The 55,385-nt window shown below is 60.8% G+C and carries 57 protein-coding genes and 1 pseudogene (1 of these 58 running past the window's edge); 48 read left to right on the top strand and 10 right to left on the bottom strand.

Going from position 1 to position 55,385, the window contains the following annotated elements:
* From ptsP to gap, 3 genes are all read left to right on the top strand, one after another.
* A protein-coding gene (ptsP, locus tag EAY64_RS10765) for a phosphoenolpyruvate--protein phosphotransferase (protein ID WP_103524767.1) crosses the window boundary here: on the top strand, positions 1-2,095 show its 3' portion. The gene continues 404 nt to the left of window position 1, outside the view; only the last 2,095 of its 2,499 coding nucleotides appear in the window; the start codon falls outside the window, past its left edge; it ends in the stop codon at positions 2,093-2,095.
* 63 nt (positions 2,096-2,158) lie between these two features.
* Entirely contained in the window at positions 2,159-3,901 is a 1,743-nt protein-coding gene (gene nagE / locus EAY64_RS10760; protein WP_103524766.1) for an N-acetylglucosamine-specific PTS transporter subunit IIBC, read from the top strand.
* A gap of 175 nt (positions 3,902-4,076) precedes the next feature.
* On the top strand, positions 4,077-5,087 hold the full coding sequence (gene gap, locus EAY64_RS10755) for a type I glyceraldehyde-3-phosphate dehydrogenase (protein ID WP_103524840.1): 1,011 nt from the start codon (positions 4,077-4,079) through the stop codon (positions 5,085-5,087).
* A 208-nt stretch (positions 5,088-5,295) separates the two neighbouring features.
* Here gap and EAY64_RS10750 read toward each other — a convergent pair whose 3' ends face one another.
* A complete protein-coding gene (locus EAY64_RS10750) occupies positions 5,296-5,739 on the bottom strand; it encodes an Lrp/AsnC family transcriptional regulator (RefSeq protein ID WP_059284682.1) in 444 nt (147 codons plus the stop codon).
* A 453-nt stretch (positions 5,740-6,192) separates the two neighbouring features.
* Between EAY64_RS10750 and phoB the strand changes: the two genes are divergently transcribed.
* The 4 genes from phoB to tal all read left to right on the top strand — a co-directional run bounded on the left by phoB (position 6,193) and on the right by tal (position 9,796).
* Positions 6,193-6,882, top strand: a complete 690-nt coding sequence (gene phoB / locus EAY64_RS10745; RefSeq protein WP_059284683.1) for a phosphate regulon transcriptional regulator PhoB — start codon at positions 6,193-6,195, stop codon at positions 6,880-6,882.
* A 7-nt stretch (positions 6,883-6,889) separates the two neighbouring features.
* On the top strand, positions 6,890-8,209 hold the full coding sequence (gene phoR, locus EAY64_RS10740; protein WP_103524765.1) for a phosphate regulon sensor histidine kinase PhoR: 1,320 nt from the start codon (positions 6,890-6,892) through the stop codon (positions 8,207-8,209).
* Between the two features lie 132 nt (positions 8,210-8,341).
* Positions 8,342-8,641, top strand: a complete 300-nt coding sequence (locus EAY64_RS10735; RefSeq protein WP_103524764.1) for a Dabb family protein — start codon at positions 8,342-8,344, stop codon at positions 8,639-8,641.
* Between the two features lie 93 nt (positions 8,642-8,734).
* Positions 8,735-9,796, top strand: coding sequence for a transaldolase (gene tal, locus EAY64_RS10730; protein WP_103524839.1), 1,062 nt, complete (start codon positions 8,735-8,737; stop codon positions 9,794-9,796).
* Positions 9,797-10,055: 259 nt separating this feature from the next.
* On the opposite strand, the gene EAY64_RS10725 is transcribed toward tal, so the two are convergent.
* Positions 10,056-10,586: a hemerythrin domain-containing protein gene (locus EAY64_RS10725; protein WP_059284686.1), complete on the bottom strand. Its 531-nt coding sequence runs from the start codon at positions 10,584-10,586 to the stop codon at positions 10,056-10,058.
* 183 nt (positions 10,587-10,769) lie between these two features.
* Between EAY64_RS10725 and EAY64_RS20875 the strand changes: the two are divergent.
* Positions 10,770-11,246, top strand: a pseudogene (locus EAY64_RS20875) (GNAT family N-acetyltransferase); the annotation flags it as partial.
* Positions 11,247-11,249: 3 nt separating this feature from the next.
* On the top strand, positions 11,250-11,825 hold the full coding sequence (gene ampD, locus EAY64_RS20615; RefSeq protein WP_226034337.1) for a 1,6-anhydro-N-acetylmuramyl-L-alanine amidase AmpD: 576 nt from the start codon (positions 11,250-11,252) through the stop codon (positions 11,823-11,825).
* A gap of 246 nt (positions 11,826-12,071) precedes the next feature.
* Here ampD and kup read toward each other — a convergent pair whose 3' ends face one another.
* Positions 12,072-13,937 (bottom strand): low affinity potassium transporter Kup, encoded by a 1,866-nt coding sequence (gene kup / locus EAY64_RS10715; RefSeq protein WP_103524762.1) that lies wholly within the window; start codon positions 13,935-13,937, stop codon positions 12,072-12,074.
* Positions 13,938-14,234: 297 nt separating this feature from the next.
* Between kup and EAY64_RS10710 the strand changes: the two genes are divergently transcribed.
* Genes EAY64_RS10710 through EAY64_RS10700 form a run of 3 tightly spaced genes read left to right on the top strand, consistent with a single transcriptional unit; the run spans position 14,235 to position 17,938 of the window.
* Positions 14,235-15,941, top strand: a complete 1,707-nt coding sequence (locus tag EAY64_RS10710; RefSeq protein ID WP_103524761.1) for a proline--tRNA ligase — start codon at positions 14,235-14,237, stop codon at positions 15,939-15,941.
* Positions 15,941-16,579, top strand: coding sequence for a lytic transglycosylase domain-containing protein (locus tag EAY64_RS10705; RefSeq protein ID WP_103524760.1), 639 nt, complete (start codon positions 15,941-15,943; stop codon positions 16,577-16,579). The genes EAY64_RS10710 and EAY64_RS10705 overlap by 1 nt, the downstream gene beginning before the upstream one ends.
* A 51-nt stretch (positions 16,580-16,630) precedes the next feature.
* Positions 16,631-17,938, top strand: a complete 1,308-nt coding sequence (locus tag EAY64_RS10700) for an Nramp family divalent metal transporter (RefSeq protein WP_103524759.1) — start codon at positions 16,631-16,633, stop codon at positions 17,936-17,938.
* A 66-nt stretch (positions 17,939-18,004) separates the two neighbouring features.
* On the opposite strand, the gene EAY64_RS10695 is transcribed toward EAY64_RS10700, so the two are convergent.
* Positions 18,005-18,502: a MarR family winged helix-turn-helix transcriptional regulator gene (locus EAY64_RS10695; protein WP_059284691.1), complete on the bottom strand. Its 498-nt coding sequence runs from the start codon at positions 18,500-18,502 to the stop codon at positions 18,005-18,007.
* 166 nt (positions 18,503-18,668) lie between these two features.
* Between EAY64_RS10695 and guaD the strand changes: the two genes are divergently transcribed.
* Complete coding sequence (gene guaD, locus EAY64_RS10690) at positions 18,669-19,988, top strand: guanine deaminase (RefSeq protein ID WP_103524758.1); 1,320 nt, start codon at positions 18,669-18,671, stop codon at positions 19,986-19,988.
* Here guaD and EAY64_RS10685 read toward each other — a convergent pair.
* Genes EAY64_RS10685 through EAY64_RS10670 form a run of 4 tightly spaced genes read right to left on the bottom strand, consistent with a single transcriptional unit; the run spans position 19,985 to position 21,890 of the window.
* Positions 19,985-20,530: an RDD family protein gene (locus EAY64_RS10685; protein WP_103524757.1), complete on the bottom strand. Its 546-nt coding sequence runs from the start codon at positions 20,528-20,530 to the stop codon at positions 19,985-19,987. The two genes, guaD and EAY64_RS10685, sit on opposite strands and share 4 nt — an antisense overlap.
* Before the next feature lie 19 nt (positions 20,531-20,549).
* Positions 20,550-20,939 (bottom strand): DUF3106 domain-containing protein, encoded by a 390-nt coding sequence (locus EAY64_RS10680; protein WP_103524756.1) that lies wholly within the window; start codon positions 20,937-20,939, stop codon positions 20,550-20,552.
* Entirely contained in the window at positions 20,932-21,327 is a 396-nt protein-coding gene (locus EAY64_RS10675; protein WP_103524755.1) for a DUF3619 family protein, read from the bottom strand. The genes EAY64_RS10680 and EAY64_RS10675 overlap by 8 nt, the downstream gene beginning before the upstream one ends.
* Positions 21,324-21,890, bottom strand: a complete 567-nt coding sequence (locus EAY64_RS10670; RefSeq protein WP_103524754.1) for an RNA polymerase sigma factor — start codon at positions 21,888-21,890, stop codon at positions 21,324-21,326. Before EAY64_RS10670 ends, EAY64_RS10675 begins: the two co-directional genes overlap by 4 nt.
* Positions 21,891-22,117: 227 nt before the next feature.
* On the opposite strand from EAY64_RS10670, the gene ilvB reads away from it, so the two are divergent.
* From ilvB to bioD, 6 genes are all read left to right on the top strand, one after another.
* Complete coding sequence (gene ilvB / locus EAY64_RS10665) at positions 22,118-23,884, top strand: biosynthetic-type acetolactate synthase large subunit (RefSeq protein ID WP_103524753.1); 1,767 nt, start codon at positions 22,118-22,120, stop codon at positions 23,882-23,884.
* 10 nt (positions 23,885-23,894) lie between these two features.
* Positions 23,895-24,386 (top strand): acetolactate synthase small subunit, encoded by a 492-nt coding sequence (gene ilvN, locus EAY64_RS10660; protein WP_059284698.1) that lies wholly within the window; start codon positions 23,895-23,897, stop codon positions 24,384-24,386.
* A 63-nt stretch (positions 24,387-24,449) separates the two neighbouring features.
* Positions 24,450-25,466 carry a ketol-acid reductoisomerase gene (gene ilvC, locus EAY64_RS10655; protein ID WP_103524752.1) on the top strand — a complete coding sequence of 339 codons (1,017 nt, stop codon included), beginning with the start codon at positions 24,450-24,452 and terminating at the stop codon, positions 25,464-25,466.
* A gap of 229 nt (positions 25,467-25,695) precedes the next feature.
* Positions 25,696-26,448 carry a CDP-diacylglycerol--serine O-phosphatidyltransferase gene (gene pssA / locus EAY64_RS10650; protein ID WP_103524751.1) on the top strand — a complete coding sequence of 251 codons (753 nt, stop codon included), beginning with the start codon at positions 25,696-25,698 and terminating at the stop codon, positions 26,446-26,448.
* 306 nt (positions 26,449-26,754) lie between these two features.
* The gene (locus tag EAY64_RS10645; RefSeq protein WP_103524750.1) at positions 26,755-28,551 is read left to right on the top strand and encodes a 2-isopropylmalate synthase; all 1,797 of its coding nucleotides are present in this window, start codon (positions 26,755-26,757) and stop codon (positions 28,549-28,551) included.
* A 306-nt stretch (positions 28,552-28,857) separates the two neighbouring features.
* The gene (gene bioD / locus EAY64_RS10640; protein WP_103524749.1) at positions 28,858-29,487 is read left to right on the top strand and encodes a dethiobiotin synthase; all 630 of its coding nucleotides are present in this window, start codon (positions 28,858-28,860) and stop codon (positions 29,485-29,487) included.
* On the opposite strand, the gene EAY64_RS10635 is transcribed toward bioD, so the two are convergent.
* Positions 29,472-30,767 carry an HD-GYP domain-containing protein gene (locus EAY64_RS10635; RefSeq protein ID WP_103524748.1) on the bottom strand — a complete coding sequence of 432 codons (1,296 nt, stop codon included), beginning with the start codon at positions 30,765-30,767 and terminating at the stop codon, positions 29,472-29,474. The genes bioD and EAY64_RS10635 overlap by 16 nt on opposite strands.
* A 362-nt stretch (positions 30,768-31,129) precedes the next feature.
* On the opposite strand from EAY64_RS10635, the gene coxB reads away from it, so the two are divergent.
* The 5 genes from coxB to EAY64_RS10610 are packed head-to-tail and all read left to right on the top strand — an operon-like array spanning position 31,130 to position 35,509.
* Positions 31,130-32,266: a cytochrome c oxidase subunit II gene (coxB, locus tag EAY64_RS10630; RefSeq protein ID WP_226034332.1), complete on the top strand. Its 1,137-nt coding sequence runs from the start codon at positions 31,130-31,132 to the stop codon at positions 32,264-32,266.
* A gap of 10 nt (positions 32,267-32,276) precedes the next feature.
* Positions 32,277-33,902, top strand: a complete 1,626-nt coding sequence (gene ctaD / locus EAY64_RS10625; RefSeq protein ID WP_103524746.1) for a cytochrome c oxidase subunit I — start codon at positions 32,277-32,279, stop codon at positions 33,900-33,902.
* 14 nt (positions 33,903-33,916) lie between these two features.
* The gene (locus tag EAY64_RS10620) at positions 33,917-34,462 is read left to right on the top strand and encodes a cytochrome c oxidase assembly protein (protein ID WP_103524745.1); all 546 of its coding nucleotides are present in this window, start codon (positions 33,917-33,919) and stop codon (positions 34,460-34,462) included.
* Complete coding sequence (locus EAY64_RS10615; RefSeq protein WP_103524744.1) at positions 34,459-34,635, top strand: DUF2970 domain-containing protein; 177 nt, start codon at positions 34,459-34,461, stop codon at positions 34,633-34,635. The genes EAY64_RS10620 and EAY64_RS10615 overlap by 4 nt, the downstream gene beginning before the upstream one ends.
* A 10-nt stretch (positions 34,636-34,645) precedes the next feature.
* Positions 34,646-35,509, top strand: a complete 864-nt coding sequence (locus EAY64_RS10610; protein ID WP_103524743.1) for a cytochrome c oxidase subunit 3 — start codon at positions 34,646-34,648, stop codon at positions 35,507-35,509.
* An 11-nt stretch (positions 35,510-35,520) separates the two neighbouring features.
* On the opposite strand, the gene EAY64_RS10605 is transcribed toward EAY64_RS10610, so the two are convergent.
* Entirely contained in the window at positions 35,521-35,721 is a 201-nt protein-coding gene (locus EAY64_RS10605; RefSeq protein WP_059284703.1) for a DUF2909 family protein, read from the bottom strand.
* Here EAY64_RS10605 and EAY64_RS10600 point away from each other — a divergent pair.
* The 24 genes from EAY64_RS10600 to EAY64_RS10485 form a co-directional block, all read left to right on the top strand.
* The gene (locus EAY64_RS10600; RefSeq protein ID WP_103524742.1) at positions 35,687-36,433 is read left to right on the top strand and encodes an SURF1 family cytochrome oxidase biogenesis protein; all 747 of its coding nucleotides are present in this window, start codon (positions 35,687-35,689) and stop codon (positions 36,431-36,433) included. The two genes, EAY64_RS10605 and EAY64_RS10600, sit on opposite strands and share 35 nt — an antisense overlap.
* Positions 36,430-36,936 carry a redox-active disulfide-containing membrane protein gene (locus tag EAY64_RS10595; RefSeq protein WP_103524741.1) on the top strand — a complete coding sequence of 169 codons (507 nt, stop codon included), beginning with the start codon at positions 36,430-36,432 and terminating at the stop codon, positions 36,934-36,936. Before EAY64_RS10600 ends, EAY64_RS10595 begins: the two co-directional genes overlap by 4 nt.
* Positions 36,937-36,979: 43 nt before the next feature.
* Positions 36,980-38,038 (top strand): COX15/CtaA family protein, encoded by a 1,059-nt coding sequence (locus tag EAY64_RS10590; RefSeq protein ID WP_103524740.1) that lies wholly within the window; start codon positions 36,980-36,982, stop codon positions 38,036-38,038.
* Positions 38,023-38,925, top strand: a complete 903-nt coding sequence (cyoE, locus tag EAY64_RS10585) for a heme o synthase (RefSeq protein ID WP_103524739.1) — start codon at positions 38,023-38,025, stop codon at positions 38,923-38,925. Before EAY64_RS10590 ends, cyoE begins: the two co-directional genes overlap by 16 nt.
* Entirely contained in the window at positions 38,925-39,515 is a 591-nt protein-coding gene (locus EAY64_RS10580; RefSeq protein WP_103524738.1) for an SCO family protein, read from the top strand. Before cyoE ends, EAY64_RS10580 begins: the two co-directional genes overlap by 1 nt.
* Positions 39,516-39,561: 46 nt before the next feature.
* A complete protein-coding gene (locus tag EAY64_RS10575; RefSeq protein ID WP_226034334.1) occupies positions 39,562-40,326 on the top strand; it encodes a flagellar brake protein in 765 nt (254 codons plus the stop codon).
* A gap of 40 nt (positions 40,327-40,366) precedes the next feature.
* Positions 40,367-41,008, top strand: coding sequence for an ATP phosphoribosyltransferase (hisG, locus tag EAY64_RS10570; RefSeq protein WP_103524737.1), 642 nt, complete (start codon positions 40,367-40,369; stop codon positions 41,006-41,008).
* Between the two features lie 17 nt (positions 41,009-41,025).
* Entirely contained in the window at positions 41,026-42,318 is a 1,293-nt protein-coding gene (hisD, locus tag EAY64_RS10565; RefSeq protein WP_103524736.1) for a histidinol dehydrogenase, read from the top strand.
* A 205-nt stretch (positions 42,319-42,523) separates the two neighbouring features.
* Positions 42,524-43,594 carry a histidinol-phosphate transaminase gene (gene hisC, locus EAY64_RS10560; protein ID WP_103524735.1) on the top strand — a complete coding sequence of 357 codons (1,071 nt, stop codon included), beginning with the start codon at positions 42,524-42,526 and terminating at the stop codon, positions 43,592-43,594.
* 4 nt (positions 43,595-43,598) lie between these two features.
* Positions 43,599-44,192, top strand: a complete 594-nt coding sequence (gene hisB, locus EAY64_RS10555; RefSeq protein WP_103524837.1) for an imidazoleglycerol-phosphate dehydratase HisB — start codon at positions 43,599-43,601, stop codon at positions 44,190-44,192.
* 37 nt (positions 44,193-44,229) lie between these two features.
* Positions 44,230-44,871, top strand: a complete 642-nt coding sequence (gene hisH / locus EAY64_RS10550) for an imidazole glycerol phosphate synthase subunit HisH (RefSeq protein WP_103524836.1) — start codon at positions 44,230-44,232, stop codon at positions 44,869-44,871.
* Positions 44,872-44,890: 19 nt separating this feature from the next.
* The gene (gene hisA / locus EAY64_RS10545) at positions 44,891-45,634 is read left to right on the top strand and encodes a 1-(5-phosphoribosyl)-5-[(5-phosphoribosylamino)methylideneamino]imidazole-4-carboxamide isomerase (protein WP_103524734.1); all 744 of its coding nucleotides are present in this window, start codon (positions 44,891-44,893) and stop codon (positions 45,632-45,634) included.
* Positions 45,635-45,696: 62 nt separating this feature from the next.
* Positions 45,697-46,464 (top strand): imidazole glycerol phosphate synthase subunit HisF, encoded by a 768-nt coding sequence (hisF, locus tag EAY64_RS10540; RefSeq protein WP_103524733.1) that lies wholly within the window; start codon positions 45,697-45,699, stop codon positions 46,462-46,464.
* Positions 46,461-46,853 (top strand): phosphoribosyl-AMP cyclohydrolase, encoded by a 393-nt coding sequence (hisI, locus tag EAY64_RS10535; protein WP_103524732.1) that lies wholly within the window; start codon positions 46,461-46,463, stop codon positions 46,851-46,853. Before hisF ends, hisI begins: the two co-directional genes overlap by 4 nt.
* 124 nt (positions 46,854-46,977) lie before the next feature.
* Positions 46,978-47,298: a phosphoribosyl-ATP diphosphatase gene (locus EAY64_RS10530; protein ID WP_103524731.1), complete on the top strand. Its 321-nt coding sequence runs from the start codon at positions 46,978-46,980 to the stop codon at positions 47,296-47,298.
* A gap of 22 nt (positions 47,299-47,320) precedes the next feature.
* Positions 47,321-47,644 carry a histidine triad nucleotide-binding protein gene (locus EAY64_RS10525; RefSeq protein WP_059286604.1) on the top strand — a complete coding sequence of 108 codons (324 nt, stop codon included), beginning with the start codon at positions 47,321-47,323 and terminating at the stop codon, positions 47,642-47,644.
* A 58-nt stretch (positions 47,645-47,702) separates the two neighbouring features.
* A complete protein-coding gene (gene tatA / locus EAY64_RS10520; protein ID WP_103524730.1) occupies positions 47,703-47,906 on the top strand; it encodes a Sec-independent protein translocase subunit TatA in 204 nt (67 codons plus the stop codon).
* 15 nt (positions 47,907-47,921) lie between these two features.
* Positions 47,922-48,434 carry a Sec-independent protein translocase protein TatB gene (gene tatB / locus EAY64_RS20905; RefSeq protein ID WP_103524729.1) on the top strand — a complete coding sequence of 171 codons (513 nt, stop codon included), beginning with the start codon at positions 47,922-47,924 and terminating at the stop codon, positions 48,432-48,434.
* A complete protein-coding gene (gene tatC, locus EAY64_RS10510; protein WP_103524728.1) occupies positions 48,431-49,174 on the top strand; it encodes a twin-arginine translocase subunit TatC in 744 nt (247 codons plus the stop codon). The genes tatB and tatC overlap by 4 nt, the downstream gene beginning before the upstream one ends.
* Complete coding sequence (locus tag EAY64_RS10505) at positions 49,171-49,518, top strand: DUF2069 domain-containing protein (RefSeq protein WP_103524727.1); 348 nt, start codon at positions 49,171-49,173, stop codon at positions 49,516-49,518. Before tatC ends, EAY64_RS10505 begins: the two co-directional genes overlap by 4 nt.
* Positions 49,519-49,748: 230 nt before the next feature.
* Positions 49,749-51,917 carry a type I secretion system permease/ATPase gene (locus EAY64_RS10500; RefSeq protein WP_103524726.1) on the top strand — a complete coding sequence of 723 codons (2,169 nt, stop codon included), beginning with the start codon at positions 49,749-49,751 and terminating at the stop codon, positions 51,915-51,917.
* A complete protein-coding gene (locus tag EAY64_RS10495; protein ID WP_103524725.1) occupies positions 51,917-53,326 on the top strand; it encodes an HlyD family type I secretion periplasmic adaptor subunit in 1,410 nt (469 codons plus the stop codon). The genes EAY64_RS10500 and EAY64_RS10495 overlap by 1 nt, the downstream gene beginning before the upstream one ends.
* Positions 53,323-53,931 carry a response regulator transcription factor gene (locus EAY64_RS10490; RefSeq protein ID WP_103524724.1) on the top strand — a complete coding sequence of 203 codons (609 nt, stop codon included), beginning with the start codon at positions 53,323-53,325 and terminating at the stop codon, positions 53,929-53,931. The genes EAY64_RS10495 and EAY64_RS10490 overlap by 4 nt, the downstream gene beginning before the upstream one ends.
* A 177-nt stretch (positions 53,932-54,108) precedes the next feature.
* Positions 54,109-55,385 (top strand): retention module-containing protein (locus tag EAY64_RS10485; protein WP_122081952.1); only part of this gene is annotated, 1,277 nt, incomplete at its 3' end.

The following is a 55,385-nucleotide window of genomic DNA, read 5'->3' as shown; positions in this document are numbered from 1 at the left end:
GCGCGCCAGCGGGCTGGCGCAGGCAGGACAAACGCCGTTGCTGCGTCTGCATGCCTTGCCTGCCGCCACCACTACGTATGCCAACGAGCTGACCAGCGAAAGCCATGGGCGTGCCACGGTACGGCATGCCGGCGGCCTGCATGCCCGCCCGGCAGCACTGGTACAGAATGCGGCGCGGCCGTTTGCCGCCCAGGTGCAGGTTGCGTTCAAGGGACATAGCGTCAACGCCAAAAGCATGGTGGCACTGATGACTTTGGGTGTTGCCGAAGAGGACGATGTCGAGGTGCTGGCACAGGGCAGCGATGCCGCAGCGGCGGCTGCCGCCGTCATTGCCGCGTTGCAGACCCGTAGCCAGGGCGCGCATGCCACGGCACAGCCGGTGGCTCGGCCTACGGTGGCGGCTGGCATGTTGAGCGGCGTGTGCGCTGCGCCCGGTCTGGCCATCGCTCCGGTACTCAGGCTGGATAGCCGCGAGCCGGAACCGGCGCAATGGGCCGATGATCCACTGCCGGAAGCACGCTGGCTGCAGCAAGCCTTGCAGCAGCTGCGTGGCCGGATAGGCCAGTCCGTCAACGATGCCCTGCGCCGTGGAGCGCAGGCACAAAGCGAAATCTTTTCAGCTCATCTGGCCTTGCTGGACGACCCGGAGCTATTGCAGGCCTGCCAGCAGGGCATCGCCAGCGGTCTGACTGCCGGTTTTGCCTTTCGCCAGGCCATCAGTACCCAGTGCCAGTTGCTGGCTGCGCTGGGCAATCCGCTGCTGGCCGAGCGCATTGCCGACTTGCGCGATTTGCAGCGTCAGTTGCTGCAGATCCTGCTGGGCGAGCAGAGCCAGCCACTGCAATTGAGCGCCCCGGTCATTCTGGTAGCCGAGGATCTGGCCCCGTCGCAACTGACCAGTCTGCCGCAAGACAAGGTGGCCGGCATGATTACCGCCGCAGGTGGCGCCACGGCGCATGTGGCCATTCTGGCCCGCGCTTTGGGCATTCCGGCCCTGGTGGCATGCGGGCCGTCCGCACTGCAGCTGCGTACCGGGCAACAGGTCTTGCTGGATGCCAGCCAGGGCTGGTGTCATCCGGCACCGGATGAGCGCAGCTTGAGTGAGGCCGCCGGGCGCATTGCCGCCCTGGCCCAGCGGCGACAACACATGCAGGCCTGCGCCAATGCCGCCGCCGTCACGCTGGATGGTGTCAGCATCGAGGTGGCCGTCAATGTTGCCAATGCCGATGAGGCCCGCGACGGCCTGCGCCATGGCGCGGACAGCGTGGGCCTGACCCGGACCGAATTCCTGTTCATCGACCGGCAGCAGGCACCGGATGCCGCCGAGCAGCAACAGGCTTATCAGGCGGTATTGGATGCCATGCCGGAGCGTCCCGTCATCATCCGCACCCTGGATGTGGGCGGCGACAAGGAACTGCCTTATCTGCAGCTGCCGGCCGAGACGAATCCGGCACTGGGCTTGCGCGGCATCCGTAGCGGCTTTGCCGACCCGGCCCTGCTTGATATGCAGCTGAACGCCCTGTTGGCGGTACAGCCGCTGTCACGGCTGCGCATCCTGCTGCCGATGATCAGCGAAGTCGACGAACTGTTGCGGGTAAGGCAGCGGCTGGAGCTGTTGGCCGGTCAACTGGGCTTGAGCGAGCGTCCACAGCTGGGCGTGATGATCGAAGTACCTGCCGCGGCCCTGCTAGCCGACCAGTTGGCCCGTCATGCCGATTTTCTCTCTATCGGTACCAATGACCTGACCCAGTACACCCTGGCCATGGACCGCTGCAATGCCACGCTGGCATCGCGGATGGATGCCCTGCACCCCGCGCTGTTGCGGCTGATCGCCATGACGGTGGAGGGCGCACGCCAGCATGGCAAGTGGGTGGGTGTGTGCGGTGCCCTGGCTTCCGATCCGCTTGCGGTACCGGTGCTGGTCGGGCTGGGCGTGACCGAACTATCGGTCAGTCCAGGCCTGGTACCGGAAATCAAGAGCCGCATCCGCGTGCTGGATTTTGCCGCATGCCAGCGCGAAGCACGCGCCATGCAGCTGCTGTCTTCTGCCCACGAAGTACGCCAACGCGCACAACACTGTTGGCCGGCTGCCTGAGCCGGCTTGCGGACAAAACGGGATGGCCAGCAGGCCATCCGATAAACCCAAGGAGGAGTTGAGGTGAGTACACAGAACAAGTTTGCGGGCATCCAGCAGCTGGGCCGTGCCCTGATGCTGCCGATTGCCGTATTGCCGGTGGCCGGCTTGCTATTGCGGCTGGGCCAGCCGGATCTGTTGAACATCAAGGTGATGGCCCAGGCCGGTGATGCCATTTTTGGCAATCTGGCGCTGATTTTTGCCATCGGCGTGGCCGTGGGTTTTGCCCGCGACAACAATGGTGCGGCCGGGCTGGCCGGTGCCATCGGCTATATGGTGCTGACCGCGGTGCTGAAAGTGATGCCCGACACCCTGCTGGGCTACGAGGGCTTCAAGTCGCTGGTGCACCTTGATCCGGCGGGCAAGCCTTTCGCCATCAATATGGGCGTACTGGCCGGCATTCTGGCAGGCCTGGTGGCCGGTGTGCTGTACAACCGCTACAAGGACATCAAGCTGCCCACCTATCTGGCCTTCTTCGGCGGCAAACGCTTTGTCCCGATTGCCACCGGCTTTGCCATGCTGCTGCTGGGTGTCTTGCTAGGCCTGGCCTGGCCGCCGGTGCAGAACGGTATCGATGCGCTGGGCAAATGGCTGATCGGCGTTGGCGAAATCGGCCTGTTCCTGTACGGCATCCTCAACCGCCTGCTCATCGTCACCGGTCTGCATCACATCCTCAATACCATGGTGTGGTTCCAGGTGGGTGATTACACCGATGCCGCCGGCAAGCTGGTGCACGGCGACCTGACCCGTTTCTTTGCTGGTGACAAGAGTGCCGGCATGTTCATGAGCGGCTTTTTCCCGGTGATGATGTTCGGCCTGCCCGCCGCCTGCCTGGCGATGTATCGGGCGGCCAAGCCGGAAAACAAGGCTGCGGTGGGCGGCGTGCTGTTCTCGATGGCGCTGACGGCCTTCCTGACCGGCGTGACCGAGCCGGTCGAATTCGCCTTCATGTTCCTGGCTCCCGTGCTGTATGCCATCCATGCCGTGCTGACCGGTGTTTCCATGGCGCTGATGTATGCGCTGGGCGTGCATCTTGGTTTCGGCTTCTCTGCCGGCCTGTTCGATTACCTGCTCAACTTCGGCATTGCCCAGAAACCGTGGCTGCTGCTGCCGGTGGGCCTGCTCTATTTCGTGGTGTATTACAGCCTGTTCAGCTTCTTTATCCGCAAGTTCAATCTGCAGACCATGGGACGGGAGGATGCCCCGCAAGTTGCCGTACAAGTGGTGGAAGGCTCGGCGCGTGCGCATGGCTTCATCCTGGCGCTGGGTGGGGCGGCCAACCTGAAGTCGGTGGATGCCTGCACCACCCGCCTGCGCCTGCAGGTGGCGGATAACGCCAAGGTGGACGAAGCCGCGCTCAAGGCCCTGGGCTCGCGTGGGCTGATCAAGCCGGCAGCCGGCAGTGTGCAAGTGGTGCTGGGGCCGGAGGCCGATCTGATCTCTGATGAAATCCGCACGGCTCTGCAGCAGGGGGGGGCGGTGACGGATAACGCCGCCCCTGCGGTGGTGGTGAGCAGCGTCAGGGCCGTGGCCAGTAGTGGCCAGCGCAATGACTGGCTGCAGGCCCTGGGTGGAGCAGCTAATGTTAAGCATGTGGAAGCCGTGGCCGGCAGCCGCCTGCGGGTGGAAGTAGCCGATGCCAGCCTGGTGGATGAACAGGCCCTGCACGCCCTGGGCGCGCGTGGTGTGACCACATTTTCTGGCAATCTGCTACATGTGGTATTGGCAGAAGACCCTGCTCCTTTTGCCAGTTTGTTGCAGGCATGAGCGCATTCGGCCACTACAGGGCGGCGAGCCTTGTCTGACAAGGATTTCACCGCTTTGTTGGTAGCCTGCACACTACTTTTGTAGTCGCTTGCTTACAGAGCAAAAGGAGCAGAAATTGAATGGCGCAGGGCACGCTTAGATGACCTTGCGCCATTATCATTTTGGAGGATGCATCATGACGTTGAAAGTTGCCATTAATGGTTACGGCCGTATCGGCCGCATGGTGGTCCGCGCCTGGCAGGAGCGTTTTGCTGACCGCGATATCGAAATCGTGGCCATCAATGACCTGGGCAAGCCGGAACTGCACGAACACCTCACCCGCTTTGACAGCGTGCATGGCCCTTTCGGTGGCACCATTGCGCTGGAAGGCGATGCCCTGGTGGTGAACGGCAAGCCGATCAAGCTGCTGTCCATCCGCAACCCGGCCGAGCTGCCGTGGAAAGAACTGGGCGTGGATGTGGTACTGGAATGTACCGGCATCTTCACCAAACGCGACAAGGCCGCCCTGCATCTGGAAGCCGGTGCCAAGCGCGTGCTGATTTCGGCTCCGGCCAACGACGCTGATGCCACCGTAGTGTTCGGTGTCAACGACGATGTACTCACCAGCGCCATGACCGTGGTCTCCAATGCGTCCTGCACCACCAACTGCCTGGCCCCGCTGGTACAGCCGCTGATCGACACCATCGGTATCGAACGCGGCCTGATGACTACCATCCACGCCTACACCAACGACCAGGTGTTGCTGGATACTGATCACTCCGACCTGCGCCGTGCCCGTTCTGCCGCCGTGTCGATGATCCCGACCAAGACCGGTGCCGCTGCCGCTGTGGGCCTGGTGCTGCCCAAGCTGAAAGGCAAGCTGGATGGCTTTGCTGTCCGTGTCCCGGTCAGCAATGTCTCGCTGGTTGACCTGACCTTCACTTCCTCCCGTGACACCACGGTGGAAGAGGTCAACGAGCTGATCAGCACCGCGGCCAAGGGCCGTCTGGCCGGCGTGCTGGCCGTCAACACCCTGCCGCTGGTTTCGCGTGACTTCCTGCACCACCCGGCTTCCAGCGTGTTTGATTCCACGCTGACCCGTGTCATCGCCGGCCGTGAAGTCAAGGTACTGTCCTGGTACGACAACGAGTGGGGCTTTGCCAACCGCATGCTCGACACCTCGCTGGCCTGGGTGGCTGCCAAGTAATCCGTTTCTCCCTGGTGGCGTCAGAACCGCCAGGGGGAAACCGGTGCAGTAAACCCGGCAGGCATTGGTCAGAAGATGCCTGCTTGGGTGCTTCGTTCGTAGATGTGCTTCTATATGGTCTCTCCCAAGAGTTTGGCCGAAGAATCGTCGATTCTTCGGCCATTTTTTTGCCTGGGATGCACCGTGTCGGCCGTGGAGGCCGCGGCTTTCAGTCGTCCTGGAGCAGTTGCGGCATGCGCGGTGCAACCGGCATGTCGATGATGATGGAGGTCTTGGTATCGCCAAACTGCATCAACTGGGCAATCAGTGCCTGCAGGCTGGGCATGGTATCGACTGCCACTTTCATCATCAGGCCGCTGGTGCCGGTGATGGAGGCGCACTCCAGTACCTGCGGCATATTGCGGATTCTTTCCAGCACCACGTAGTACTCCAGATGTTTCACCGTCAGCTCGATCATGCAGAAAATGGGCAGGCCAACCTTGGCCGGATCGATCTGGGCATGGTAGCCGGTGATGACGCCTTGTGCTTCCAGCTTGGCCACCCGGTCGGCAATGGCCGGTGCCGACAGGTTCACCCGGCGGGCCAGTTCGGCAAAGCTGATACGGGCATTTTCGTGCAGGGCAGCCAGAATTTTTTTGTCGAATTTATCCATGCTTCGAATCGAAAGTTTAATGGCTTTAAAAAGCTATTTTACAAGGCATTAATGCGAAAAATCCCATATTTTTACATTAAATTATTGCTGCTTGCTCCGTACAATGCCTGCCGTATCAGAGCTGTTTCGGCACTGTCCCGTCGGGATGGCTCTTGTCCGGATTCGTTGCTGATGGGTTCATTTGCATGTAACCCGTTTGAAACTGTCCTGGTGATCTCTTTGTCCCTGGTCTCAAGTCAGACAAACAAATTTTTGACGAAGGCCATTCCGGGTCTGCCTTGTGGCAGGCCCGTTTTTTTTGCCTGTTTTCCGGATCAGGCATGGCAAGATGACAGCCTTGCCCCCTGTGCTGGCGCGTGCGGTAAAAGTTTCGGCAACTATTTAAGAAATGTCATATTTCTGTAATCGCTGGTTTTTATCCTTGCCATAATCAAACCGGGACTGGACCGATACATGGCTGCCAATATTTTGCTCGTTGAAGACGAACCGGCGATTCAGGAACTGATCGCCTTTAACCTCACCCAGGCGGGGCATCACGTCTTGCGCGCCAGTACGGCCGAAGCTGCCCTGACCCTGGTGCGTAATGCACTGCCCGACCTGGTGTTGCTGGACTGGATGCTGCCGGGTGCTTCCGGGGTGGATATCGCCAAGCGCCTGCGTTCGGACGAACGCACCAAGCACATCCCCATCATCATGCTGACTGCCCGCTCCGACGAGCAGGACAAGATTACCGGGCTGGAGTCCGGTGCTGATGATTACATCACCAAACCGTTTTCGCCGCGCGAGCTGCTGGCCCGCATCAAAGCCGTATTGCGTCGCCGTGCGCCGCAGATGACCGATGATGCGGTCGAGGTACAGGGCTTGCGGCTGGACCCGATCACCCATCGCGTCAGCGGCAATGGCGGCACCATCGATCTGGGGCCGACCGAATTCCGCCTGCTGCATTTCTTCATGACGCACCCGGAGCGTGTACACTCGCGTTCCCAGCTGCTCGATCAGGTGTGGGGTGATCATGTCTTCGTGGAGGAGCGTACGGTCGACGTGCATATCCGCCGCCTGCGCAGTTCGTTGGAAACCACCGGCCACGATGCCCTGATTCAGACCGTTCGCGGCACAGGTTACCGTTTCTCCACTCAGCAGTGAGGCAGTCTTGCGAGAATTCCTGCAGCGTACCCTGGTTTGGCTGATTGTCATCCTCTTCATCGGCCTGGGCTTCTGGGCCTTTTCCGGCCCGATTGAAGGCCTGATCGCTGCCTGTCTCAGCCTGTTGGCCTGGCTGGGATTTCATCTCTATCACATTGCCCTGTTGCTGCGCTGGCTTGACCACCCCACAGCCGAGCGGGTGCCGGATGGCTTTGGTGCCTGGCATACGGTGTTCATGACCCTGTACCGCACCATGCGTACCCAGATGCAGAGCAAGCGCAAGCTGACCAATGTGCTGGAACGCTTCATCAATGCCGGCGAAGCCATGCCGGATGGGGTGGTGGTGCTGGACGAGCATGACCGCATCGAGTGGATCAACCCGATGGCGATGGAGCACCTGAATCTGGACCGCAAGCAGGATGTGGGTAACCAGATACTCAATCTCATCCGCCAGCCCAGTTTTCATGCCTATATGAAAAACGCCAGCTTCAGTCAGCCGCTGGTGTTGCAGTTCACCCAGCCGCGCGAGCTGGTGATCTCGGTGCAGCTGGTGCCCTTCGACTCCACGCGCAAGTTGCTGCTCAGCCGCGACATCACTTCGCTGGAACGGGTGCAGACCGTGCATCGCGATTTTGTCGCCAATGTTTCGCATGAACTGCGCACGCCGCTGACGGTGGTGGGCGGTTTTCTCGAGACACTGTCCGACATGGAAGAAGTGGATCAGGCCACACTCAGCCACTTTCTGCCGATGATGATGGAGCAGTCGCGGCGCATGCAAAGCCTGGTGGAAGATCTGCTGACGCTGTCGCGGCTGGAAAACAGCCCCAAGGCCGCGGTGGCGGAAAAGGTGAACATGCAGCTGATGCTGGATACCCTGATGGTGGAGGCCGAAGGGCTGTCGCAGGGCCGTCACCAGATCAAGCTGGAAAAGGATTGCAGCCAATGGCTGTGGGGCAGTGCGCAGGAGCTGCATTCGGCGTTTGGCAATCTGGTATCCAATGCCGTGCGTTACACCCCGGAAGGCGGCGCCATCACCCTGTCGTGGAAGGCCGAAGGCGAACGCCTGCGTTTTTCCGTCAAGGACAGCGGCATCGGCATTCCGCGCGAGCATATCCCGCGCTTGACCGAGCGCTTTTACCGGGTGGACCGTGGCCGTTCCCGTGGCAATGGCGGCACCGGCCTTGGCCTGGCCATCGTCAAGCATGTGATTGCCCGCCACAACGCCAGGCTGGATATCAAGAGCGAACCGGACAAGGGCAGTACGTTCAGTGTGATTTTCCAGCGCGAACGTTCTGCCGAACCGGAAAACGGTTCCCACCGCGCCTGATTGACGCGCTGAGTGGCCTGCACGCAGCGCAGGCCACTATCGGCAGGTTCTGGGCCGGCAGTCTGGCCAGCTCTCGCCAGCCCGCCTCATGGCAGGTAGCATGGCAAGTCTCCCTTCTGCTAAGGAACGGCCATGCTGCATCATGTGGTGTTGCTGCGTTTTACTGCGGCGAGCACGCCGTCTGACATTGCCGAGATCAGCCGACGCTTTGCCGCCTTGCCTGCACTCATTCCCGGCATTCAGTCCTTTGCTGGCGGGCCGGATTGCAGCCCGGAAGGCTTGCAGCAGGGTTTCAGCCACGGCTGGCTGTTAAGCTTTGCCGATGCTGCCGCCCGTGATGCTTATCTGCACCATCCGGCCCATCTGGATTTCGTTTCTTTCCTCAAACCATTTGTTGATGACGTTTTAGTCAGTGATTTCCATGCAAGTTAGCGGAAAATCGCTGCGTTTGGGGCTTGGCCTGCCTGCGCTGGCGCGCTAGGATATTCCTCCATAATGCAAACTACCCTGTTCCCGGACCACACCATGAATCGTCTGCAATCCATTCGTCCGTTCGGCCAGCGTATCTGGCTGGATAATCTGTCCCGTGAACTGCTGGCTTCCGGCCAGCTGGCCACTTTGCTGCAAGAAGACGGCATTGCCGGCGTGACCTCCAATCCGGCCATTTTCTACAAGGCCATCAGCAGCGATGCCAGCTACCAGGGTGATCTGGCGCAGCTGAAAAGCAATGCCGCACTGACGGCAGAGCAGCGTTACGAGGCGCTGGTGGTGCCGGACATCCAGGCCGCATGCGACCTGTTGCTGGAACAGTACCGCAGCAGCCAGGGTAATGATGGCTATGTCAGCCTGGAAGTCTCCCCGGCCTTGTCGCACGACGAAGCCGGCACGCTGGCTGCGGCACGCCGCTTGTGGGCCGAGATCGGCCGCCCCAACGCCATGATCAAGATCCCGGCCACGCCGGCCGGCATCCGCGCCTTCCAGACACTCACCGCCGAGGGCATCAACGTCAACATCACCCTGCTGTTCAGCCTGCCGCAGGTGGAGGCGGTATGGGATGCCTATATCGACGGCCTGAGCGCGCGCCACGCCGCCGGCAAGCCGGTGTCCGGCATCAAGGCCGTGGCCAGCTTCTTCCTGTCACGGGTCGACAGCCTGCTGGACCCGCAATTGCCGGCTGCGCTGCAAGGCAAGGCCGCCATTGCCCTGTCCAAGGTGGCTTACGCCCGCTATCAGCAGCGTTTCCATGGCAGCGAGTTTGCTGCGCTCAAGGCCGCCGGTGCCTGGCCGCAATTCCTGCTGTGGGCGTCTACCGGCACCAAGAACGCGGCTTACTCCGATGTGCTGTACGTGGAAAGCCTGATTGGCGATGAAACCGTCAATACCGTGCCGGATGGCACGCTGGCGGCCTTCCGCGATCACGGCGTGGCTGCGCTGACCTTGCCGCAGGATGCGCAGCAGGCTCAGATCACCCTGCTGGAGGTGGCGGAGGCGGATATCGATCTGGTGGCGGTGGGTGACAAGCTGCAGCAGGACGGCCTGAAGCTGTTTGAAGATGCATTCGCTGCATTGTTGCAACTAACGGCCTAAGACTAGCGGCAGCCGCTAACGCTAAAAGGATGCCTTGCGGCATCCTTTTAGGCTGCTGACTGAGTGATTTGGCAGGATTCTACTGGACCCGGCAAAGCCGGGCCTTCCAGTTGACTTATGGACTCCGCAGCCTTTCCATCTACTCCCAATCCCCCCGCCCTTGCCCCGCAAGGGAGCCCCGCTTTCCTTCCAGAAAGCGAGAAGGCGTTTTGAAAGGATGCCTTGCGGCATCCTTTTTTGCTTTAGGACCGGCGGGTATTCAGCAGGCTTGCTGACGACGCTGGGCCATGTGCTGGCCGGCCACGCGCAACTCCTCGGCATTCAAGGTGGCTGCTGCAGTGGGAATCAGCCAGGCCTCTTCCGAAGCGGCGTGTTCACGATACTGGCGCACGAATTCGGCCACGGCATTTTCGCTGATGCTGTCGATTTCGCCATTGCGCAGGGCGCGCAGATCATCACGAATGGCATTCCAGCAGGAATGCAGATAGCCGTGCTCGGCTTCCAGCTGTTCGATGCGCGGGGCTGCCGTGGGGACGCGCTCCAGCAGGATGGGGAACAGTTCCTCTTCCTCGTCGATATGGTGGGCAGGGCCGGCGACGTCAAAATAGCGGATGACACCGTCGATGGTGTTCTTTACCGCCTCATTCACGCCATGTTCGGCGATATAGCCGGGCAGCTTGTCCAGCTGGTCGCAGAAGCGGCGGATCTTGTCATGGCAGGCCAGCAGCATGTCCAGCGGTTGTTCGAAGCTGGCGCTGCCGGTATTGCCGATATCATTCAGGGTAAGCATGGTGGGAAGCCTCAAGCTGGGTGAATGGATCGAGTGTGCCGTGCTGCATTGCAAAAAACCATGATTCTGCTCAAATGCGCGGCACTCGGTTCGCAGCGGCCGGCGCTGCTGGCACAATAGGCCATTGTGCGCCCGGCCAGGGTGGCTTGCCCAGTGCAATACGCTGGCGGAGGCCGGGCGGTGATGTGGCGACGGCAAAGACCGGCGAGAAAGGCAGTAATGGACCTTCCCTTTGAAATCAAGCCAATACGGCTGGATGACCCGCAGCTGGTGGCCGAGGCCCTGCGTATCCAGCTGCTGGCGCATCAGGTGGAGCGCGAATGGCTGGATTATCCCCAGCTGCCGCTGATGTGGCCGGATCTGGCCGCCGTGATGGCCTGCCAGGACCGTGTGCTGGGTGCCTTCGAGGGCGATGTGCTGCGTGGCGTGCTGGTGGCAAGCCAGCGCCAGCAGGGCGGCTGGCATATCGAGCGCACGGTGGTGGACCCGGCCTGCTTTGGCGATGGCTGGGGTTACCGCTTGCTCAACCATCTGCTGGCAGATGCCGACGAAGTCAGCGTGGATACCGCCGAGGTCAATGCCGCAGCCGTGGCGCTGTATCACAAGGCGGGTTTTGTGCTGGAGCAGCGCTGGAAGGTGCCGGATGGCCTGGTGCTGTGGCGCATGGTCTATCAGGCCGGCCGTGTGCAGCCGGCTGTGCATCTGGATGCCAATGGCTGGGTGCGCGAAGCGCGACAGATTCCTTCACCCAATTGCGATGCCCGCGAAGGCGGGGTGGCCGAGTTGCTGGTTATCCACAACATCAGCTTGCCGCCGTATCGCTATGGCGGGCAGGCGGTGGAACAGCTGTTTACCAATAGCCTGAATCCGGATGAAGACCCGTTTTTTGCCAGCATCCAGCACTTGCGCGTCTCCGCGCATTTCTTTATCCGGCGCAGCGGACAGCTGTTGCAGTTTGTTTCCGTGCATCAGCGGGCCTGGCATGCTGGCGTGTCCAGCTGGCGTGGGCGCGAGCGTTGCAATGACTTTTCGATAGGGATCGAGCTGGAGGGCTGCGATTTCGAGCCCTTTGCCGACGCGCAGTACCAGATGTTGCTGGCGCTACTGCGCGAATTGCGTGCTCAGCTGCCCTTGTGCGGCATGACCGGCCATGAAGATATCGCGCCAGGTCGTAAAACTGATCCCGGCCCTTACTTCGACTGGGCCAGGGTGCGAAGGGAAATCGACCTGCCGGCGTAGTGTTGCCACTACATAGTAAAATTTCACCCGTTTTGCATCATGTGGCCGACTGTTTTGCGTCGGCCATTTTTGTTGTCAGCAGGGTGCTGGTCGGAGATGGTTGCCGGTTTTTTAGCTGCAAGTGACTGTATTTTATGTAATTTTCTGGTGCTTGGTGATGATTTGTAATCGATTACATTGCATGAATATGGCATGGCAAATAAAAAAGGCAGGCTGAAAAGCCTGCCTTTTGATGTAGTTGCTTGACTACAGTTCGACTTGTGCCCCCAGTTCCACTACCCGGTTGGTAGGAATCTGGAAAAAGTCGGTGGCACGCAAGGCATTCTTGCTCATCCACACAAACAGCCGCTCACGCCAGCGCGACATGCCAGGACGCTCGGTGGAGATGATGGTTTCGCGCGACAGGAAGAAGGACGTATCCATCAGCTCGAAGGCCAGGCCATCGGCTTCGCACAGTTCCAGCACATTGAGCACGCTCGGGTCTTCCTTGAAGCCGTAGCGGGCCACCACGCGCCAGAAAGATGGCGACAGCTGTACCACTTCCAGCCGCGACTCATCGTTGATGTAAGGCACATCCTCGGTGCGGATGGTCATCAGCACGATGCGGTCATGCAGCACCTTGTTGTGCTTCAGATTATGCAAGAGCGCATGCGGCACCCCGTGCAGGGTGCTGGTGAGGAATACCGCGGTGCCCTGTACGCGAGTGGGCGGGAAGGCTTCCAGGTTTTCGATAAAGCTGTCCAGCGGCAAGGCCTGTTCGCGCAGGCGGTCAAACAGCAGTTTGCGGCCCTGTTTCCAGGTGGTCATCAGCAGGAAGATCACCATGCCCAGCACCAGCGGCAGCCAGCCGCCGGAGAACAGTTTGAGCAGGTTGGCGCTGAAGAAGGCGGCGTCGATGATGCCGAAGAAAATGGTAATGCCCAGCGCCAGCGGCAGCGGCCAGCGCCAGTTGACCCGTGCCACCACGAAGAACAGCAGGGTGGTGATCAGCATGGTGCCGGTCACGGCAATGCCGTAGGCCGAAGCGAGGCTATCCGAAGTCTGGAAGGTCAGCACGACTACCAGCACGGCCACCAGCAAGGCCCAGTTGACGAAGGGCAGATAGATCTGGCCGATTTCCTTTTCCGAAGTATGGGAAATCTCCATGCGCGGGCTATAGCCCAGCTGGATGGCCTGACGGGTGAGCGAGTAGGCACCGGAAATCACCGCCTGTGAGGCAATCACCGTGGCCAGGGTGGCCAGGATGATCAGCGGCAGCAGCGCCCATTGCGGGGCCAGCATGAAAAAGGGATTTTCAATGGCCTTGGGGTTCAGCATCAGCAATGCACCCTGGCCGAAATAATTCAGCACCAGTGCCGGCAGCACCAGGCCATACCAGGCGCGGCGGATCGGTGTTTTGCCGAAGTGGCCCATGTCGGCATACAGCGCTTCGGCCCCGGTCAGTGCCAGTACCACCGAACCCAGGGTCAGATACGCACCAACACCGTGCTGGTAGATGAAGCGAAAGGCATGCAGGGGGTTGATGGCGGCCAATACAGCAGGGGCTTGCAGGATTTGCAGCAGTCCCAGCACGCCTATCGTGCAGAACCAGAAAGTCATGACCGGCCCGAATAGCATGCCGACACTGGCAGTACCGAAGCGCTGCAGGATAAACAGGAAAACCAGCACCACGATGGCCAGGGGCAGGATGTACGGACCCATGCTGGGGCTGAGCACTTTCAGCCCCTCTGCCGCTGACAGGACGGAAATGGCCGGGGTGATGATGGCATCGCCATAAAACAGCGAGGCACCAAACAGGCCCAGCAGCACTACCTTCCAGCGTGCCGAGTGGGTGATGTAATGCCTGGCCAGCGCCATCAGCGCCATGATGCCGCCTTCGCCGTGGTTATCAGCGCGCAGCACGAAAGCCACATACTTGATGGAAACCACAAAAATCAGCGACCAGAAAATCAGGGAAAGAATCCCCAGGATGTTATCCGGTGTGGTGGCCATGTTGTGGCTGGTGAAACATTGCTGCAAGGTATACAGCGGACTGGTGCCGATATCCCCATACACCACGCCCAGCGCAGCCAGCGTCAGACCGGTCATGGCTTGTTTATTGTGAGCCTGCATGATTTGTGTGCGTTCTTTGTGTAGTTAAGCATGCAACGCCATCCGCTTTCCGTTTTGTTGCGGCGCAAGAAAATCGGATGGCCTGTGAGCGCGAAGGTTACTACTGAGTCGGTGCAGCGCCAAGCTAATGCTGTGTTCCTGCCATTTTTACCTTGCACCATGTAGGGGGAAAACGACAAAGCACCACGGAATTTCCGCTGCTACCCTGACAGCATGCAGCGCTGGACAGGATGCTTTCCCGCCAAGGCTGCAAAACGCTACAATCAAGCCCATTTAGCCGAATACCAAGGACGCATCATGCGCGCATCGCAGTTTTTCATTTCCACCCTGAAAGAAGCTCCCGCCGACGCCGACATCACCAGCCAGAAGCTGATGATTCGAGCCGGTTTCATTCGCAAGGTTGCCGCCGGCATTTATTCCTGGATGCCGATGGGCCTGCGCGTGGTGCGCAAGGTGGAAAACATCGTGCGTGAAGAAATGAACCGTGCCGGTGCCATCGAAGTCTCCTTGCCGGTGGTGCAGCCGGCTGGCCTGTGGCAGGAATCCGGCCGCTGGGACACCATGGGCGAGGAAATGCTGCGCTTCAAGGATCGCCACGAGCGCGATTTTGCGCTGCAGCCTACCGCAGAAGAAGTGATTACCGACATCGCCCGCAGCGAGCTGCGCAGCTACCGCGCCCTGCCACGCAATTTCTACCAGATCCAGACCAAGTTCCGCGACGAGCGTCGTCCGCGTTTTGGCGTGATGCGTGGCCGCGAATTCACCATGAAGGATGCCTACTCCTTCGACCGTAGCCCGGAAGCCGCCGGCCTCAGCTACGAAAACATGTACAACACCTATTGCCGCATCTTCGACCGCCTGGGTCTGACCTACCGTGCCGTGGCGGCCGATACCGGCGCCATTGGCGGTGACCGTTCGCACGAATTCCAGGTGATTGCCGATACCGGCGAAGACGCCATCATCTACTGCCCGGACTCCGATTACGCCGCCAATATCGAGCTGGCCGAAGCCGTGGCACCGGCTGGCGAACGCCCTGCCGCCACTGCCGCGCTCACCAAAGTACACACCCCCAAGGTCAAGACCATTGCTGACCTGGTGGCATTCCTGAACATCGACATCAAGAGCACGGTCAAGGCGCTGGTGGTGGAAGGTGCCGAAGGCGAGGCGGTACTGCTGCTGGTGCGTGGCGACCACGAACTGAACGAAGTGAAGGCCGAGAAAATTGCCGGTATCAAAAAGCCGCTGACCATGGCCAGCCCGGCACTGATCCGTGAAGCCTTTGGTGCCAATCCGGGTTCGCTTGGCCCGGTAGGCTTCAAGGGCCGCATGATTGCCGACCGTACCGTGGCCAAGATGGCCGACTTTGTCATCGGTGCCAACGAAGACGACCAGCACTACACCGGCGCCAACTTCGGCCGCGACTGTGCCGAGCCGGAAGTGGCCGACATCCGCAATGTGGTGGCCGGTGACCCCAGCCCGGACGGCAAGGGCGTGCTGGCCATCCAGCGTGGTATCGAAGTGGGCCATGTGTTCTATCTGGGTACCAAGTACTCCGCCGCCATGAACGCCACCTTCCTCGATGAAGACGGCAAGCCGAAACCGTTCGAAATGGGCTGCTACGGCATCGGCGTGACCCGCATCCTGGGCGCGGCCATCGAGCAGAATCACGACGACAAGGGCATCATCTGGCCGGACAGCCTGGCCCCGTTCAATGTGGTGATCTGCCCGGTGGGCTACGACCGGTCGGCCGAAGTCAAAGCTGCGGCAGATGATCTGTATGCCGCACTGCTGGCCAAGGGTGTGGATGTGATCATCGACGACCGTGGCGAGCGTCCGGGTGCGATGTTTGCCGACTGGGAGCTGATCGGTGCACCGCACCGCGTCACCATCGGCGACCGTGGCCTGAAAGAAGGCAAGGTCGAGTACCAGCAGCGTCGCGATGCCGCGGCAACGCCGGTTGCCGCAGATGCTATTCTGGAACATCTGCTCGCCAAGCTCGCCTGATGAAAATCCTCCTGACGCTGTGTGCCCTCACCACCATGCTGGCCTTGCCGCCGGCGTGGGCGGGTGCGCAGCGCGAGGAGGCGCTGGCGGCCAATGTGGCTTCGGCCATGAGCCGCACCATTGCCGATGTCAATGCGCCACGGCTGGTGTTCGATACGCCGCAGGAAGGCCAGGCCTGGCTGGCCGAGATGTCGCGCCGGCTGCAAAAGCGCATTCCGGACGCATGGATGCGCGAGCGGCTGCTTACCGCCATCCAGTACGAAGCTACCCGCGCCGGGCTGGACCCGCAGCTGGTGCTGGGGCTGATCCAGGTGGAAAGCGGCTTCAACAAATACGCCATCTCACCGGTTGGTGCCCGTGGCCTGATGCAGGTGATGCCTTTCTGGGTGCGCCAGATCGGCAATCCGCAACACAATCTGTTCGAACTCACGCTCAATCTGCGTTATGGCTGCACCATCCTGCGTCATTATCTGGATATCGAGCGGGGCAGCCTCTATCGTGCCCTTGGCCGCTATAACGGCAGCTTGGGCCGGCCGGAATATCCTAATCTGGTGATCGGTGCCTGGAAGAAAAACTGGGCATGGACCCCAGTCGCATCGGTAAAAATGGCAGGGGTCAACCTGCCTTTAGGTCAGTAGATGCCGCTGCGCCCAGCGCGCATTTTCGGTCTTTCTGTTTGAGGATGTTGCATGTTTTCCCTCCCGCGTACCGCTACCGCGCCGTTTTGCCCTTCCGAAGTTCAAGGCAGTATCCGTATCGATGCCCATGCCGCATGGTGGCAGCGACTGCGCCGCTTTGCCGGCCCTGGCCTGTTGGTGGCGGTCGGCTATATGGACCCGGGCAACTGGGCAACCGATATCGAGGCTGGCTCGCGTTTTGGCTATGGCTTGCTGTGGGTGGTGGCGCTGTCCAGCGTGGTGGCCATTGTGCTGCAGCTGATGGCGGCGCGGCTGGGTCTGGTCACCGGCATGGATCTGGCGCAGGCCAGTCGCGAGCGTTACGGCCCGGCCGGGCGCCTGTTGCAGTGGCTGAGTGCCGAACTATCCATCATCGCCTGCGATGTGGCCGAGGTACTGGGCTGCGCCCTGGCCTTCAAGCTGCTGTTTGGCGTGCCGCTGGCCTGGGGGGTGGGGCTGACGGCCTTCGATACCCTGATCGTGCTGGGGATGAAAGGCAAGGGTTTCCGCCAGATCGAGGCGGTGGTGCTGGGCTTGATTGCCACCATTGCGCTGTGTTTTGCCATCCAGGTATTCATGGTGGGGCCGGACTGGCAGGCGGTGGCGCGTGGCCTGCTGCCATCCAGTCCTGGTGCTGACCTGCATCAGGCGGTGGTGCTGGGCCTGGGCATCGTTGGCGCCACCATCATGCCGCACAATCTGTATCTGCATTCTTCCATCGTGCAGACCCGGCGGGTAGAAGGCGGGCAACATGGCCTGCGCGACACGCTGGCGCTGTGCCGGGTCGATACCGTGCTGTCGCTGCTGCTGGCCATGCTGGTGAACGGGGCGATCCTGGTGCTGGCCGGTTCGGCCTTCCATGTCGCTGGCCAGCCGGTGGTGGATGACATTGAGCAGGCTTATCGGCTGATCACGCCGCTGGCCGGCGGGGCGGCGGCGCTGCTGTTCGGCCTGGCCTTGCTGGCATCGGGGCAAAGCTCCACCCTTACCGGCACCGTGGCCGGGCAGGTGATCATGGATGGCTTCCTGCAAGTCAAGATTCCCTGCTATCAGCGGCGGCTGATTACCCGTGGGCTGGCTTTGCTGCCGGCCCTGTTGGGGGTGCTGCTGCTGGGGGAGGGGGCGGTGGGGCGGATGCTGGTGTGGAGTCAGGTAGTGCTCAGCCTGCAATTGCCGCTGGCGATGTGGCCCTTGCTGCGTATCACCGCCAGCCGGCAGCAGATGGGTGAGTTTGCCCTGTCACCGGCCATGCAGCTGCTGGGCTGGTTGATGTTCTTGCTGATCTGTGGCGCTAACCTGCTGTTGCTGGTGGCGCTATAAATGAAAAAAGCCGCAGTAATGCGGCTTTTTGCGTCTGGCAGCGCCGTGGCCGACAGCTTGGTTCTTTCAGTCTTCCTGGGTCTGCAGCAGTTTTTTCAGCAGGCCGGCCAGTTGCACTTTTTCGGTCTCGTCCAGGTTTTCCATCAGCTCGGCTTCCGCCGCCAGATGATTGACCACGGCCTCTTCGATCACGGCAAAACCCTTGGCGCTCAGTGTCACAATTACGCCACGGCGGTCTTCCGGGTCGGGCGAGCGGGTGACCAGGCCGGCTTCTTCCAGCCGGTTGATGCGGTTGGTCAGTGCGCCGGAGGAAATCAACACCATGCCCTGCAGCTGGTTGGGCGACAACTGGTAAGGCTCGCCACGGCGGCGTAGTGCGGCCAGCACGTCGAATTCGCCGACGTTGAGGTTATAGCGCGCCAGATCCTGCAGTACCCGGCGGGTAATGAAATATTCCATCCGTACAATACGGCCGATAACCTGAGTGGACGAGGGGTCCAGGTCGGGACGTACTTCATTCCAGAGGGCGACGATGCGGTCGATCTGATCGGGCTGTTGATGCATTCTGCGTGCTTCCAGGTAAGGGAGGGGCGAGGCTTTCCGTTCCGGGCGCAAAGAGTATCATGTGTTTGTGTTAAAATATCTTCATGTGAAGATATTTAACCGTAATCTATATCGCTACAACCCTGATTTTACAGGCTGCGCTAGCCACCCAGCGAGGAAGAGCCGGATGAAAACCGCAGTACGCGCCGCCATGATCAGTTTCCGGGCCGACCCCTTCCTGCTTCCTGTCGCAGAGTGTCTGCACTATGACAGCGATGCCCTGATCATCATGGAAGACGGCAAGATCAGCGCCTTGGGGCCGGCCGCCAACCTGCTGCCCGACTTGGCGGCGGATGTCCCGCTGCAGCACTTTCCGCATGGCGTGCTGCTGCCAGGCTTTATCGATTGCCACGTGCATTATGCACAGACCGAGATGATGGCGGCTTTTGGCGCACAACTCATCGACTGGCTGAATGACTACACCTTTGTCACCGAGCAAGGATTTGCCGAGGGCGAACACGCGCGCGAGGTAGCACGGCTGTTCTTGCAAGAGCAGCTGCGCAATGGCGTGACCACGGCCTGCGTGTTTGGCACCGTACACCCGCATTCGGTGGATGTGTTGTTCGAAGAGGCGGCCCGCTACGGGCTGCGACTGATTGCTGGCAAGGTCTGCATGGATCGCCATGCGCCGGCGGCACTGCTGGATTCGGCGCAAGCGGCCTACGATGACTCGCTGGCACTGATACGGCGCTGGCATGGGCGCGGCCGGGCCGAATACGCGCTGACGCCGCGCTTTGCCCCCAGTTGCAGCCCGGCACAGCTGGACGCGCTGGCGGCGCTGGCAAGAGACTATCCCGATGTACTGATCCAGTCACATGTGGCAGAAAACCTCGACGAACTGGCCTGGGTACAGCGGCTGTTTCCGCACTGCCGTGACTACACCGATGTCTATGACCGGCACGGGCTGCTGCGGCCACGGGCGGTTTTCGGCCACGGCATTCATCTGTCGGACGCGGAAATTGCCGCCTTTGCCGACAGCGGTGCGGCGCTGGCACATTGCCCCACTTCCAACCAGTTTCTTGGCTCGGGCAGCCTGGACCTGCGCCGGCTCAAGCAGGGCACACGACAGGTGGCGCTGGGGCTGGGGACGGATGTGGGAGCAGGCACCAGTTTTTCCATGTTGCACACCATGCAAGCGGCTTATATGGCGGCTCAAAGCCACGGCAATGCACTGACGGCGGTGCAAGCCTGGTATCTGGCTACCCGTGGTGCAGCCACGGCACTGGGCATTGCCGACAAGGTGGGCAGTCTGGCTCCCGGCATGGAGGCCGACCTGCTGGTGCTGGACTGGCATTCGACACCGCTCATCACTTTTCGCATGCGCTATGCCCGCGATGTGCAGGATGCCCTGTTCATCCAGATGATGCTGGGTGATGACCGGGCGATTGCCGCGACCTATGTGGCTGGCCGGCTGGTCTACCAGCGTGCGGCAGACAGCGGCAATTAGTCTTGCCCGGCGCGGCGGCCCTTGCCCGGATGGGGCGGCTTGGGCAGGGTGATCTGGCGGGTACGGGCCAGGCGGTCGTGCAGAAACAGCCGCTCCTTGTCGTAGCAGGCCGCCAGGTACGGCAGCATGCACCAGGCCAGCGAAATCAGCAGCGCCTCACGGCCATGCCCCAGATTGCGCGACCAGGCCAGATAGGAAATCGCCGGCATGCCGACAAACAGCAGCAGGCCGACGATATAGCGGAAACCGGCCTGGCGCCAATCCATCAGCTGCCCGTCATCCTGACGCACCACCTTTACCCGCCAGGCTTTCATGGCCACGGTCTGGCCAGATTTGACCCAGCTGCTGCCGAAATAGCCGAACAGCGCGCCAGCCAGCGCCAGCTGGGTGAGCAGGTCCAGCACTAGCGACTGCCCCAGCCAGGCTTGCAGGCCGGTCATGACGGCGGAAACGGTAAGCAGCAGGGCGGCAATCAGCAGCAATTCGTAAAGCTGGCTGCACAGGCGGCGGCCAAGGCTGGCCGTGGTAAAGGTTGGGCTCATGATGATGGCAGGGTGATGCTCAGCCGGAAGCCTGGGGCTTGGGCTGGCTTTGTTTCAGGCGCTGGATGGCTTTTTCCCGCTCGGCAGGAGGAAGGCTTTGCAGCGTTTTCCAGTTATTGCGGATTTGCTGGCGTTGCTCCAGCGTCAGGTCGGACCAGCTCTTCAGCTTGCTTTGCAGACGCAGGCGGCCGGCAGGGTCCAGGCTGCGATATTCCGGCACGATGGCCAGCAGGTTTTTCTTTTTCTCCGGTGCATAGCGGTCCCATTCGGCGGCCAGTGGGGCCATGACCGTCTGTTGCTCGCTATCCAGCTGATCCCAGCGCGGATTGTTCAGCGGGCTGGCCAGCGCCGGCGTGGCCAGCAGAGAGGCTGCCAGCAGCCATGGCAGCAAGCGATACAGCCTAGTCATGCAGGCTCCCCGAGAAGTGCGGCTCCATCAGCATTTCCAGCGGCAACTCATGGGCGAGGATGGCTGCATCGACCGCTTCTTCTTCGACCAGCAAGCCCTCCATCAGCCACAGGCCGGTGCCGGCCATCATGGCAAAACTCAGGGCCAGTACACTGCGGCGCAAGCCCTGGGTATGGCGTTGCAGCCAGAGTGCCAGCCGCTCGCGCAAGCGCGGCGCTTCGCTGGCCCGCACATCAAAGCGTGCCAGGGCCAGTTCGCGGGCCTGGTAGAGACGCTGCTGCTGGGCAGCACTGAGCTGATTGCCCGGTTGGTCGAGTATGGTGGTCACACTGTGCTTGAGCTTGTCGTCGGCGCCGGCATGGCTAGCAGAATCTTGCGAGGGCTTCATAGCACCACTCCTTTTTGCTGCAGGATGGCCGCCAGCGTGTGGGTGGCGCGCGAGCAATGTGTCTTGACGCTGCCTTCCGAGCAGCCCATCACCCGTGCGGTTTCGGCGACATCCAGTCCTTCCCAGTAACGCAGCAGGAAGGCTTCCCGTTGACGATTGGGCAGCAGCTGCACTGCGCCGTCGATCAGTTGGGCGACTTCCTTGCGGGCATACCATTTTTCCGGATTACTGCTGGCCTCGTCCGCCGCGATGTTCAGCGTTTCCAGCGGATCAGCGCTTTCGTCTTCCTCGCGGGTGGGCAGCAGCGAAGACAGCAGGGTGCCAAAGAACTGACGCACCTTGGCGCGGCGGAAGTGATCGCGAATGGTGTTTTGCAGGATGCGCTGGAAAATCAGCGGCAATTCCGCCGCCGGTGCATGGGCGTAGCGGTCTGCCAGCTTCATCATGGAGTCTTGCACGATATCCAGCGCATTTTCGTCATTGCGCACGGCGTACAGGGCTTGCTTGAAGGCGCGTCGTTCCACCGACTGCAGAAAGTCGGCCATTTCCTTGCGGCTTGCCATGTGTAGGGGAAGATTCTGGTTGATGCCAACGAAAGATAGTAGCAGAGCCGGACAGGCAAGGCCACCCCGCGGATTTCCCTGTTTTTACCGTGGCTTAGCGTGTTTTTGCACCTGCACAAAAGCACTTGACCGCCATTTGAGGGATAGGCTAAGGTCTTTCATCACAACGGGATGAAACACAAGTCAATTGCCAAGATTGACTGCAAGACAAGACAAAGAGGCACAAGATGCAGATATCGGGCGCGGAAATCCTAGTCCGTTGCCTGCAGGAAGAAGGAGTCGAATTTCTGTTCGGCTACCCCGGCGGCGCGGTTCTGGAAATATATGATGCCATCTTCCGGCAGGAAAAGTTCAAGCACGTTCTGGTGCGTCACGAGCAGGCTGCAGTGCATGCGGCTGATGCGTACTCGCGTTCCAGCGACAAGGTAGGCGTAGCGCTGGTGACCTCCGGTCCTGGTGCCACCAATGCCGTTACCGGCATTGCCACCGCTTATATGGATTCGATTCCCATGGTGGTGATCTCCGGTCAGGTGGCCACTCCGGCCATCGGTCTGGACGCCTTTCAGGAAGTGGACATGGTGGGCATTACCCGCCCGTGCGTGAAGCACAACTTCCTGGTGAAGGATGTCAACGATATCGCTGAAACCATCAAGAAAGCATTCTACATCGCCAAGAGCGGCCGACCCGGCCCGGTGGTGGTGGATATTCCCAAGGACATTACCCAGCAACGTGCCGAATTCCACTACCCGGAAAGCGTGCACATCCGTTCCTATGTGCCTGCCACCCGCGGCCATCCGGGACAGATCAAGAAGGCCATCAACCTTCTGCTGGAAGCCAAGCGTCCTTACATCTACGTGGGCGGCGGTGCCGTGCAGGGCAATGCGGCAGCCGAAGTCACCGAGCTGGTGAAGTCGCTGGGCCTGCCGTGTACCAACACCCTGATGGGCCTGGGTGCCTATCCGGGTTCCGATCCGCAGTTCCTCGGCATGCTGGGCATGCACGGTACTTACGAGGCCAATATGGCCATGCAGTACTGTGATGTGCTGATTGCCGTGGGTGCGCGTTTTGACGACCGTGTCATCAGCGTGCCATCGCATTTCCTGTCGCAGCCGAAGAAGATCATCCACATCGACGTGGACCCGTCTTCCATTTCCAAGCGCGTGAAAGTGGACGTGCCCATCGTCGGCGACGTCAAGCATGTGTTGCGTGAAATGCTGGACATCCTGCGCCAGTCCGGCCAGAAACCGGATGCACAGCATCTGGCGCACTGGTGGAAGCAGATTGAAGAATGGCGCGGCCACAACAGCCTGCTGTACACCCCGTCCACCGAGCTGATCAAGCCGCAGTACGTGGTGGAAAAGCTGTATGAAATCACCGGTGGCAAGGCCATCGTCGCCTCCGATGTGGGACAGCATCAGATGTGGGCGGCCCAGTATTACAAGTTCGACAGTCCGAAGCAGTGGCTGAATTCCGGCGGCTTGGGTACCATGGGCTTCGGTTTGCCTGCAGCCATGGGTGCGCAACTGGCCAATCCGGATGCAACCGTCGCCTGTATTACCGGCGAAGGCTCCATCCAGATGAATATCCAGGAGCTGTCCACCTGCAAGCAGTACCACACACCGGTCAAGATCGTGGCGCTCAACAACCGCTATCTGGGCATGGTGCGTCAGTGGCAGGAATTCTTCTACGGCACCCGGTATTCCGAGTCCTACATGGATGCGTTGCCGGATTTCGTGAAGGTGGCCGAGGCCTATGGCCACGTTGGCTTCAAGATCGAAAACCCGTCCGATGTCGAGCCGGTACTGCGCGAGGCCTTTGGCCCCGCCCTGAAGGAACGTCTGGTATTCCTGGACTTCCGTACCGATCAATCCGAGAACGTGTTCCCGATGATCCAGAATGGCAAGGGTCTGGACCAGATGGATTTGCCGCCGCACATGCGCGACGTCCAGCAGGTCCCCTTCGAGAACAACCGTGACTACGGCAATATGTGCTGAGGCGGACGGTATGAGACATATTCTTTCGATTTTGCTGGAAAACGAAGCGGGCGCACTGTCCCGCGTGGTGGGGCTGTTTTCGGCCCGGGCTTACAATATTGACTCACTGACGGTGTCGACTACCGAGGATCCGACACTGTCACGGATGACGATCGTCACGCATGGTTCCGACGAAGTCATCGAGCAGATCACCAAGCAGCTCAACAAGCTGATCGAGGTGGTCAAGGTGATAGACCTCAATGAATCCGAGCACATCGAACGCGAGATGATGCTGATCAAAGTGCGCGCTACCGGTAAAGACCGGGAGGAAATGAAGCGCATGGCGGATATTTTCCGCGGTCGCATCATTGATGTTACGGAAAAGACTTACACCATCGAGCTGACTGGTACGAGCGACAAGCTGGGGGCCTTTATCGAGGCCATCGACCGCGCAGTGATCCTGGAAACGGTCCGTACTGGCGCATCCGGCATTGGCCGTGGTGAACGGGTTCTGAAAATCTGATATATCTATACATCTGACGGCGGGCCACAGCGGTGGCCGCCCGGATAACAAGGGACAAAGCAAATGAAAGTGTATTACGACAAGGACGCGGATCTTTCCATCATCAAGGGTAAGAAAGTCGCCATCATCGGCTACGGCTCACAAGGCCATGCTCACGCCCAGAACCTGAAAGAGTCTGGCGTTGATGTGATTGTTGGTCTGCGCAAGGACGGCGCGTCCTGGAGCAAGGCTGAAGCTGCTGGTCACAAGGTGAAGGAAGTGGCCGAGGCGGTGAAGAAGGCCGATGTCGTGATGATTCTGCTGCCGGACGAATCGCAGCCGGACGTGTACCACAAGGAAATCGCCCCGAACATCAAGAAGGGCGCTGCCCTGGCGTTCGCTCACGGCTTCAACGTGCATTACAACCAGATCGTTCCGCGTGAAGACCTGGACGTGATCATGGTGGCTCCGAAAGGCCCGGGCCACACCGTGCGTTCCGAGTATGTGAAGGGTGGCGGCGTGCCGACCCTGATCGCCGTATACCAGGACAAGTCCGGCAAGGCCCGTGACGTGGCCCTGTCCTATGCTGCTGCCAACGGCGGCACCAAGGGTGGCGTGATCGAAACCAACTTCCGCGAAGAAACCGAAACCGACCTGTTCGGCGAACAGGCTGTACTGTGTGGTGGCGCGGTTGAACTGGTAAAAGCCGGCTTCGAAACCCTGACCGAAGCAGGCTATGCTCCGGAAATGGCTTACTTCGAGTGCCTGCACGAACTGAAGCTGATCGTCGACCTGATGTACGAAGGCGGCATCGCCAACATGAACTACTCCATCTCCAATAACGCGGAATATGGCGAGTACGTGACTGGCCCGGAAGTGGTGACCTCCGCCACCAAGGAAGCCATGAAAAAGGCGCTGTACCGCATCCAGTCTGGCGAATACGCCAAGATGTTCATCCTGGAAGGCAAGACCAACTATCCGAGCATGACTGCCCGTCGTCGCCTGACTGCCGATCATCCGATCGAAAAGGTGGGTGCCGAACTGCGCGCCATGATGCCCTGGATCTCCAAGAACAAACTGGTAGACCAGTCCAAGAACTGATTTCGAAGTCGGTCAGTGTGCCAAAGCCGGGGAAACCCGGCTTTTTTCATGACTGAATTGCGGTCACGAGTGTGGCCGGACCGGTGCTTTTGCTGCCGGGGCCAGCTTGGATTAAAATCAGCGGCTCTGCGCGCATGCGCCCTTTGTCTAGATCGTCGACGTACTGACAGCCGGTCCGTGCCGGTGTCTGCTCAGCGCCGTACCGATAGCTTCGTTTACGGATAACACCATGATCCATGACCCCATTCCGGGTAAGCCGTCCCTGCGGCGGCAAGGTATCTACCTGCTGCCCAACTCCTTTACCCTGGCGGCCTTGTTTGCCGGTTTCTACGCCATCGTGCAGGCGATGAACCAGAACTTCCAGATTGCCGCTGTCGCCATTTTTGTCGCCATGATCCTGGACGGGATGGACGGCCGCGTTGCCCGTCTGACGCACAGTCAGAGTGCCTTTGGTGCCGAGTTCGACAGCCTGTCGGACATGGTGAGCTTTGGCGTCGCCCCCGCACTGGTGGCCTATGAATGGCTGCTCAAGGACATGGGCAAGCTGGGCTGGATGGTGGCTTTCATCCATTGTGCCGGCGCAGCACTGCGGCTGGCCCGTTTCAACACCATGATAGGCAGTACTGACAAACGCTGGTTTACCGGCCTGCCCAGCCCGGCTGCAGCGGCGCTGGTGGCTGGCCTGGTGTGGATCTGCCATGCCTATGACTACACCGGCCTGCCGGGTTTGAAGTGGGTTCTGCTGGGCTTTACCGCCTTTTCCGGCATTACCATGGTGACCAATGTGAAGTTCTGGAGCTTCAAGGAAATCCACCTGCGCCGTCGCGTGCCGTTTGTGATGCTGCTGGCGCTGGTGGTGGCTTTGCTGCTGCTGATGTCCGAGCCACCACTGGTGCTGTTTGGTTTCTTTGTCTGCTATGCGCTGTCCGGCTATGTGATGGCAGCCTGGCGCTGGTGCAAGCCGAAGCCAGAAATACTTTGAACCTGCTGTCTGCTGTACAGATCACCCCGTTGGCGCCTGGCGCAACGGGGTTTTTTATTGTCCGGTGTGATGTATGCATTGGACAGAATTGTCCAATTTTTGTCTGAATTATTCTGATGGTTAGATCTGGTTACTGGCGCCGCGTGATGTCTTCACTGCCCTTATTCCATGAAATATTAGACTTAATGTCCAATATTTGCATATTTGACACAGGAATTTTGATTTTCTGGCCCATGCTGCACTGCGTGTTTGACGAAATATTGTCCAATCGATACATTGGTTAAAACTTTGCTGCAGGAGCACAACATGCAATTGGACATTGAACGACTGATCGAAGACCTGGGCGGCCCCGGTGCGGTGGCTGAAGGCCTGAGTCAGCTGTTTCCCGATGAGCCGGTCAGCCGTGCAGCAATCTACAAATGGAGAGAACGTGGCAGCCTGCCGCTGTCACAGTTGAACAAACTGGCTCAATTAGCCGCCAGCCAGGGCAAGAGATTCGATTTCAACGATTACCTGAACGCCGCCGGGACAGCAGCACAGGGACAAGGGAGAGCATTCGACATGGGCGACCGTCTTTACATTTTTGATACCACCTTGCGTGATGGCGAGCAGTCGCCTGGCGCTTCCATGACCAAGGAAGAAAAGATCCGCATCGCCCGCCAGCTGGAACGTCTGGGTGTCGATGTGATCGAGGCCGGCTTTGCTGCCGCCAGCCCGGGTGATGCCGATGCCATCCACGCCATTGCCGAGGTGATCAAGGATTCCACCGTCTGTAGCCTGGCCCGTGCCAATGAGCGCGATGTGCGTGCTGCTGGCGAAGCCATCAAGCCGGCCGCCCGTGGCCGTATCCATACCTTCATCGCCACCAGCCCCATCCATATGGAAAAGAAGCTGCGCATGACGCCGGACGAGGTGGTGGATGCTGCGGTAAAGGCCGTCAAGCTGGCGCGTGAATATACCGATGATGTCGAGTTTTCTGCCGAAGACGCCCTGCGTTCGGATATCGATTTCCTCGCTCGCATTTTTGGCGAAGTGATCAAGGCCGGTGCCACCACCCTCAATGTGCCGGATACCGTGGGCTACGCCGTGCCGCGTGCTACCGAGGCCTTCTTCCGCGAATTGATCAGCAAGACCGAAGGCGGCGACAAGGTGATCTGGTCGGCCCATTGCCACAACGATCTGGGCATGGCCGTGGCCAATAGCCTGGCTGCGGTATTGGGCGGTGCCCGTCAGGTGGAGTGCACCATCAATGGCCTGGGTGAACGAGCCGGTAATGCCGCGCTGGAAGAAATCGTCATGGCGGTGCGTACCCGCAAGGACATTTTCGCGGTGGATACCCGCGTCGATGCCACCCAGATCGTGCCGGCTTCCAAGCTGGTGTCCACGGTGACCGGCTATCCGGTGCAGCCGAACAAGGCCATCGTCGGTGCCAATGCTTTTGCTCACGAATCCGGCATCCATCAGGATGGCGTGCTCAAGCATCGCGAAACCTATGAAATCATGTCGGCAGAGAGCGTGGGCTGGAGTGCCAACCGCCTGACGCTGGGTAAATTGTCCGGCCGCAATGCCTTCAAGACCAAGCTGACCGATCTGGGCATCGTGCTGGACAGCGAAGAAGCGCTCAACGCCGCCTTTGCCCGCTTCAAGGATCTGGCCGACCGCAAGCGTGAAATCTTCGATGAAGACCTGCACGCACTGGTGTCGGACGAGCTGGTGGCTACCTTGCAGGAAGACTACAAATTCGTGTCGCTGAAGGTGAATACCGAAACCGGCGAAGCACCGCAGGCCGCCATCGTGTTTGTCGAACATGGTGTGGAAAAGCGCTGCGAATCCAGTGGCTCCGGCCCGGTGGATGCTGCCTTCAAGGCCATCGAAAGCACGGTCAACAGCCAGGCCGAACTGGAGCTGTACTCGGTGAATGCCATTACCAAGGGTACCGAATCGCAGGGCGAAGTCACCGTACGGCTGGCCAAGGATGGCCGTGTGGTGAATGGCCAGGGCGCGGATACCGATGTGATTGTCGCCAGTGCCAAGGCTTACCTGTCGGCGCTCAACAAGCTGAGCAACCGTCAGGAACGCGTCAAGGCGCAAGGCAATGTCTGATTAGCAATACCTGCCGGGCCCGCCCCGTGCTGCTTTACTGTCTGCCGGATTTTCCCATCCCGTTCCCGGCCGGCGGCAAGGCAGTCAGGGGCAAGCCCTGGCAAACCGGTTTCAGTCCACTCCGATATTGAAACCCTAAGGCTCACAAGGCCGCATCCATACAGCCCAGGCTCACAAGGCCAGCGTGGCAGATCGCCGACCCAGGAGGTCGGCGTCGCTGCGCTGGCGGGCTGGCCCCCGGTTTCCCGCATTGTCCTTTCCCGCGCTATCATCCAGCCTGCTTCATTGATGCAAGGCACACTCACCATGGCTCAAGGCTTTTTCATTACCGGCACCGATACCGAAATCGGCAAAACCCATTCCGCTGTCGCGCTGATCCGTCACTGGCAGGCACAGGGGCAGCGGGTATTGGCGATGAAACCGGTGGCCTCCGGCTGCGAGATTCTGCCGGATGGCAGCTGGCTGAACGACGATGTGGCACGGCTGGTGGCGGTGACCGGCCAGCAGGATCTGGACCTGATGAACCCCTACCGCTTTTTGCCGCCGGTTTCACCGCATATCGCCGCGCGCCAGGCCGGAGTGGAGATTGCGCTGGATACCATTGTCAGCCATTACCAGCAACTGGCGACGCAGGCGGACACCGTGCTGGTGGAAGCGGCTGGTGGCTGGCTCGCCCCGCTGGCCGAGGGTCTGTATATGGAGGACATGGCGCGGGCGCTGCAATTGCCGGTGATTCTGGTGGTGGGCATGCGGCTGGGTTGCATCAACCATGCCTTGCTGACGGTGCGGGCCATCCAGGCCTCAGGACTGACGCTGGCCGGCTGGGTGGCCAACCGGGTGGTGCCGCAGCAACTGGCCTATGCCGACAATCTGGCTACCCTGCAAGCGGCCATCGACGCGCCCTTGTTGCTGGAGCTGCCCTACGCGCCAGCCTGAACGGAGGGTTCCGGCTGGAGGCTGGCCAGCAACACGCTGCTTAGCGGCTGGAACAGCATGGCATCATCCGGGCCCAGCTTGTCCTGGGCCAGGCTCAGATCGCGGCCCAGATTGCGTAGCCGCCAGTTGATTTCCTCGGTCACCAGCAGAATCTCCAGCTGCAGATCCTCCTCCTGTCCCAGTGGCTGGTTGGCTTGCATGCCGGTGCTGAACAGCGAGCGCTGGATGGTATCAAACTGGCCCATGCAGCGGCCGAGCGCCGCCTGGCCGGCCGCTGTCAGTGTTTCTTCCTGCAGATTGAGCAGCAGGTGGGTGATTTCGCCGATGCGCTTGAGCAGGGCGTGCAATGCCGCCATCGCCGGTGCTGGTGTCGGCGTGTTCGGCGCGTCCTTGCCCAGCTGTTTGAGCACGCGGTTCATCACCGCCACCGCCGGGCGGTGAAATTCGCCGGGGATGATGCGCAGGGCAATATCCAGCCGTTGGCAGGAATGGCTTTTCTGCAGCAGCCGGCAGCTAAGGTCGGCCACGGCGATCAGCTGGCCGGCAATACCCAGTTGTTTTTCCTTTTCCCGCCGCGGATAGCCGCTGCCGTCCAGCCGCTCGTGATGCTGCAGCATGGCCAGCGCAATCGCTTCCAGCTGCGGGTGCTGCCCCAGTTGCAGCATCTGCCGGTAAGCAATCAGCGGATGCACCATCCTTTGCCGCCAGGGGAGCGCCCCCGCCCGATTGCTGGCGGTGGCCGCTTGTCCGGCAGCCAGATACAGCTCTCCGATGTCGTGAAACAGCGCTGCCAGGGCGATTTGTTCCAGCAGTGCGCTGGATTGCCCGGTGCGTAAGGCCAGCCCCAGGCTGATCAGGCAGCACAGCAGGCCATGTTCCAGCAGTTGTTGTTCTTCCAGCATCGCCAGCAAAACGGTGAGTGCATGATTGAGGGGCAGGTTTTCCAACACGGCCAGGCAGGCATGCCGGTGTGCTGTTTTTTCCAGTAGCTGCAGCAGCAGTGGCTGACTGGCAAGCAGCTGGCTGCTTTTTTCTCGTAGCAGGCGGTGTGCGGCAAAGTCGGGAAGAACCAGGCTGGATTCCAGTGGCGAGCGCAGCAGCTGTTGTGGCAGCAACTGGAAGTGTCGTGCTTGCAGGCGGCTGCCGCTGGTTAGCAGGATGCTGCCGTCGGGCGCGCTGATGGCATGCTCCACCACGATGGCCTGTCTGGCCAGCAGGCCGGACAGGGTGCGCAGAAAATGCGGATTGGCGCTGTACTGCGCACGGCTGGGATTGGACATGATGTTGGTTGTCGGCTGGAGTGCTTGCGTTTTAGACCCACTGACAAAACCACCGCTGCTGCCTTGTGCCTCCAGGCCGTACTGCTTGTACTGTCTGCGGCGGCAGGCTTTGGCTTGGGTTCTCTGCGAGGTTTTGTTAGAGGCTTTTAACCAGAATGGCTATCGCTTCATTCTCATTATTTGTCATCTCATTCCAATTACAAGTTTATGCATTAGAGATAATGATTCCCTTTTGCATTGCATCATGAAAGATTCTTGTTTTTATCTGGGGGTGGCCTAGCATTTCAAGCAGTTGCTGATGATTGTTATTGTCAGCACTTGAAAGGCCAGTGTCGCAGCCGGCTGGCCAGAGAGGGGGGACCATGTCCTGCCGGTACATGCCGGGCAGTACCGCCGCCAGCAGTCTGTTCGTCAGCACTGCCATAGAGGCCCAGGTCGCGGCCATCAATCTGCAAGCCCCCGCCACCTCGCTTGCCCGGCTGGAATACGATCTGCACAGCATGTTGCTGCTGGTGACCGGTGGCATCTTCCTGCTGGTGCTGGCCGTCATGCTGTATGCCATCGTGCGTCATCGCAAGTCAGCCGGCCACGCGGCCAAACTGTTCCACGAGAACACCACGGTGGAAATCATCTGGACGATCATCCCGCTGTTGATCCTGTTACTGATTGCCTGGCCGGCAACCCAGGCAGTGCTGAACCAGAAAAGCACGCGTGGCGAGGAGCTGACCATCAAGATCACCGGCTATCAGTGGAAGTGGCGCTACGACTATCTCGACGACAATTTCGGCTTCATGAGCCACCTGGCTACGCCGGCTGCTGCCATCGCCGGTACGGTGGCCAAGCCGCTGAATTATCTGCTGGAGGTGGATGAGCCGCTGGTGGTGCCTACCGGGCGCAAGGTGCGGCTGCTGCTGACTGCCAACGATGTCATCCACTCCTGGTGGGTGCCGCAGCTGGGCATCAAGCAGGATGCCATCCCCGGTTTTCTGCGTGATGCCTGGTTCATGGTGGACAGGCCCGGCATTTATCGCGGCCAGTGTTCCGAGCTGTGCGGCAAGGACCATGGCTTCATGCCCATCGTGGTGGATGCGCGTAGCCCGGAGGACTATGAACACTGGCGCGCTGCGCGGCTGAAGCAGGCGGCAGCCAGTGCTGACGACCCGACCCGGGTATGGACGCTGGCGGCACTGCGCGAGCGTGGCGAGAAGGTGTATGGCCAGAACTGCATTCCCTGCCATCAGGCAAACGGCAGGGGCATCCCCGGCAGTTTTCCGGCGCTGGATGGTTCGCCCGTGGTCAATGGCGACAAGGCCGGCCATATCAACATCGTGCTCAATGGCAGCCAGAAAAACCCCGCGATGCAGGCCTGGGGCAAGCAATTGTCCGATACCGACATCGCGGCGGTCATCAGCTACGAGCGCAATGCCTGGGGCAATCACACCGGGCAACTGGTGCAGCCGGCCGAGATCAGGGCCGCCCGTACCGGTGCCGCATCCTGAGGAGGGCAGCATGGCTATTGCCGGTCTTGCAGCAGTACCGCAGCAGTCGCACCGGCCACATGGCTGGCGGCGCTGGCTGTTTGCCACCAATCACAAGGACATCGGTTCGCTGTATCTGTGGTTTGCCTTCTGCATGTTTCTGGTGGGCGGGGTGCTGGCCCTGTGCATACGGGCCGAGCTGTTTCGCCCCGGCCTGCAGTTTTTCCAGCCGGAGCTGTTCAACCAGCTCACCACCCTGCATGGGCTGATCATGGTGTTCGGCGCCATCATGCCGGCCTTTACCGGCCTGGCCAACTGGATGCTGCCGCTGATGATAGGCGCGCCGGACATGGCGTTTGCCCGCATGAATAACTGGAGCTTCTGGCTGTTGCCACCGGCCATGGCCCTGCTGCTGCTGTCCTTTGTAGTGCCTGGCGGTGCGGCGGCAGCCGGCTGGACGCTGTATGCGCCCTTGTCGGTGCAACTGGGCATGGGCATGGATCTGACCATTTTTGCCATCCATATCCTGGGGGTCAGCTCCATCATGGGGGCCATCAATATCGTGGTCACCATCATCAATCTGCGGGCGCCCGGCATGGGCATGATGAAGATGCCGATGTTTGCCTGGGCCAGCCTGATTACTGCCTACCTCATCATCGCCGTCATGCCGGTGCTGGCCGGTGCGGTCACCATGGTGCTGACCGACCGCCACTTCGGCACGCATTTCTTCAATGCCGCCGGCGGGGGCGACCCTATCCTGTACCAGCATGTGTTCTGGTTTTTCGGCCATCCCGAGGTCTACATCATGGCTTTGCCGGCCTTCGGCATTGTCAGCCAGGTGATTCCCACCTTTGCCCGCAAGCCGCTGTTTGGTTACACCTCCATGGTGTATGCCACCAGCTCGATTGGTGTGCTGTCCTTCATGGTGTGGGCGCACCACATGTTTGTCACCGGCATGCCGGCTACCGCCCAGCTGTTTTTCATGTACGCCACCATGCTGATCGCCGTGCCCACCGGGGTGAAGGTATTCAACTGGATAGCCACCATGTGGGAGGGCAGCATGAGCTTTGAAACCCCCATGCTGTTTGCCATCGGTTTCATCCTGCTGTTCACCATTGGCGGGCTGTCCGGGGTGACGCTGAGTGTGGCTGCGGTAGATGTGCAACTGCATGGCAGCTACTACGTAGTGGCCCATTTTCATTACGTGCTGGTGGCCGGTGCCTTGTTCAGCCTGTTTTCCGCCGTGTATTACTGGTTTCCCAAGATGACCGGACGCATGTATGTGGAACGGCTGGGCCAGCTGCATTTCTGGTGGTCGCTGCTGTGGTTCAACGTCACCTTCTTTCCCATGCATTTTCTTGGCCTGGCCGGCATGCCGCGGCGCATTCCCGACTACGCATTGCAATTTACCCAGTTCAACCAGATCGCCAGCGTCGGGGCCTTCATGTTTGGCCTGGGCCAGCTGATTTTCCTGGTGAACATCCTGTACTCGCTGCGCCATGGCAAAACGGCTGCCCAGCAGCCGTGGGAGGGGGGCAATACCCTGGAGTGGCGGCTGCCGACGCCCGCGCCCTATCACAGCTTCAGCGAGGCTCCACAGCTGGACGTGGCAGAAAACGGCGTGGTGGTTGCCATGCAGGGCGGCAAGCACGGCTAGCACGGGAGACCACCATGGCCAGTGGTATGCAGGCAGCCAATCTCACCCTGTTGCGCAGGTTGCTGCTGCTGGTGTTGCTGATGTTCGGTTTTGCCTGGGGGCTGGTGCCGCTGTACCGGGTGATTTGCGAGGTGACCGGTCTGAACCGGGTGGTGGTGGCCGATGCCATGCCGGGCAGGGATGCGGCGCAGATCGCGGCACGGCCGGTGCTGCTGCAACTGGATGCCATGGTGCAGCCGGGCCTGCCCTGGCAGGTAAGGCCGCTGCAGTCGCGGCTGCAGGTGAAAACCGGGCAGTTCATCCAGCTGCAGTACGAGCTGCGCAATAACAGTCGGCAGCAGGTGGTGGGGCAGGCGATTCCACGCTATCTGCCGGCCGAAGCGGCGGCTTATGTCAAGAAGCTGGAGTGCTTCTGTTTTCGCCAGCAGCTGTTTCAGCCGGGAGAGACACGGCGTTTCCCGGTGGTGCTGGTGATAGACCGGACGCTGCCGGCAGCAATAGACAGCATCACCCTGTCGTACAGCGTGTTCGATGTACCGCAGGGGGAGGGCGGGCCATGAGCTGGTGGCGTGGTGTGCTGGCGGTACTGGCGGCGTTTGCCGGCATCCGCCGGCAGCAGGCGGCACAGCAAGACGGGCGTTTGCGGCCGCTGCAGCTGATTGCCACTGCCTTGTTGCTGGTGCTGGCGCTGATCTGCGCGCTGCTGTTGCTGGTGAACTGGATCAGCCATTGAGGAGAACATCATGGCGCTACTGGATGAGCATGGGCAGGCACATTATTTTGTCCCCGCACCATCGCACTGGCCGGTGCTGGGGGCGGTGGCATTGTTCTGCCTGGGACTGGGGGCGGCTTTCGCCGTCAACGGCATGCTGCTGGGCTGGTGGGTATTGGCGCTGGGTGGGCTGATCCTGCTGCGCATGTTGTTCGGCTGGTTTGGCGATGTCATCGGCGAGAGCGTGGGCGGCCGCTATCACGGGCAGGAGGCGCTGTCCTTCCGCTGGGGCATGGGCTGGTTCATTTTCTCGGAAGTCATGCTGTTTGGCGCATTCTTTGCCGCGCTGTTCTGGGTGCGCCAGGTGGCGCTGCCAACGCTGGGCAGCCTGGATTACAAATTGCTCTATCCGGATTTTTCCGCCAGCTGGCCGCTACAGACCGCCCCGGCAGCGGGGCCGGCTTATCAGGCGATGGAAGCCTGGGGGCTGCCGGCGCTCAATACGCTGATCCTGCTATCTTCCGCAGTCAGCCTGACCTGGGCGCACTGGGGCCTGCTACTGGGGCGACGGGCGCAACTGAAGCTGGGCCTGCTCATCACCATCGTGCTGGGGCTGGGGTTTCTCTGTCTGCAGGCCATCGAATACCACCATGCCTGGACGGCACAGCAGCTGACATTATCGGCGGGAGGCTACGGCATGACCTTCTACATGCTGACCGGCCTGCATGGTCTGCATGTCTTGCTGGGCAGTGCCATCCTGCTGGTGGTGTGGTTGCGGGTGCTGCGCGGGCACTTCGACCAGCAACACCATTTCGCTTTCGAGGCGGCCGCCTGGTATTGGCATTTTGTCGATGTGGTGTGGTTGCTGCTGTTTGTCTTCGTCTACTGCCTGTAGCCGCAGCCAGCCTAGCTGGGCTGATGCGGCCGCCACCAGCCAAACAGCACCCCCAGCAACAGCAGGATGAACAGACCAATGGACAAGCCAAGCCGCAGGGTCAGCGAACGGATCAGCCGCTGTGAGCCGGACTCGGCCTTGAGCAGGCCGGATAGCCCCCAGAACAGGGCCAGCACGATGCAGGCAAGCAAAAAGACGATGACGATTTTCATGGCTGAGCCCTCCGGTGCTGCTGCGCCTGCAAAAACATGCTTTCAGTCTAGTGGCAAAAAGCGCAATCGTGGGCTTCTGTTGCTATGTGTGTTGTTACCTTTTGTATTGGCCTGCTGGCAGGTGTTGCGCGGCATGGACGCGTGGCAGCGTGAACAGGCGCTGGCACGGGCGGGCAGCCAGCCGGCGCAGGCGTGGTCTGCGGTGCCGCTTACCCAGGCTCCGGACTATTCCCGCCGCAGCGTGGCAGGGGCCCGTCCGCTGGGGGCGGTGATCCAGCTGGGTAACAGCCTGCTGGACGAGCAGCCGGGGGCCAGGCTGCTGCTGCCGGTGCGGCTGGCGGATGACAGCATGCTGCTGCTCGACCTGGGCTGGCTGGCTGATTCCCGCCCGCAGCCCTCCTTGGCGCTGCCACTGCTATTCAGTGGGCAATGGCTGCCGTGGCATGGGCGCTGGACCTTGCCCGGTGCGCGGTCGGGCATTGCCGGCCGGGTGGATGAGGTCGCCGTGGCCAGCTTGCCGCAGGTGTATCCGGGCCGCTGGCGCCAGGGCGTGCTGGTGTTGCAGCCCGCGCTGCCCGGTTTGCAGGTGTGGCCGTTGCAGCCGCCCCTGTCGGCGCAGCGACATTTTGCCTATGCCCTGCAATGGGCGGTGCTGGCGCTATGCCTGCTGCTATTGCTGCGGCCATGGCAATGGAGAGGGAGACCGCGATGAGCCCGGGACGCTACAGCCGGCTGGTGTTGCTGCTGATCTTGCTGCTCTGTCTGCTGCCGCTGCTGGCGGCCTGGTTCAGTTATCGCTACTGGCCGCCGGCAGGGGGCTACAGCGCTGGAGAATTGCTGCCGACCCAGCCTTTTGCCGCCGCCAGCCGGGCGGACTGGCCTGGTAAGCGCTGGGTGCTGGCCGGGCAGTTTCAGGGGCGTTGCGAGCAGGCCTGCCAGCAGCGTCTGTTCACCATGCGACAGATTCATCTGGCCCAGGGCGAAGCTGCCGGCCGCTTGCGTCGGGTGCTGTTGTACAGCGCCGCCGCACCGGCTGCGGCAGAGGGCTTTGTGCAGCTGGCGGTGGCGAGCGACCGGTTACCGGCCCGAGCCGACGGTTTTTACCTGATCGACCCGCTGGGCAACCAGGTGCTGTTTTACCCGGACGTGCTGCAGCCGGACATGATCATCAAGGAAGTACAGCTGCTGATGAAGGTTAACAACGGCTTGGGATGATGCCGTGCAGCTGCCGGCGCCGGCCGGCAGCAAGGAGGCCGCAATGAAAAAACTGGCCTGGCTGGCCCTGTTGCTGGCCTGTGTGGTCCTGCCGCTGGGGGCATATGTGCGTTTGTCCGATGCCGGCCTCGGCTGTCCGGATTGGCCGGGTTGCTATGGCCGGCTCAGTCCGGCGCATGCCGCTGCGGCCATCGAGCAGGCCATGCAGCTGCAGCCGGATGGCCCGGTCAGCCCGGACAAGGCCTGGAAGGAAATGCTGCATCGCTACCTGGCGGGCAGTCTGGGCTTGTTGATCCTGTGGCAGGCGCTGCAAGCCTGGCGCAGCGGCCGGCAGCGGCGTATTGCCGGCCTGCTGCTGCTGTCCCTGGCCTTGCAGGCAGTATTGGGCATGTTGACGGTCACCATGCGCCTGCAGCCGCTGGTGGTCACCGGCCATCTGCTATTGGGCATGAGCCTGCTGGCCTTGTTGCTGTGGCAGGCAGCTGGCAGCCGCTGGCCGGGCGTACGGGTGAGGGCTGGCCAGCGCAGGCTGGCCTGGCTGTTGCTGTTAGCGGTGGCCGGGCAGATTGCTTTGGGCGGCTGGGTGTCGTCCCATCAGGCGGCGCTGGCCTGCCAGGGTTTTCCCCGCTGCAACGGCAGTTGGTGGCCATCAGCTCTGGCTGACGCTTTTGTATTGCAAAGCGGAGCCTTACCCATGGCCAGCCTGGTAGCCATGCACTGGCTGCACCGGCTGGGTGCGCTGGTGGTGATGCTGGTGCTCGGCCTGCTGTGCTGGCGTTTGTGGCCGATACCCGGTCTGCGCCGTCAATTGCTGTTGCTGCTGGTGCTAGGCTTGCTGCAGCCTATGCTGGGCGTGGCCAATGTGCTGTGGCTGCACCCTTTGCCGCTAGCATTGGCCCACCATGCCGGGGCCATGCTGCTGCTGGCGAGCAGCTGCATGCTGCTGTGCCGGCTGCAGGTGCCGGCCGCTTATCGGCCCTTGCGTCAGCACTGGCTGGGCTGGCAGAGCCGCAGCAGTCCAGTCCAGCCCTGGCGCGGTGGCATGTTGTCGCGCCGGCAGGGAAACGGGCGAGAGGGAAGCAGGCCATGTCTGCCAGTGTGAGAGTGCAAGCCGGCTATGCGCATGCGCTGGCCATGTTGCAACTGGCCAAGCCGCGCGTGGTGGCGCTGATCGTGTTCTGCGCCGTGATCGGCATGTTGCTGTCGCAGCCAGCGTTGCCGGCGCTGCGGCTGTTATTGCCGGCCACCCTGGGTATTGCGCTGATGGCCGGCGCGGCGGCGATGCTCAACTGCCTGCTGGAGCGTGCGCTGGATGCCCGCATGCTGCGTACTGCCTGGCGTGCCACGGCGCGGGGCAGCGCCGGGCGCGGTGAAACCCTGCTGCTGGCGGTGCTGCTGGGCGCTGTTGGCATGTTGCTGCTGTGGGGCTGGGTCAATGCGCTGACCGCCTGGCTGACGCTAGCCACCCTGCTGGGCTATGCGCTGGTGTATACCCTGCTGCTGAAACCGTACACCCCGCAAAACATCGTCATCGGCGGCATCAGCGGGGCCATGCCGCCACTGCTGGGCTGGACGGCGATGACCGGGCAGGTCAGCCCGCATGCGCTGTTGCTGCTGCTGATCATCTACACCTGGACGCCGCCGCATTTCTGGGCGCTGGCGCTATACCGGCGTGCCGACTATGCCCGCGCCGGCCTGCCCATGCTGCCGCTGACGCATGGCCAGGATTTCACCACCTTGTCCATTCTGCTGTACACCCTGCTACTGACCGCCGTCACCCTGTTGCCGGTGGCACTGGGGGTGGCCGGCTGGCTGTATCTGCTGGCCGCCCTGGCACTGGACGGACGCTTCTTGTTTCTTGCTGTGCAACTGCATCGTCAGTATGCTGACGCCTTGGCTCGCCGCACCTTTTCCTGGTCGATCTGGTATCTGACCTGGCTGTTTGCCGCGATGCTGTCCGATCATTACTGTCTGCTACCGGTTTCCTGATGCGCCATCTGCTACGTTTGCTCTCCCTGTTCATTCTGTTTGCCGCACTGACTGCCTGCGCGCCGCCGGCGGCCCCCAAGCTGGATCTCAAAGGCACGGATATGAGCGATACCCAGCTGGGCGGCGATTTCAGCCTGACCGACCACCTGGGCCAGCCGCGCAAGCTGTCCGATTTCTCCGGCAAGGTGGTCGCGCTGTTCTTCGGCTATACCCATTGTCCGGATGTCTGCCCCACCACCATGCTGGAATACGCCACAGTCATGAAAAAGCTGGGGCCGGACGCTGACAAGGTGCAGGTCCTGTTTGTCACGGTCGACCCGGAACGCGATACCACGGCGGTACTGGCCGGCTATGTGCCGCACTTCGACCCCCGTTTTGTCGGCCTGACCGGCAGCGCGGCGCAGATCGAGCAGGTCAAGTCGGCCTACAAGGTGGTGGCGCAGAAAGTGGCGGTGCCGGGTGGCGCTTACACGGTAGACCACAGTGCCGGCTCTTATCTGTTCGACAAAAGCGGAAAATTACGGGTTTATGAGGCTTATGCCACGCCGGCAGACAGCCTGACTCATGATATTCGTCAGCTGTTACGCTAGAATTCAGGCAATCACCCAACTTTGACTGCGGAAAGAAGCGCCCATCGTGAGCGAAGACAACAACCCCGGTATGCTGCACAGCGACCATGCCCAGCCCGATCTGACCAGGTATATCCTGGCCACCCCGGTTGAGGTCGTGCATCATCTGGCGTCTATCGCCAGGTCCGGGCATATGGTGACGGTATTTTCCAACAAGGGAAAAACCTTCATTCTCACCCGCTTTCTGGAGGTGGATGCCAAGCGTGGTGTGCTGTTGCTGGACTGGGGGGCGGATCCGGCCACCAATGAACAACTGCTCGCCAGCGAACGCAATGTGTTTGTCTGCTCGCCAGACGGGGTAAAGACCCAGTTTGTCACCAGCGCCGCCCGCAAGGTGATGCTGGACAGCGGCCCGGCCTTCGAGGTGGACCTGCCCGAGCAGGTGATCAAGCTGCAGCGGCGCGAGTTTTTCCGCATCCAGACCCCGGTCAGCAATCCGGTTAGCTGCCATATCGCCGATTACCCTGGCCGGCCGCTGGATCTGGTGCTGTTCGACATCAGCCTGGGGGGCTGCAGCCTGTGGCTGCCGGCACCACATGCGCCCGGTTTCGATCTGGGCCAGAAATACCAGAATTGTTCATTCGAATTGAAACCGCTGGGCAGCTTGCGGGTGGGTATCGAAATCCGCCACCGCCTGACTACCCAGCTGCGCAACGGCAATGAAGCCGTCCGTGCCGGTTGCGCCTTTCTCAATATGACTCCGTCGTCGGAAACGCTGGTGCAGCGTTATGTCGGCCAGCTGGAGCGCGAACGGCGCGCCCTGGTCGGCTGATGATGGTTTCTCTTCTTTTCCCTATTGCCTGCTTAATATCATGACCCTGACTATTGCCCTGTCCAAAGGGCGCATCTTTGAAGAAACCCTGCCCCTGCTGGCCGCCGCCGGCATCGTTCCGGCGGAAGATCCGGAATCCTCGCGCAAGCTCATCATCGAGACCAATCATGCAGATGTGCGGCTGGTGATTGTAAGAGCCTCGGATGTCCCCACCTATGTACAGTACGGCGCTGCCGATCTGGGCATCGCCGGCCGCGATGTGCTGATCGAACACGGTGGCGATGGCCTGTACCAGCCGCTGGACCTGAATATCGCCAAGTGCAAGATGATGGTGGCGGTGGAAAACGGCTTCGACTACCAAAATGCCGTGCGCCAGGGCGCCCGGCTGAAAATCGCCACCAAGTATCCCAAGATCGCGCGCGAGCATTTTGCTGCCAAGGGCGTGCATGTGGACATCATCAAGCTGTATGGCTCGATGGAGCTGGCACCGCTGGTAGGCCTGGCCGATGCCATCGTCGATCTGGTGTCCACCGGTGGCACGTTGCGCGCCAACAATCTGGTGGCGGTCGAACACATCATCGACATCAGTTCGCGGCTGGTGGTGAACCAGGCTGCGCTCAAACTCAAATACGACCGCATCCAGCCGGTGCTGGATGCCTTTGCCTCTGCCGTGCCGGCATAAGGCAGGAACGGAATCCCATGCTGAAACTGTCTTCTACCCAAGCTGATTTCCAGCAGCAATTGCAAGCCCTGCTGGCTTTTGAAACCGCGCAGGACCCGGCGGTGGATAGCGCCGTGGCCGCCATCTGTGATGATGTCAAAACACGTGGCGATGCCGCCGTGCTGGAATACACCAACCGCTTTGACCGCATGCAGGCAGCCTCCATGGCTGATCTCACCCTGTCGCGCGAACAGCTGGAAGCCGCCTGGCACCGTTTGCCGGCCGAGGTGCAACAGGCGCTGAGCGCCGCTGCCGAACGCGTGCGCCGCTACCACGAAAAGCAGCTGGCCCACTCCTGGAGCTACGAAGACGAAGACGGCACGCTGCTGGGGCAGCAGGTGACGCCGCTGGACCGCGTCGGCATCTATGTGCCGGGCGGCAAGGCAGCCTATCCCAGCTCGGTGCTGATGAATGCCATGCCGGCCAAGGTGGCGGGTGTCGCTGAAATCATCATGGTGGTACCCACCCCGCAGGGTGAGCGCAATGATCTGGTGCTGGCTGCCGCCTTCATCGCCGGTGTGGACAAGGTGTTCACCTGTGGTGGCGCGCAGGCCGTGGCCGCGCTGGCTTATGGCACAGCCACCATTCCGCAGGTGGACAAGATCACCGGGCCGGGCAATGCCTATGTGGCTGCCGCCAAGCGCCGCGTGTTCGGCGTGGTGGGCATCGACATGGTGGCCGGCCCGTCCGAAATCCTGGTGATTTGCGATGGCAACACCCCGGCCGACTGGATTGCCATGGACCTGTTCAGCCAGGCCGAGCACGACGAAATCGCCCAGGCCATCCTGCTGTGCCCGTCGGCGGAATACATTGCCGAAGTGGAAGCCAGCATCGAAAAGCTGCTGCCGACCATGCCGCGCCGCGCCATCATTGAAGCCAGCCTGGGCAACCGTGGCGCGCTGATCCAGGTACGCGATCTGGCCGAAGCCTGCGAGATTGCCAACTACATCGCGCCTGAGCATCTGGAATTGTCGGTGAGCGAGCCGGAACAGCAACTGCCGCTGTTGCGTCACGCCGGCGCCATTTTCATGGGCCGTTTCACCTCGGAAAGCCTGGGCGACTACTGTGCCGGCCCCAACCACGTGTTGCCGACCAGTCGCACCGCGCGTTTTGCCAGCCCGCTGGGGGTGTACGACTTCCAGAAGCGTTCCAGTCTGATCCGCGTTTCTGCGGCAGGAGCACAGAAGCTGGGCAAGATTGCCAGCGTGCTGGCACATGGCGAAGGCCTCACCGCCCACGCCCGTGCTGCCGAGCTGCGTCTGGAACCCTGAGGCCGTCGATTATCCCGCTCCGCACATGGCCAGACAGCGTCTGGCCATGTTTTTGCCGGCCCTGCCGCCGGATCCGCCTGGCTGGGCCGGGTAGCCCAAACCGGCCGAACACGGTAGGATAGCCACCTGCTGCGTTGTCCCGACAACGCCCCCTGTTGACCTGCATGGCTGGCCCGGTCGCCATGACCGCTACAGCCCCATCGTGATGACATTGACTGCCAAGCAACTGGTCCGTCCGGAAATAACCGGAATCAAGGCCTACCATGTATCTGACGCCGCCGGCCTGCTCAAGCTGGACGCCATGGAGAACCCGTACGCCTTGCCGGCCGCACTGCGCGCCGAACTGGGGCAATGCCTGGCCGATGTCGCCATCAACCGCTATCCCGATCCGCATGGCGGTGGCCTCAAGGAAGAACTCAAGGCCGCTTTTGCTATTCCGGCCGCGGCCAGTGTGCTCTTGGGCAATGGTTCGGACGAAATCATCACCCTGATTGCCCAGGCGCTGGCCCGGCCCGGTGCGGTGATGCTGGCGCTGGAGCCGTCCTTCGTCATGTACCGCATGAACGCGCTGTTCTCCGGCCTGCAGTATGTGGGTGTGCCGCTCAATGCCGATTTCAGCCTCGATCTGCCGGCCCTGCTGGCAGCGATTGCCAGCCATCAGCCGGCGGTGGTGTTCCTGTCTTACCCGAATAATCCTACCGGCCCGCAGTTCGCTCGCGAGCAAGTGCTGGCCGTGCTGGATGCCGCACCGGGCCTGGTAGTGGTGGATGAGGCCTATCAGGCCTTTGCCAGCGACAGCCTGATGGAGCTGGCGGGTAGCCGTCCCAATCTGTTGGTGATGCGCACCCTGTCCAAACTCGGCCTGGCTGGCCTGCGCCTGGGTTATGCTGCCGGCCCTGCCGAGTGGATGGACGAGCTGGACAAGGTCCGCCCACCCTATAACATCAATGTCCTGACCCAGGCCGCTGCCCGTTTCGCGCTGCGCCACCTGGACGTGTTCATGCAGCAGGCGCAAACCCTGCGCGACGAACGCCAGCGCCTGTTGCAGGCCCTGCGCCAGTTTGCAGCGACTACCGTTTTTGATTCGCAAGCCAATTTCATCACGCTACGGGTGCCGGATGCCGGTCAGCTGTTTGCATGGCTGAAGAAAAATGGCATCCTGATCAAGAACTTGCATGGCAGCCACCCGCTGCTCGACAACTGCCTGCGCCTGACTGTGGGCAGCCCGGAAGAAAACACGGCCGTGCTTGCCGCACTGGACCGCTACTTTGCCTGAAATCATGAGAACCGCATCCGTTACCCGCAATACCCTGGAAACCCAGATCACCGTCACCATCAATCTGGATGGTAATGGCCGCAGCCATTTCGATACCGGCGTGCCTTTTCTCGACCACATGATGGACCAGATCGCCCGCCACGGCCTGATCGACCTGGACATCGTCGCCAAGGGTGATTTGCACATCGATGCCCACCACACGGTGGAAGACATCGGCATCACCTTGGGCCAGGCTTTTGCCAAGGCCATTGGCGACAAAAAAGGCATCCGCCGTTACGGCCATGCCTATGTGCCGCTGGACGAAGCGCTCAGCCGCGTGGTGATCGATCTCTCCGGCCGCCCCGGCCTGGTGTACAACGTCGATTACACCCGCGCCAGCATCGGCCAGTTTGATGTTGATCTGTTCTCCGAGTTTTTCCATGGCTTCGTCAACCACAGCATGGTGACGCTACACATCGACAATCTGCGCGGTGTGAACAGCCATCACCAGGCCGAAACCATCTTCAAGGCCTTTGGCCGCGCACTGCGCATGGCCTGTGAAGTGGACGAACGCATGGGTGGTGCCACACCGTCTACCAAGGGCACGCTGACGGCCTGAGCCGCAAGCCATCTCCACCTGAACAGTTAGGGGCATGATGAAAGTCGCAGTAATCGACTATGGCATGGGCAATCTGCACTCGGTGCTGAAATCCATCCAGGCAGTCAATGAGACGGGGGCGGATATTTTCCTCAGCCGCGACCCGGAAGCCATCGTCAAGGCAGACAAGGTGGTGTTTCCCGGCCAGGGTGCCATGCCGGACTGCATGCGCGAGCTGAACAGCTACGGTCTGGCCGAAGCCGTACGTGAAACCACGCAGACCAAGCCGTTTTTTGGCATCTGCGTGGGTGCCCAGTTGCTTTTCCAGCACAGTGAAGAAGGCGATACGCCCGGACTTGGCTTGTTTCCGGGCAGTGTGGTCCGTTTTTCGGCTAACCTGACTGACGCCGCTGGCGAGCGCCTGAAGGTGCCGCACATGGGCTGGAACCGCGTTTACCAGACTGTATCCCATCCGCTGTTTGCCGGGATCGAGGATGGTGAGCGTTTCTATTTTGTCCACAGTTACCATTTTGCCCCGGCTGATGCAGCGCTGACGCTGGCGGAAAGTGAGTACCCGGACAGGTTTTCCTGTATCGTCGGGCGTGGCAATATCTTTGCGACGCAATTTCATACCGAAAAGAGCCACCGTGCCGGACTTCAGATGATGAAGAACTTCCTGGCATGGGACGGCAGTGTTTAACTTACGTTGATCTAGCACCATGCTGCTTATACCCGCTATCGACCTCAAGGATGGTCAATGCGTACGCCTGAAACAAGGCGTTATGGACGATGCCACCGTGTTTTCTGACGATCCGGTCAAGGTGGCCACTCACTGGCGAGACCAGGGAGCCCGTCGTCTGCATCTGGTTGACCTGAACGGTGCCTTTGCCGGCAAACCCAAGAACCTGAACATCATCCGCTCCATCCTGCAGGAAGTGGGCGATGACATGCCGGTTCAGCTGGGTGGCGGCATTCGCGATCTGGACACCATCGAAAAATACCTCGACATGGGCCTGTCCTACGTCATCATCGGGACGGCGGCGGTGAAAACCCCCGGTTTCCTGCATGATGCCTGCGATGCCTTCCCCGGTCAGGTGATTGTCGGCCTGGATGCCAAGGATGGCATGGTCGCCATCGATGGCTGGGCCAAGATCACCAATCACAATGTGATTGACCTGGCCAAGCGCTTCGAGGACTACGGTGTCAATTCGGTGATCTACACCGACATCGGCCGCGACGGCATGATGAACGGCGTCAATATCGAAGCCACCGTCAAGCTGGCACAGGCACTCACCATCCCGGTCATCGCCTCTGGCGGCCTGACCAATCTGGATGATGTGCGCAATCTGTGCGCGGTGGAAGACGAAGGCATCGAAGGCGCCATCACCGGACGGGCCATCTACGAGGGCAGCATTGATTTCGCTGCCGCGCAGACGCTGGCCGACGAACTGTCCGAGGCCTGATCCTGCCTTAAACCCCAGCTTGGCCGAAGACTCTTCGGCCAAGCTTTTTTTGTGTCGTGAACATGACTCTGGCCAAACGCATTATTCCCTGCCTGGACGTGACTGCCGGTCGCGTCGTCAAGGGCGTCAACTTTGTCGGGCTGCGCGATGCCGGCGACCCGGTGGAAATCGCCCGTCGCTACAACGAGCAGGGCGCTGACGAACTCACCTTTCTGGACATTACCGCCAGCTCTGACGACCGTGATCTGATCCTGCATGTGATCGAATCGGTAGCCGAGCAGGTGTTCATCCCGCTGACGGTGGGTGGTGGCGTGCGCAAGGTGGAAGACATCCGCCGCCTGCTCAATGCCGGTGCCGACAAGGTCAGCATCAATACCGCCGCCGTGACCAATCCGGATCTGGTGCGAGAAGCTGCTGCCAAGTTTGGCAGCCAGTGCATCGTGGTGGCGGTGGATGCCAAGGCGGTGACCCCGGAAAACGACCGCTGGGAAGTGTTTACCCATGGCGGGCGCAACCGTACCGGCATCGATGCAGTCGAGTGGGCGCAAAAAATGCAGGAATACGGTGCCGGGGAAATCCTGCTCACCAGCATGGACCGCGACGGTACCAAGATCGGCTTCAATCTGCCGCTGACCCGTGCCGTGTCCGAAGGGGTGGGCATTCCGGTGATTGCCTCTGGCGGCGTGGGCAATCTGCAGCATCTGGTGGATGGTGTGAAGCTGGGCAAGGCCGATGCCGTGCTGGCCGCCAGCATTTTCCACTTCAGTGAATACACCGTGCGCGAGGCCAAAGAGGCCATGCGTGATGCAGGCATCGAGGTGCGGCTATGAGCAACTGGCTGGATGAAGTCAAATGGGATGCCCAGGGCCTGGTGACCGCCATTGCCCAGGACAGTGCCACTGGCCGTGTGCTGATGGTGGCCTGGATGAACCGGGAAAGCCTGCAACTGACCGCTGACACCGGCATTGCCCACTACTGGAGCCGTTCGCGCCAGAAACTGTGGAAAAAGGGTGAGGAATCCGGCCACCTGCAAACCGTGCAGGAGCTGCGACTGGACTGTGACGGCGATGTGATCGTGATGCAGATCCAGCAAGCCGGTGGCATTGCCTGCCATACCGGACGTGAAAGCTGCTTCTATCGCCGTTTTGAACAGGGCGGCTGGACGGTGGTGGATGCCGTGCTCAAAGACCCGGATGCCATCTACCAGCACAAGCATTGAGTTGCGCCGCATCAAACCGCGCTCAGCCACGGCCGCTACAATGGCAGCCCATGCCAAGCGCTAACGGCCGATGTCCGAATCGGCCTATACTTGCCGAATTCCCAGTATGCAAAGGTGAAGCATCATGACCTTCGATGTGCTCAAGACGGTTGCCGATACGCTGGAAGCCCGCCGCGAAGCGAGCCCCCAGTCCTCTTATGTCGCCTCGCTGTTTCACAAGGGCGAAGACGCCATTCTGAAAAAAGTGGCAGAAGAAGCCGCCGAAACCCTGATGGCCTCCAAGGACAAGGACAAGCTGCATCTGGTGCGCGAAGTGGCTGACCTGTGGTTTCACACCATGGTCTTGCTGGCTTATCATGGCCTGCGCCCGGAAGATGTGCTGATGGAGCTGCATCGCCGCGAGGGCATTTCCGGCATCGACGAAAAAGCCTCCCGTCCTTCCTGAACCCTTCGTACAGGACCAAGCAATGAGTGACTGCATTTTCTGCAAGATCGCCGCAGGGGACATCCCTTGCAACAAGATTTACGAAGACGCCGATGTCGTCGCCTTTCATGACATCCGCCCGATCGCGCCGGTGCATTTCCTGATCATTCCCAAGCTGCATGTGGCCTCGCTGGCCGACTGTGGCCCGGAACACGAAGCCTTGCTGGGCCGCATCATGGGCCTGGTGCCGAAGCTGGCAGCAGAGCAGGGCATGAGCGCCGGCTTCAAGACCGGCATCAATACCGGTCGTGGCGGCGGCCAGGAAGTGTTCCACCTGCATGTGCATGTTTTCGGCCACAAGGGCTGAACGGTTTTGACGGTGCGCCGCTTGCCGGCGCGCCAGACTATTTGGAAAGGAAGTGGCAATGGGTTCTTTCAGTATCTGGCACTGGCTGGTGGTGCTGTTGATCGTGGTGCTGATTTTCGGCACCAAAAAACTGAAAAACGTGGGTGAAGACCTGGGCGGCGCGGTGCGCGGCTTCAAGGAAGGCATGAAGGGCGAGAACGACAAGGCCGACAAGCCTGCCGAATCTGGCCGCATCATCGACAACGAAACCGACAAGAAATAACCCACAGGGCGCGCCGTGTTCGATATCAGTTTTGGTGAGATCCTCCTGATCGGCATCGTGGCCCTGGTGGTGCTGGGGCCGGAGCGGCTGCCCACCGTGGCCCGTACGCTGGGTGCGCTGGTGGCGCGCGCGCAGCGTTTCGTTGCCAGCGTCAAGGCCGACATCCATCAGCAGGCCAATCTGAGCGGGCTGGATGGCCTGCGCAACGATATCCAGGATGCGGCCAACAGCTTCAAGTCGCAGATGGAGGCCGAGGTGCAAGGTGTGCGCCAGGTGATGGCCGAGCAGTCCGCCCAGTTGCAGCAGCTGTCCGGCGAGGCCAGCGCTCCGTTTGTGGAAGCCGAACGCAGCATTCACGGCGCGCTTGATCTAGAGGCAGCTGCCGCGCCAGCGGCCGTGGTGTCGGCCCTGGTGGTGGAAAACAGTGCGGCCGAACCGCCAGCGCGCGACGAAAACCAGCTCGACCTGTTTGATGATCCTCCTCCGGCTGCTGCGCAGCCTGCTACCGAATCCCGCCCTCACGCATGAACGAACAACCTCTGCTTGCCCACCTGCTGGAATTGCGTACACGGCTGGTGCGCGCCATTCTCGGCCTGCTGTTGGTGTTTCTTGGCCTGTTTCACTGGTCTGGAGACATCTACCATCTGCTGGCCAAGCCGCTGCTGGATGCGCTGCCCAATGGCGGCAGCATGATCGCCACCGAAGTTACCGCCACCTTTTTCGTGCCGATGAAGCTCACCATGCTGGTGGCCTTCCTCATCTCGCTGCCCAATACCCTGTACCAGATCTGGGCCTTTGTGGCCCCGGGGCTGTACAGCCATGAAAAGAAGCTGATCCTGCCCTTGGTGGTGGCCAGCGTGCTGCTGTTTTTGCTGGGGATGAGTTTTGCTTATTTCCTGGTGTTTCCGGTGGCATTTCACTTCTTTTCCATGATGACGCCCAGCGGGGTGAGCATGATGACGGACATCGACAAGTATTTGTCCTTCGTCATGGGCATGTTCATGGCCTTTGGCGTCACCTTTGAAGTCCCCATCATCGTCATCGTGCTGGTGCGCATGGGGGTGGTGTCGGTGGCCAAGCTGCGCGAGGGCCGGCCTTATGTCATCGTCGGCGCCTTCGTGGTGGCTGCGGTGGTGACTCCCCCCGATGTCTTGTCGCAAACCATGCTGGCGGTGCCGCTGTGGTTGCTGTACGAAGCAGGCATCATCATGGCGGCATTCATGGCGCGTCCCGCGTCGGCCGTACCCGCCGGAAATCAGGAAAAATGAACCGCAAACTGTTTCACTATGGAGCCACCGCCAGTCTGGTGGCGCTGATTCTGCTGACCCTGGCCTGGGAGCTGTGGCTGGCACCGCTGCGGCCGGGTGGCTCGTTTCTGGCGCTCAAAGCGGTGGTGCTGCTGGCCCCGCTGATGGGCATCCTGAAAGAGCGGCTGTATACCTATCAGTGGTCCAGCATGTTCATCCTGGCTTTCTTCACCGAAGGCATCATGCGCAGCTGGGCTGACCATGGCCTGTCGCAGACGCTGGCCTTGTGCGAGGTGGCCATCAGCGTACTGTTTTTTGCCTGTGTGCTGGGTTTTGCCCGTACTTTCAAACGCCCGGCACATTGAGTGCTTGCTGCGGTAATTGATCGAAAACCTGTCTTTAATGGCAGGTTTTTGTTTTTAGCGGCAGATTTAAATAAAGTGATGAAAGTCTGTAGAGAATTTTCTTGTTTTTTTAATCAATTATTTTAATTATTTGAAAGAATTTGCCGATATAAAAGCTTCCATTAGAATGTCGGCATTAACGGCGACCCGCTAAACAGCCGCCAACAACAAAAGCATATTGAGGGCAGCGCATGCATTCCCCTTCCACGGAACCGCAACATAGCTCCATTCCCCTGCAGGCAACTCATCTGGACCCCTTGCTGGATTGCCTGTTCGCGCTGGCGCGATCCTATGGCATCAATGCCACCCGCGAGTCGTTGGTGGCGGGTATTCCCCTGATCAACAACCGGCTGAATCCCTCGATGTTTTCGCGCTCGGCGCGGCGCATCGGCCTGACTTCACGCGTGGTGCGCCAGCCGCTGGACAAGCTGCGCGAGCAGCTGCTGCCGGCAGTGCTGCTGTTGCACGGCGACGAGGCCTGCATTCTGCGCGGCATCGACCGCGAAAGCGGCATGGCGCGGGTGAGTTTTGCCGAGCTGACCGAAGCGGAAACCAGCATCCCGCTGGCTGATCTGGCGGAGAAATATGCCGGTCTGGCCATTTTTGTGCGACCACGCTTCAATTTCGAACGCCGCGCGCCCGAGCTGGGTGAAATCCGTTCGCGCCACTGGTTCTGGCAGACGGTTTACGGCGGCCTGCCGCTGTATCGCGATTCGATGATTGCCGCCTTGCTGATCAACCTGTTTGCGCTGGTCATTCCACTGGTGTCGATGAATGTCTACGACCGTGTGGTGCCAAACATGGCGACGGAAACGCTATGGGTACTGGCCATTGGCGGCCTCTTGGCGCTGATTTTCGACTTCCTGCTGAAGATGACCCGCGCTTATCTGATTGATCTGGCCAGCAAGCGGGTGGATGTGACGCTGTCCAGCCTGATCATGGAACGGGTGCTGGGTATCCGCATGGAAGCGCGGCCGGCCTCGGTGGGCGCGTTTTCGTCCAATTTGCGTGCCTTTGAAACGGTGCGCGATTTCATCGCCTCGGCCTCCATCACCGCGCTGATCGACCTGCCTTTCGTGCTGATTTTCCTGCTGGCCATCCTGTGGGTGTCGCCGCTGCTGACCTTGCCGGTGGTGGTGGGCGGGGTGCTGATGATCGTGTTTGCCTTGCTGATCCAGGAAAAGATGAAGGAGCTGACCGAAGCCACCCTGCGTGCCTCGGCCCAGCGCAATGCGCAGCTGGTGGAGAATCTGGCCGGCCTGGAAACCATCAAGATCCTGGCGGCGGAAGGCCAGCAACAAGGGCGCTGGGAGCAGGGCACCTTGTATCTGGCCCAGGTGGGGGCGCGGCTGAAGCTGCTGGCGACCTCGGCCAATACCTTTGCCGGCTTCATCACCCAACTGGTGTCCATCGTGATGCTGGTGCTGGGGGTGTACCAGATCATGGACGGCAATACCTCGCAGGGTGGGGTGATTGCGGCGGTAATGTTGTCTGGCCGTGCCATGGCACCGCTAGGCCAGCTGGTGGGGCTGCTGACCCAGTACCACAATGCCAAGACCTCGCTGTCTTCGCTGGATGGTTTCATGAAGATGCCGGTGGAACGCGAGCAGGATGCCAACTTCTTCCACCGCACCAGCTTTCAGGGTGAGATCGAATTCCGCAATGTGTCCTTCAGCTACCCGGACAATCCGCAAGTGGCCTTGCGCAATGTGTCGTTCAAGATCAAGGCGGGCGAACGGGTGGCGATCATCGGCCGTGTCGGCTCGGGCAAGACTACCTTGCAAAAGCTGATTCTCGGCCTGTTCCGGCCAACGGAAGGTTCGGTACGGGTTGACGGCATCGATATCAACCAGATCGATCCGGCCGAATTGCGCCGCCATATTGGCTATGTGCCGCAGGATTCGGTGCTGTTCTATGGCACCTTGCGCCAGAACATCGCCATGGGTGCACCGCATGCGCACGATGCCAGCATTGCCGCCGCTGCCGAACTGGCCGGCCTGGCCGAGTTCATCAACGGCCATCCGCAGGGTTTTGACATGATTATCGGCGAGCGCGGCGATTCGCTGTCCGGCGGCCAGCGCAAGGCGGTCACCATCGCCCGTGCGCTGCTGAATGCACCGCCCATCCTGCTGATGGACGAACCGACCAGCAATATGGACAACAGCACCGAAAACCAGATCAAGCAGACGCTGGTGAAGGTGATGGCCGGCAAGACCATGATCATGGTGACCCACCACAATGCCTTGCTGGAGCTGGCCGACCGGCTGATCGTGATCGACAACGGTGCCATCGTGGCCGACGGCGAAAAAGCCGCTGTGATTCAGGCATTGCAGCAGGGCCAGGTAGGGAGGGCGAATTGATGAAAACGACCTGGAAGCAAAAGCTGCAAGGCTGGATAGTGCGCGGGCAGGACAAAACCGCGCCCTACTGGGACAAGCTGATGGACTGGGCCGCCGCGCGCGACCTGCAAGACCGCTTGGATTTTGCCACCGACGGCGATTGGGCCATTCTGGAGCAAAGCCCGGGGCGGCCACGGGTATTTGTCTGGACCATGCTGGGCCTGCTGGTGGTGGCCCTGCTGTGGGCGGCATTCTCGCAAATCGATGAAGTGGCCCGTGGCGAGGGCAAGGTGGTGCCGGTTTCGCAAAACCAGCATATCCAGAGCCTGGACGGCGGCGTGGTGTCGAAGATTCTGGTGAAGGAAGGCCAGATCGTGCAAAAAGGCCAACTGCTGCTGAATATCGACAATACCCGCTTTGTTTCCTCGCTCAACGAAAACCAGGCGCAATACCTGTCCCTGCTGGGCAAGGCGGCGCGGCTGCGGGCCATCGCCAACAATGTGCCGTTCGAGCTGCCGAAGGAGGTCACCACACAGGCGCCCGATGTGGCCAAGCAGGAAATGGATCTGTACCTGACCAAGCGCCGTGAGCTGGAGGCTACGGTATCCATTGCCCACCAGGAAGTGACCCAGCGTACGCAGGAATTGAGTGAGGTACGTGCCCGTTACGAACAGGCCCAGCAAGGCCTGCAACTGACCCAGCGTGAACTGGCGGTGACCAAGCCGCTGAAGGAATCAGGCGCGGTGTCCGATGTCGACCTGCTGCGCCTGCAGCGCGATGTATCGCGCTATCAGGGTGATCGCGACATGGCCGGGGCGCAGATTCCCAAGCTGCAGGCGGCCATCAGCGAGGCCAATCACAAAATCCAGGAAGTGGAACTGAATTTCCGCAATCAGGCCAGTGCCGATCTGTCCGACACCATGGGCAAGATCAACAGCCTGTCCGCCGGCAGCTCTGGCCTGGCCGACAAGGTGAAGCTGTCCGAGGTGCGTTCGCCGGTAAAGGGCGAGGTCAAGCGCCTGTTCGTCAACACCATCGGTGGTGTGGTGCAGCCGGGCAAGGACATTCTGGAAATCGTGCCGCTGGAAGATTCGCTGATGATCGAAACCCGGGTTTCGCCGCGTGACATCGCCTTCCTGCGCCCAGGCCAGCGCGCCATGGTGCGCTTTACCGCCTATGACTACACCGTGTATGGCGGCATGGAGGGCAGCTTGCAGGAAATCGGTGCCGACACGGTGACTGATGACAAGGGCAATGCCTTTTATATCGTCAAGGTCCGTACCAAACAGGGCGCGCTGGGCGAGAAGCACCTGCCCATCATTCCGGGCATGGTGGCCCAGGTGGACATCATGACCGGCAAGAAGAGCATTCTTTCCTATCTGTTGAAACCGGTGCTGCGCGCCAAGGCAGAGGCTTTGACCGAACGATGAGCGACAGTGTGATCCTGATTACCGCCAGCCCGGCGCTGGCCGACTACTGGGCCGACAGCCTGGGCCTGCAAGATGCCTTGCGCCTGGCTGATCTGGCCGCGCTCAACCGCCATGCCGTGGCGGCCGACAGCCTGGTGCTGCTTGATCTGGCCCAGCAACACGTGGCGGAGCAGGACATCGTCCAGGCCTGCCGTCATTGCCGGGTGCTGGCGCTGTCCTCGCAGCCCAGCGATGGAGAAGGCTTGTACTGGCTGCAATGTGGCGCGGTGGGCTATGCCCATGCCATGAGCACGGGCGACCTGCTGCAGCAGATGTTCGAGACAGTTGCTGCTGGCGGCACCTGGGTGGGCCGCAGCATCATGCAGCAGTTGTGCGCCCGCTTTGGCAGCCGTCTGCCTGCAACGCCGGCATCGCCGCTGGCCGCCAAATTGTCCGAGCGCGAGCTGGCGGTGGTGGAGGCGCTGCGCCAGGGCAAGGCCAACAAGGAGATTGCCCGCTTGCTGGATATTTCCGAGCGCACGGTCAAGGCGCACCTGACCTCGGTATTCCAGAAATTCGGGGTGGAAGACCGGCTGCAGCTGCTGCTCAAGCTCACCGGCGGCTAGCCTTCTCCCTGTTCCGTGTGCAAAGCCGTAGTGCCTGCTTGGTACTGCGGCTTTGTTTTTAAACAACGCTGAGAAGTTTCTGAAATTAATTAGGAAATTGCCCTTCGGTACAATAGGTTTTTCCCAATCTCCTGACTAATCTGGGCGCAATACTTATTGCGTCTTCAGGAGTCAGTCATGAATGCCCCCGCCATCCAAGGTCAGGTTGTTGCCATCCACGGTATTGTCAAAGTCATCGATGCCCAGGGGCACGAGCGCATCCTGAAGGCAGGCGACATCATTCAGCCGGGCGAGCATGTCGTGCTGCTGGATGGCGCCACACTGACCGTCTCCCGCGCCGGGGGTGACAGTATTACGGTGGATGGCCCGCGTGATCTGGCACTGACTGACGAAACCCTGACGCCGCAAAGCACCGACAAGAGCGAGGCCGCCGTGGCCAAGCTGGCCCCGGAAGCGCAACAAGTATTGGCCGCCCTGGAAAATGGTCAGGATCCGCTGGCACAGCTCGACTCTGCTGCTGCCGGCCTGAACGCAGGCGGTGCCACCGATGAAGGCAGCCACAGCTTTGTCCGCCTGGTGCGCATCAGCGAAACCCTCAACAGCCTCAGCCTGGACAATAGCGCCACGACGGATGTCCTTGTACCCACCGTGCAGGGTGAGACTTTCAGTACTGCGCCGGCACAAGCTGCCGCTGCCGGCACCACGCCCATCAGCGTTTCCATCGAGAACATCAGCGCCACCAATAACGCCACCCCCACCATCCACGGTACCGGTATTCCCGGCCTGACCGTCGTGGTCAGCAATGCTGCCGGCACAGTGATTGGCAGCGCGGTCGTGGGCAGTGACGGCAACTGGCAGCTGACGCCGTCGTCGAAGCTGCCGGATGGCACCGATACCCTGATTGCCACCAGTACCAATGCGGCCGGTTCCTCGGCCAGCGCTACTGGTACTGCGATTATCGATACCACACCGCCGGCAACGCCGACGGTGACCATCACCGAACATAATGACCCCAACGGCGTGATTGGCGCTGGCGATCTGGTCAACGGCAAGGTGGAAGCCACCGTCAAGCTGGATGCCGCCGATCTGGCCAAGAATGGCAGCGCCACCATCGTGGTCAACGATGGCGGCCATACCACCACGCTGGTGGTACATAGCGACGGCAGCGTGACCGGTGCTGACGGCACGGTCAGCGGCAGTTACAGCAATGGCACCGTCACCATCAGCATGACGCCGCCGGCACAGGACGCCGCCGTCACCATCACCGCCACCCAGACTGATGCCGTGGGTAATACCTCCGGCCAGGGTAAAGACAGCGGTACGCTGGATACCACCGCGCCGTCGGCACCGACTGTGGTCATCGCCACCGATGCCAACCACGACGGCTACATCAACAAGGCCGAGCAAGGCAGCGCGACCACCGATACGGTGAACATCGGCCTGCCGGCAGATGC

Origin of the sequence: Aquitalea palustris, from assembly GCF_003693445.1 — a bacterium.
GTDB classification, from domain to species: Bacteria; Pseudomonadota; Gammaproteobacteria; order Burkholderiales; family Chromobacteriaceae; genus Aquitalea; species Aquitalea palustris.
This window is presented reverse-complemented; position numbering and strand designations above follow the sequence as displayed.

Excerpts from the sequence above, each read along its gene's own strand:
- gap (WP_103524840.1), top strand. The coding sequence starts at position 4,077 with ATGACGTTGAAAGTTGCCATTAATGGTTACGGCCGTATCGGCCGCATG.
- EAY64_RS10750 (WP_059284682.1), bottom strand. The coding sequence starts at position 5,739 with ATGGATAAATTCGACAAAAAAATTCTGGCTGCCCTGCACGAAAATGCC.
- phoB (WP_059284683.1), top strand. The coding sequence starts at position 6,193 with ATGGCTGCCAATATTTTGCTCGTTGAAGACGAACCGGCGATTCAGGAA.
- EAY64_RS10735 (WP_103524764.1), top strand. The coding sequence starts at position 8,342 with ATGCTGCATCATGTGGTGTTGCTGCGTTTTACTGCGGCGAGCACGCCG.
- tal (WP_103524839.1), top strand. The coding sequence starts at position 8,735 with ATGAATCGTCTGCAATCCATTCGTCCGTTCGGCCAGCGTATCTGGCTG.
- EAY64_RS10725 (WP_059284686.1), bottom strand. The coding sequence starts at position 10,586 with ATGCTTACCCTGAATGATATCGGCAATACCGGCAGCGCCAGCTTCGAA.
- ampD (WP_226034337.1), top strand. The coding sequence starts at position 11,250 with ATGGTCTATCAGGCCGGCCGTGTGCAGCCGGCTGTGCATCTGGATGCC.
- kup (WP_103524762.1), bottom strand. The coding sequence starts at position 13,937 with ATGCAGGCTCACAATAAACAAGCCATGACCGGTCTGACGCTGGCTGCG.
- EAY64_RS10710 (WP_103524761.1), top strand. The coding sequence starts at position 14,235 with ATGCGCGCATCGCAGTTTTTCATTTCCACCCTGAAAGAAGCTCCCGCC.
- EAY64_RS10705 (WP_103524760.1), top strand. The coding sequence starts at position 15,941 with ATGAAAATCCTCCTGACGCTGTGTGCCCTCACCACCATGCTGGCCTTG.
- EAY64_RS10700 (WP_103524759.1), top strand. The coding sequence starts at position 16,631 with ATGTTTTCCCTCCCGCGTACCGCTACCGCGCCGTTTTGCCCTTCCGAA.
- EAY64_RS10695 (WP_059284691.1), bottom strand. The coding sequence starts at position 18,502 with ATGCATCAACAGCCCGATCAGATCGACCGCATCGTCGCCCTCTGGAAT.
- guaD (WP_103524758.1), top strand. The coding sequence starts at position 18,669 with ATGAAAACCGCAGTACGCGCCGCCATGATCAGTTTCCGGGCCGACCCC.
- EAY64_RS10685 (WP_103524757.1), bottom strand. The coding sequence starts at position 20,530 with ATGAGCCCAACCTTTACCACGGCCAGCCTTGGCCGCCGCCTGTGCAGC.
- EAY64_RS10680 (WP_103524756.1), bottom strand. The coding sequence starts at position 20,939 with ATGACTAGGCTGTATCGCTTGCTGCCATGGCTGCTGGCAGCCTCTCTG.
- EAY64_RS10675 (WP_103524755.1), bottom strand. The coding sequence starts at position 21,327 with ATGAAGCCCTCGCAAGATTCTGCTAGCCATGCCGGCGCCGACGACAAG.
- EAY64_RS10670 (WP_103524754.1), bottom strand. The coding sequence starts at position 21,890 with ATGGCAAGCCGCAAGGAAATGGCCGACTTTCTGCAGTCGGTGGAACGA.
- ilvB (WP_103524753.1), top strand. The coding sequence starts at position 22,118 with ATGCAGATATCGGGCGCGGAAATCCTAGTCCGTTGCCTGCAGGAAGAA.
- ilvN (WP_059284698.1), top strand. The coding sequence starts at position 23,895 with ATGAGACATATTCTTTCGATTTTGCTGGAAAACGAAGCGGGCGCACTG.
- ilvC (WP_103524752.1), top strand. The coding sequence starts at position 24,450 with ATGAAAGTGTATTACGACAAGGACGCGGATCTTTCCATCATCAAGGGT.
- pssA (WP_103524751.1), top strand. The coding sequence starts at position 25,696 with ATGATCCATGACCCCATTCCGGGTAAGCCGTCCCTGCGGCGGCAAGGT.
- EAY64_RS10645 (WP_103524750.1), top strand. The coding sequence starts at position 26,755 with ATGCAATTGGACATTGAACGACTGATCGAAGACCTGGGCGGCCCCGGT.
- bioD (WP_103524749.1), top strand. The coding sequence starts at position 28,858 with ATGGCTCAAGGCTTTTTCATTACCGGCACCGATACCGAAATCGGCAAA.
- EAY64_RS10635 (WP_103524748.1), bottom strand. The coding sequence starts at position 30,767 with ATGTCCAATCCCAGCCGTGCGCAGTACAGCGCCAATCCGCATTTTCTG.
- coxB (WP_226034332.1), top strand. The coding sequence starts at position 31,130 with ATGTCCTGCCGGTACATGCCGGGCAGTACCGCCGCCAGCAGTCTGTTC.
- ctaD (WP_103524746.1), top strand. The coding sequence starts at position 32,277 with ATGGCTATTGCCGGTCTTGCAGCAGTACCGCAGCAGTCGCACCGGCCA.
- EAY64_RS10620 (WP_103524745.1), top strand. The coding sequence starts at position 33,917 with ATGGCCAGTGGTATGCAGGCAGCCAATCTCACCCTGTTGCGCAGGTTG.
- EAY64_RS10615 (WP_103524744.1), top strand. The coding sequence starts at position 34,459 with ATGAGCTGGTGGCGTGGTGTGCTGGCGGTACTGGCGGCGTTTGCCGGC.
- EAY64_RS10610 (WP_103524743.1), top strand. The coding sequence starts at position 34,646 with ATGGCGCTACTGGATGAGCATGGGCAGGCACATTATTTTGTCCCCGCA.
- EAY64_RS10600 (WP_103524742.1), top strand. The coding sequence starts at position 35,687 with ATGCAGGCAAGCAAAAAGACGATGACGATTTTCATGGCTGAGCCCTCC.
- EAY64_RS10605 (WP_059284703.1), bottom strand. The coding sequence starts at position 35,721 with ATGAAAATCGTCATCGTCTTTTTGCTTGCCTGCATCGTGCTGGCCCTG.
- EAY64_RS10595 (WP_103524741.1), top strand. The coding sequence starts at position 36,430 with ATGAGCCCGGGACGCTACAGCCGGCTGGTGTTGCTGCTGATCTTGCTG.
- EAY64_RS10590 (WP_103524740.1), top strand. The coding sequence starts at position 36,980 with ATGAAAAAACTGGCCTGGCTGGCCCTGTTGCTGGCCTGTGTGGTCCTG.
- cyoE (WP_103524739.1), top strand. The coding sequence starts at position 38,023 with ATGTCTGCCAGTGTGAGAGTGCAAGCCGGCTATGCGCATGCGCTGGCC.
- EAY64_RS10580 (WP_103524738.1), top strand. The coding sequence starts at position 38,925 with ATGCGCCATCTGCTACGTTTGCTCTCCCTGTTCATTCTGTTTGCCGCA.
- hisG (WP_103524737.1), top strand. The coding sequence starts at position 40,367 with ATGACCCTGACTATTGCCCTGTCCAAAGGGCGCATCTTTGAAGAAACC.
- hisD (WP_103524736.1), top strand. The coding sequence starts at position 41,026 with ATGCTGAAACTGTCTTCTACCCAAGCTGATTTCCAGCAGCAATTGCAA.
- hisC (WP_103524735.1), top strand. The coding sequence starts at position 42,524 with ATGACATTGACTGCCAAGCAACTGGTCCGTCCGGAAATAACCGGAATC.
- hisB (WP_103524837.1), top strand. The coding sequence starts at position 43,599 with ATGAGAACCGCATCCGTTACCCGCAATACCCTGGAAACCCAGATCACC.
- hisH (WP_103524836.1), top strand. The coding sequence starts at position 44,230 with ATGAAAGTCGCAGTAATCGACTATGGCATGGGCAATCTGCACTCGGTG.
- hisA (WP_103524734.1), top strand. The coding sequence starts at position 44,891 with ATGCTGCTTATACCCGCTATCGACCTCAAGGATGGTCAATGCGTACGC.
- hisF (WP_103524733.1), top strand. The coding sequence starts at position 45,697 with ATGACTCTGGCCAAACGCATTATTCCCTGCCTGGACGTGACTGCCGGT.
- hisI (WP_103524732.1), top strand. The coding sequence starts at position 46,461 with ATGAGCAACTGGCTGGATGAAGTCAAATGGGATGCCCAGGGCCTGGTG.
- EAY64_RS10530 (WP_103524731.1), top strand. The coding sequence starts at position 46,978 with ATGACCTTCGATGTGCTCAAGACGGTTGCCGATACGCTGGAAGCCCGC.
- EAY64_RS10525 (WP_059286604.1), top strand. The coding sequence starts at position 47,321 with ATGAGTGACTGCATTTTCTGCAAGATCGCCGCAGGGGACATCCCTTGC.
- tatA (WP_103524730.1), top strand. The coding sequence starts at position 47,703 with ATGGGTTCTTTCAGTATCTGGCACTGGCTGGTGGTGCTGTTGATCGTG.
- tatC (WP_103524728.1), top strand. The coding sequence starts at position 48,431 with ATGAACGAACAACCTCTGCTTGCCCACCTGCTGGAATTGCGTACACGG.
- EAY64_RS10505 (WP_103524727.1), top strand. The coding sequence starts at position 49,171 with ATGAACCGCAAACTGTTTCACTATGGAGCCACCGCCAGTCTGGTGGCG.
- EAY64_RS10500 (WP_103524726.1), top strand. The coding sequence starts at position 49,749 with ATGCATTCCCCTTCCACGGAACCGCAACATAGCTCCATTCCCCTGCAG.
- EAY64_RS10495 (WP_103524725.1), top strand. The coding sequence starts at position 51,917 with ATGAAAACGACCTGGAAGCAAAAGCTGCAAGGCTGGATAGTGCGCGGG.
- EAY64_RS10490 (WP_103524724.1), top strand. The coding sequence starts at position 53,323 with ATGAGCGACAGTGTGATCCTGATTACCGCCAGCCCGGCGCTGGCCGAC.